Raw genomic sequence first — 57,671 nt, 5'->3', positions numbered from 1 at the left:
AGAGCGTAATATCGAGGCACTAGTGAAGTGCCGCGTGTTAGATCGTACTGGTTTAATTTTGGATATTTTTGCGCAGCGTGCCCGTACCTACGAAGGTAAGCTACAAGTAGAGCTGGCTCAACTTAACCACTTATCAACACGTCTAGTACGTGGTTGGACGCATTTGGAACGTCAAAAAGGTGGTATTGGTTTACGTGGACCTGGTGAAACCCAGCTTGAGACCGATCGTCGTCTACTACAGACTCGTGTCAATCAGCTAAAGAGCAAACTAGAAAAAGTTCGTCAGACCCGTGCGCAAGGCCGTGCCCGTCGTCAAAAATCAGACGTACCGACCATCTCACTGGTCGGCTATACCAACGCGGGTAAGTCTACTTTGTTCAATCGTTTGGTTGACGAAAACATCTACGCTGCTGATAAACTGTTTGCGACGCTAGACCCTACCCTACGTCGTCTAGACTGGCAAGGAGTTGGTCGTGTCGTCTTAGTCGATACGGTTGGTTTTGTCCGTCATCTGCCGCATGAGTTGGTTGAGTCTTTTCATGCAACTCTAGAAGAAACACTAGAGGCAGACTTGTTATTGCACGTCATTGATTCCTCTAGTGAAGACATGCACGAGCAGATTCAGGCGGTCAAAGAAGTATTGGCAGAAATCGATAACGACGTACCTGTGCTCAATGTTTACAATAAGATTGATTTGACTGATGAGCCTGCACATATCGGCTATGCTAGCGAAGGTCAGCCAAACCGCGTTTATGTCTCTTCTAGACAGAATTTAGGCATGGAAGAGCTAACGCTTGCCGTACAGCAGCTGCTAACAGGTAAACTGACAACGTTTGATTTGACCTTGCCGTATGATGCCGGACAGTTCAAAAACACTTTATATGAATTGGGTGTTATTGAAGAAGAAAGCTACGACGATACAGGCCGCGAATGTCTGACGGTTCGTTTGCCAAGTGATCGCTTAAGGCAGCTACTCGGTCAAGCTAACTTGAAACCCATCGATGTATTGCCGCTTGCACAAGCAACACTACTGATGCCGGTACTCGAAGAGTTTGAAAAAGTTGATGACGTTGAAGAGCCAACCATGACAGAGGCTGAAGAAAAGGCGTTTGACGAATTTGATGCCTTAAACTCAGAAACAGCTGATTCAGCAAAGTAATAGTTATTTCTAGAAAGTAAGAACTATTATGAAAGCTAGTCATTTGCGGCAATAGTTTGATGAGCATTTGATTCATACTATTGGCGTACAAATCCTTATATAGTAAGTTAAAATAGAATAGACGATATCCATTGATATCGTCTATTTTTTTTGGATATGACGAGTCATAGCGCATAGGCTTTATTAGTTGTCTCACTCTCTATATAATCGCTTGTTGTACATTCAACAAATATTGATAGATAACGTTAATAATTTGAAAGTGAAAGCTAATACCATGAGTATTTATAGCATCATTTCATCTGTTGAATTATTGATGCGATCACGTACTTTGTTTTGTACACCACCCATTCATATCTGACTTGGCCAGAATTGCTTATGAAGTCTGCTCACTCCTCCCATCTTCCACTATGGCTTGCGTTAATTCTAACATTGACCATGGTTATCGTTGTCCGAGAAACGGCCGTTATTCTCTGTCAAATGGCAGGCATCGAAAAAGCAGCCAACATCGTTGGTTTAGTTGCGATGTTTATTATCTTGATGACGTGGCGACTACTTAAGGGGCTGCCAAGCTGGCTTACGCAAGCCAGTAATACTTTACTAGTCGATAGTGGTTTTGCCTTTTTACCAGTTTCTGCTGGTGCAGGCTTGTTGCTATTCGCTCTAGGAGATGAGCTATTGGGTGTGATGATAACGATGATCGTTAGTACGCTCATACCATTGTGGGGACTAGCATTACTGGCTAATCGCTGGCTCAACCATGCTGCAAATACTGATAGTACGACTACCACTGAGCAAAAGGGACAGCCGTGAGCTGCGGAGAGATATTATGACTTTTGACAGCGTTTTTATGGCGACCCTAGCTGCAATACTATTAACCTTGGCAGCACACGTAATTGCACGTGTATTGGCACGTAAATTATCATGGTTACCGATGGTCATTACCGCACTGGTCCTAGTGCTTGTTTTCTTATTTGTACTGCAATGGGATTACAACAACTATTACAGCGCGGCAAAACCTGTATTTGACCATCTGTTAGGGTATGTAACGGTACTCTTGGCTGTGCCATTGGCGGCGATGAACTTCAAAGGTTTACCCGTTAAAAAGCTCACTTTAATCGTCGCTATTGCGAGTGTCGTTGGCGCGTTATTACCTATGTCTCTGGCTTATTTATTTTCGCTCAGTCATGAGACCTTATTGGCTTTCGCTACTCGTTCTGTGACTACGCCGATTGGCTTGAGTGTCGCAGATTTGATCAAAGCACCGTTGGCAATGGCTAACCTAATTATCATCGTCTCAGGTTTGATAGGCGGTACGGTCGCTCGCTTTTTGTTCCGTAGTGTCGACGATGACCGCGCCAAAGGTCTCGCATTGGGTTTAGCGGCGCATGCGTTTGGTACAGTAGAAGCATGGCAGATCAGTCATACAGCAGGGCGTTATGCAGCATTTGGACTCGCCGTAAATGGTTTGGTTACCGCGGTTTGGGTACCTATCTTTATCAGCGCTATCGGTATCTAGTCATAACTGAAACCATATCTAGATTACCTTCTATTATTAAGAATTTAACGATTAATAAGCTTACCTATTGTTAATTTCAGATTAAAAAAACATTCACTTATTCAAATGTCATTATGGCTTCTTAAAGAGTTGAGACACTTTATTTATCTAAGTTCGCAAGCACGAAGGGCCTACTAAAACATTAGGTTGCATGATTCAGAAAACATTGCATACTGACTCACTTAATGATAAAAGTTTGATTTTACAACTTATTTTACCAATATGATGCGTTAAAAATTCATTATATGCTATAGTAAGCGACTATTATTTTTTGCGTCTTTTGCAAATGATTTTTTATTAAACGTGATAATTGCTAAGCTGCTGCCCTCACAGTGGACTAAATAATCCTGCAAACTCAGTAACCGCTTATGCGCCTAAATCAACGTATATATAGGCAAAACAATTTGCTATTATTCGATGAAAAGTGATACCTCTATGATAAATGTTACTACTATGATGACTCGCTGTTTATCTCCCCTTATACTAAGTGCAATTACTCTTTCGAGCTTTTCTGTCACAGTTCACGCAGATAGTATGTACATCAAAAAAAGCAACGATGGTCAAATACTACTTACTAATCGCAGTGTGTCTAGTGGTAACTTCAATAAGTTTACTAAAACAGTCAAAGTCACCCATTACAAAAGCTCTAAGATGTATGACGCAAGCAACGATAGCTATGGTAGCAGTGCCGCTAGTAACAGCGGCAATCGTAACTCTTATGACAGTTATATTCGTGCTTCTGCTGAGCGTAACGGCGTTGACCCTGCCTTGATGAAAGCAATGATGCATACTGAATCAGCTTTTAATCCAAATGCACGCTCACCAGTAGGCGCACAAGGTCTTATGCAGTTGATGCCTGCCACTGCTCGCCGATTCAAAGTAAATAACCCTTGGAACCCTGCAGATAATATCGAGGGATCAGCCAAATATATTGCTTGGCTGATGCGCCGCTTTAATAACAATGTTGAATATGCTGTCGCAGGCTACAATGCGGGTGAAGGCAATGTCGATAAGTATGGTGGCATCCCTCCGTTTAAAGAAACACGTAACTATGTCCAAAGAGTAATGAGCCGTTACCATAGCTTGTATAAGAACGATACAGGACTTTTTGGTTCGAGTATTAATGCCAATAATCAAACTGGCAGCGCCAATGCGGGTAGCGGTTTACAAAATATCAGTTACGGTACCAGCAGCAATGGTAATAGTGCTAGCTATGCTAACTCAGCCTATGCTGCTCTACGCTAAGCCAGTTAGCTAACAGCCAAACATAAAAAATCCCACTAATGAATTAGTGGGATTTTTTATGTTTGGACGCTTCATATCATGATATATCACGAGTGATAAAGCCAAACTGTGAGACACAATTAAGTACTCACAGCTTAATTCAATACTACTTGATACTTACTTGTTAGCAGCCTGAGTTGCAGCAACTTCAGCAGCGAAGTCTTCTTGCTTCTTCTCAATGCCTTCACCAACTTCTAGACGTTTGAAACCAAGTACTTTTACGCCTTCAGCTTTCAGTACGTCACCAACTTTTTTGTCGTTGTCCATAACGTATGGCTGACGTAGTAAAGTAACTTCGTCTAGGTACTTACGTAGGCCACCTTCAATCATTTTTTCAACGATGTTGTCAGGCTTACCAGACTCTTTTGCTTTTGCTTCAATGATGTCTTTTTCGCGTGCTAGTACGTCAGCAGCTACGTCTTCGTCATCTACAGCAACAGGGTTGAACGCTGCAATGTGCATGGCAAGGTTTTTACCAGTGTCAGCGTCGCCACCTTCATAAGATACAACTACACCGATACGCAGACCATGACGGTATGCAGCGATGTTAGCACCTTCAAGTGTTTCAACACGGCGAACCTGGATGTTTTCACCAATTTTTTGTACTAGTGATACACGTGCCTCTTCTACAGTTTGACCATCGCCATAAGGCAATGCAGAGATAGCAGCAACGTCAGTTACGTTGTTTTCTAGTGCAAGGTTAGCAACTTTTTCTGCAAATGCAGTGAAGCTGTCATCTTTTGCAACGAAGTCAGTCTGGCAGTTAACTTCTAACAAGAATGCTTTGCCTTCGCCTTGAGCGATGATGATAGCGCCGTCAGCTGCGATGTTACCCGCTTTTTTAGCTGCTTTAGCTTGACCAGATTTACGTAGGTTATCAATGGCAACTTCAACATCACCGTTTGATTCTTCTAACGCTTTTTTACATTCCATCATGCCAAGACCAGTACGGTCACGCAATTCTTTTACCATTTTGGCAGATACTTTTACTTCTGTCATAAGAGTCACCTTAGTATAGTTATTTATAGGAGCACCATATTTCTAAGTGCTGTATTTCTATTCGATATCTTGGTATTACTTAAAATCTAGCAGACAGCTCGTTTTGAATGATTACTAATATAACCATAGATGATGTCAAATAAATAACATCTCTACAGTACAGCGATGTGACTATTGGAAACAATAATACTCGCCCAATAGCTGCTTGCTTATACATGTGGCCTTATTAATAAGGCTTTATTCAATAACAAGGCATGACGAGTAAAACTACATCATGCCTATTATGAGCTTATACGCTGTTCAAAACATTATATGGATGCTGATAGATACACTATCAAGATATCCTTACAAAGTTAAAACTTTTAAGTCAGCTACTTATTCTGCTGGAGTTGCAGCAGCTTCTTCTGCAGCTGGCGCTTCTTCAGTTGCAGCAGGTGCTTGCTCAGCTTTACCACCAGCTTGAGTTTGTGCGTATTCTTTACCAGCGATGATAGCATCAGCCATAGAAGTTACGTACAAAGTCACAGCACGGATAGCATCATCATTAGCTGGGATGATGTAGTCAACGTTGTCTGGGCTAGAGTTAGTATCAACGATACCGATAACTGGGATACCTAGGTTTTTAGCTTCTTTAATAGCGATCGCTTCGTGATCTACGTCTACAACGAAGATTGCGTCAGGTAGGCCGCCCATATCTTTGATACCGCCTAGTGAACGCTCAAGTTTTTCCATATCGCGAGTACGCTCTAACGCTTCACGCTTAGTTAGCTTAGCGAAAGTACCGTCTTCTGCTTGCTTTTCTAGCTCTTTTAGACGGTTGATTGATTGGCGTAGAGTTTTCCAGTTAGTCAACATACCACCTAACCAGCGATGGTCAACGTATGGCATACCAGCGCGAGCTGCTTGCTCACGTACGATACCGCTTGCCGCACGTTTAGTACCAACAAATAATACTTTGTTTTTCTTAGCAGCTAGGCCGTTTACGTAAGTCAACGCGTCGTTGAACGCTTTTACAGTGTGCTCTAAGTTAATGATATGGATTTTGTTACGTGCGCCAAAGATGTATGGACCCATTTTTGGGTTCCAAAAACGTGTTTGGTGACCAAAGTGAGCGCCAGCTTGTAGTAAGTCGCGCATTTCGATTTTGGTTGGATTCTTTGTAGCCATGAGAATATATCCTATTGGTTGGGTTATGCCTCCACATCACAAAAACAGCCTATTTAGCGACACGCATCTGCTACCGGTTAGTTCTCATTAGTAAAGTACTAACGGATCACAAATTAATCAAGTCGCCAAACACCCAGCAATTTTTTGCCATGATGTGTGTGTCATTGGTTAGTTTAAAAATAAGCTATCGCTAGATTAAGGCAAATGCCCAAATCTAAACTATAAAGTGAATTATAAAAATAACTGCGCTGTATTTTATCACATAACGCCTTTGAAACTCCACCAGTTTGTTAGCAGCTTATTCATAATATGAAAACAAAATAGAGCGCTAACAAAATAAAAAAAGCGACACAGTTGCATCGCTTTTTAATTATTCATTTAATTATATAAGCACCGCTTGATGCATATATTATGCAATACAAATACCAATGACTGCTTTATAACCACGCCACGTAAATGGTGTGATATAGCTTTGACGATCTTTAGGCAAATAAGAAACGCTTGGCGCACTCTCTACAATGTGCGGCGGAGAGATAATAAACTCTGAACCAAACTCTGTACGAGCATTACCTGAGATTGTGTTGGCCATTTCACCTAGCAAATCCTTCATCATTGTGATTGATGAGTCAGGCTCACCCATCACTTTGATAATTTCTCGCAACATCACGCTTGATGCACTGACATAGACACAGCCTTCTAAAGGGCCCGATATCTTAATGACGCCGCTATAATCAAAGCCAACTGCGCTTTTATTATTGTTCAAATAAGGGGTATCAATTGACACTTCCGAGCCATCGATTTGCGCAAAAAATGCATTGATCGAGCTCAAAAATACACCCAATTTTTCTACTTTAACCATAATATATTAATATCCATCTGTATTACGTGGCAGCATTAATCTTGCAAACAGACCACAATCTCGCCTACTTGAGAATGCCAAGTAATGGGGATGATGAAAGAACGCTCATCGTTGGGCAATACAATACTTTGCGGCGCACCTTTGAAGACAAATGGTACAGAGATATGGAACTCTGAGCCAAACTCTTTGCGTGCATTGCCTGCGATTGTATTAGCCACTTCCCCAGCTAGATCTACATAGTTCTCTTCACTTTTGTCAGTTTCGCCCATACTGTCTAATATCGAAGACAGCAATTCACGCGTCGCCGAAAAATATACCACACCTTTTTGCCCACCAGATATACCAATCACACCCGTATAATCATGGACTTTTGGCTGTTTATTTTCTAGTAAGTAAGGGGTGTCAGCAACAAGCTCTTCTCCACCAAACTGGTCAAAATAGTTACTAATAATACTTAAAAAAATCTGTAGCTTTTGCTCTTTCATAATGACGTCTGCTTTAGTCGATGAATGGTATTAGTCTTGCATCAGCTCATACAAAGACTCTACAAGCTCCTCTTCAGAAAAAGGCTTACATAAAAATCCGCTGGCACCTAGCGACAATGCTTCGATGCCTGTCGCTTTGTCCGACAACGCTGATACCACCAGAATGCGTACTTCAGGATCGATCTCGATGATTTTTTCGATGCATTCTAGTCCATCCATTTGTGGCATGGTTAAGTCCATGGTAATCACATTAGGACGATGGACATTGAACTTTTCAATAGCTTGAACACCGCTGGTCGCTGTCGCAACCAACATGAATTTTCCTGAATCGTATGCGCGCTGAATACGGTTCCTAATAATATTTGAATCATCAACAATCATTAACTTATGCATAATTTATCTACTACCTTTAATGAAGTGCTTGTCGTCCCTGACAATATAATTACTATTTTGATTAAGCTTTAGGCAAAGTAATGACAAACCGTGTCATCTGACCCAGCTCACTATTTACGTTAAGCTTGCCATTATGCTCTTTTACTTTAGCTTTGATAATATCAAGTCCAACACCGCGACCGCCGTCTTCATCTGCGTGCTCTTTGGTAGAGAATCCAGAAGAGAATAGCTGTTTGAGCAAGTCACCTTTGCTAAGTTGGTTGGCTTCTTCCGTACCGAAACGACCTTCTTGAATCAGTTTATTACGGATGCTGTCATAGTTGATACCTTGTCCGTCGTCTTGTACAACCAACATAAAGTTTGAACCGTTGTCTTGCACTTCCAAATCAATGATTCCAACATCAGTTTTGCCAGCAGCATGACGAGCACTTGGTGACTCGATACCATGTACTACCGCATTACGCAGCAACTGAATACTGATTTCTTTGATTGGCTTTGCAAGATGTGTTGGGATACTTATTTGGGTCAGCGTCATACTTTTTAGCTGTACTTGCTTACCTTGCCTAGCAGCAATCTCTTTTGCAAAATCATTGTAAAAAGACAATAAATCGTCATCTGTCTCACTATCTAAATCGATATCCAACCCATCATCAAAGTCAACATTACTAGCTGCATGGTCTGCTACTGGATCTTGCGTAGCGACTGGCGCTTGTACGGTTGACATTTTAGCTTCTGATGGTGCTGAGCGGTTGATACGCTCACCCAATGTGGCAATCGTATTCGATAAGCTGAGTAAATCATCCAAATGTACCGCTAACGGTAAGAAGTCATTACCAGACAACTGACCTTGGTTTTGCAACGCATGTAATTTATCTTCCGCATCAGAAGCAATCTTTGTAAAGCTATGTAGTTTCAATGCCGATGCTTCGCCTTTTAAGCTGTGCATTTCACGATAGATCGCTTTTAATTTGCCTTCAAGCTCGTATTGCGAGCTACCAGGGTTTTTCAAGATATTGTTCATTCTCTCGATATATGCTTGGGTATTATTAATAAACTCATTAATAATTTTTGGATTTACATTCAAGATAGTCGTCAACATCTCAATCTGCATATCGTTTTGCGAACGCTCTTTTTCTAGGCGCTGTTCTAAGTAGACTGCATCTGAGACATCGTTAACGTTGACCAAAATACGAGCAATGTCTTTATTGTCATAAACACGTGAGAATTTAAAATCCAAGAAGCGGTTATCAAGACTCTTGTCTTCAGACACATTGTGTAGCATCACCTTGTGTAACGGGTTGAGTGAATCCACCAGCTTTTCTTTAACACGAGGGTTATAAAGCTGCTCGATGAACTGCTGTGTGGTCTTAAGGTCTTTATCAGAGATACGACCACGCAAGACATTGGTAAAGTTCTCCCCTGCCAAGCTATCAGAGCCGATGATATTGTTAAGCGCTCGAGAATGCTGTTGACCAATATTTAAGTCTTTATCAAGTAGGAAAAGACCCGTATTTACCGTTTGCATAATCTCTTGCGTTTCCTGACGAGCAGCAAATGCTTCAGCATCCGTCTCACGTAAACGACGTACAAAGAAAAATACGAAGATCAAGAAATAGGTAAAGATAGCGGCAACGCCAAGTACCTGGATAAGACGAATGGTGGTCGCTTGACGCTTTGTTTCTTCATAAACTTCATTAGTCAGCTCATCAAGCGCATCGTTCATACTCAAGCTAGACGTTTTTGCCTGTTCATATGCTAATGCTAGCTCGTCTGAAGAATCAATCCGAATATTACCAGCACCTTCAAGGTAGTTTGTAATTAGTGGTTTTAGCTCACTCCAATCTTGCTGCGCTCTTTCTAAGGCTGCCAATTCAGTTGATGTTTTGATATTTGGAATTTTATGAACATTTCCAGCATCGTCAATGTACTCTGAACCCTCACGCATACTAGAAAGTAATTGATCAATACCTTGAGTATTATTGTCTAGTCTTTCTCTTACGCGCTTTTGGTGAGGAGAATTGATGTGTTCACCAATACTACCTTGTAAATCGAACAAATCTTTGATGATAGCTTGAGCATTGTTAGCTGTTTTATTAGATATATTTACCAGTGTGGTGTTGCGTTCCAAGACACTTGAAGTATAAAACGTAAATGCAAGCAGTATCCCAATCAATGCCAAGAAGGCAGCAATCGACAAGATCAAGCCACGATAACGCGAGTTACCGTTTTGAGTTGACATAGTCATAGCATAGTCCTTTCAATGTATAGATAAATTTATGTTTATGGTTGTTTAAAAATAATACGTTCCATAACTACTACGCTTAGGGTTACTGCAATATTTTCTGTTGCTGTAAAGATACTTCTGTCAAATCTGTACCAAACCATTTAGTCGTTAATTTTGCGTAAGTACCGTCTTCTTTTAACCCTTTTAACCCTGCATTCACTTTTTTAAGTAAGTCAGGCTGAGCTTTATCAACTAGAAATACTTTACGAGCACCGTCTGCTCTAATGCTTTCATAGTCAAAATATTTTGGTTGCAGGCTAGGTAGGTCATTTAATGTATAACGGAGTACACCAGAATCATCTACAACAGCATCGACTTTATCTTGTGCCATTGCCTCTACCGCTGCAAACGTAGTCGGATACTGCTCTAAAGAACCTAGTTGATATTTACCTTGTGCGAAATATTCATAAGGTTCTGAACTAGTCAATACACCTACTCTTAAAGTGCCCAAATCATTTAATGACTTAATATTTAATGAGTCGTCTAAATATACGAGGCTAGTAGGAAGAGGAGCATAAGCATCTGAAAGCAGGTATTTTCTAGCACGCTCACTGCTGTAAGTAAGACCCGCTGCTACCATATCTCGACTCTTATTATCCAAGTTATCAAACAATCCTTCCCAAGGATCGTTGTAAACTTCAACTTTGAAACCTTGATTCTCGCCAATGTGTTGCATCAGTTCTATATCAAAGCCTGTTACATTTCCATATTCATCTTTAAATTCATAAGGAGCATAATTGGCTTCAGTACCGACCTTTATAGTTGGCGCTGTATCAGGTAGCTTACTTACAAGATGATCTGTGTTTTCTGTTACTGAGCTACCAGTCGAACTAACGCTTTCTTGGGTAGAAGAATTACCACAACCAAATATGCCAACGCTCAACAAAATCGGTAACGCTCGATATAACTGCATCATAATCTATCCTTGAAACTTAACGTTGTTTTACATTTTAATGAATAACAATCTAGCAAGGTTAAGAAATGTCTATACATACAACGCTTACAGAAAGTTACGCAAGATAGTACTTGCCTAATTTTACGATTGCAATGGTTATGTTTGGCTATTATCTCCAATTAGTTGTATTTTTTAGCGATACATAAGTGTTCATCATGTAAGGTATTTATAAAACTCGGATTTTCTCTGAATGAGAATATTGAGCCCATAAAAAAACACTCGTACGTTAAATACGTACGAGTGTTTTTTTAGAATGAATTTTATTTAAAAAAGTATTTTTTACTCTGCATCGTCTAAATTTAGATTACGATCTATCTGCCAAATTAAGAAAGAACCTATGCTCATTAGTGAAAACATGGCGATACCGACCTTGAGAACTGGGTTAACTGGAAACAGGTTCAATAATAAGCCGCCAAAGATACCAACTGAGAACATCAGCGAGCCTTGCAATGCGCTTGCCATACCAGCACGGCGTTTTTGAAAAGCGAGTGCAATTGCAGAAGCATTAGGCTGGGTCAAACCCAGTCCTGCGATACAAAAGAAAATACAAGCCAATACCAGTGGTAGCCAAGCATCAGTACCTAGAGTTAGGCCAATCACAAATAGCACACCTGCAGAAATGACCTGCATCATCGCCCCAAATCGTAGAATACTTAATATACGAAAGCGATTAGTAAGCCATTGGTTTAGCTGAGTCAAACCTACAAAGCCCGCTGCATTCATTCCAAATAACCAACCAAAATGTGTCGCTGAAACGCCATAAGTATCCATAATCAGCTCGGAAGCAGAGCTAATATAGACAAACATCGCGCCCATCAATAAGCCACCGCCAATTGCTGGATAGTTAAAAGTTGGGTCTTTTAGTAAATCCCAATACTGACTAAGCACTTCCCTTGCAGGACGTACATTACGGTTTTCTTCAGTCAAAGTCTCAAAGAAGAAAAACTTAGTAAGCAGTAAGTTTAGAACGCCAAATGCGGCTAAAAACCAGAAGATAGAATGCCAATCAAAAAATTGTAAGAATAGCGCGCCAAGCGATGGTGCCAGTATGGGTGCTAAACCCATCACTAAAATCATAATGGAAAAAGCTTTTGCCGTTTGTCTGGCAGTAAGACGATCTCGAATCGCGGCACGAGTAACTACTGCGCCAACGCACGCGCCCAATGCTTGCAAGGTACGGCCTGCAAAAAGTACGTACTCATTATCTGTGGTCGCACAAAGGATGGAGGCGATAACATATAGCGTCATACCTATATATAACGGTTTGACACGGCCGACACGATCACTAAAGGGTCCGTAAAATAGCTGCCCAAATACCAACCCCAAAAAGTATGCAGGAACAGAGTTGGCCATAAAGGCTGTTGAAACATCAAAATCATCTGCCATTGATGGCAGTGCTGGCAGATACATATCAATCGATAATGGTCCTACCGCAACCATCAGCCCAAGCATCATAATCCATGCGACAGGCAAATCGGCAGAGCGCACTCGCTCAGAAGTGATAGGTTTGTTTGGAAGGGAAGGTTTTGAAGCAGACATATTTAAACCGTTTTATATAGTGGCTATTATTTTTAATATTTTATTTTTCGACGTTTAATTGCTTTTAGATGTTGTTAGGCAAGCTTTAGTCATTTTACTGACTTATTTAGTAGTCAAAAGAATACTTTTAACAACAATAGTGCATCTTTACCCACATCGGTGCAAGCAGACAATGCTATATCGTGCTATCTGCTTGCATTTCAATGGCTATAGGATATTGGCGAAACAACCGCTCACAATTAAAACTCGATAATAAAAATGATCAAAACATGTCTGGTATTTTTAGGTAGTAATTTCCCTTTATTCAAATCAGGACAGCACTAACAAAGTTACTAGTAAAAAAATTTAGCTGAATTGACGTTTACCAAATAAGGTACTGGCTTGCTTTGCTTTTCTGAGAGCAAGTTTACGATTGCGACTAAGCATCATTTTAAGCTGCCATGCCTTTTCTTTATATAAAGTCTTAACAGGCTGATCGTACATCGCATTTATCACGCGTTTGCTTGCCAGCACCGCATCAGGAGAGCGTTCTGCAAATTCAGCAGCCAGCTTCTGGGCTTGTTCAAGAGGTGATTCACTACAGTGGCTAATCAAACCTAACTCTTTGCCTTCATTAGCATCGATGATACGGGCGCTCATGGCGAGCTCTTTTAGAGTATCTTCTCGTAGAACCCCAAACGCCGATTGTGTCAGCCCCATGTCTGGCACTAAGCCCCACTTAGCTTCCATAATAGATAGCTGACAGTTAGGGTTGCTGATACGTACATCACAAGCCAGTGCTAGCTGTAGTCCAGCGCCGATACAATATCCTTCCAATACCGCTATGACGGGAACTGGCAGATCACGCCATACCAAGCACACCCTTTGGAATGCACTTTGCCATGGCTTAATCAACTCCCAAAGCGCAAACGCCGTATTTTTTGGATGATTTAAATCTCCTAAATCAATACCTGCACAAAACGTCTCCTCTGCCCCATTTAGAATGACTGCGCGTACGGTTCTGTCTTTGCTGATACGACCTGCCAACTTAATCAGCTCATTGATTACCTGAAAACTCATGGCGTTTTTTTTATGGGGACGATTTAAGGTAACCGTCAATATATTGTCTGTGATACTAACTTGTAAGGTCTCATACTGATAACTTGCAATCGCGTTCATAACAATCCTTATTAATGAATAAAATAAATATGATACTTATATTCATAATATTAGCAGGCTTGTCTTTATTGTACCGTAGTAATAACTGACTCCCACGATACTATAATCAGTTTTATATACATTAGGTACAGGTGGTCTAGCTAGTAGCAATAAGTGAATTTAACGAAATCAATTATCAGCTTTTGTACTTCTATAATTCTGGCTATGTTGCTTTAGCCTCACGTTATATCATCTTCCATGTCATATCATTCTCGCTCAAGCGATGATAATTAAGCTGCGGATAAGAAGATAAATCTACCTTTTGTAGATTATCTAGTGCCGTTAATAATGCCTCATAATACGGCTCAATCATTGCAAACTGCACAGGCGTTGTATGCTGTACATTCAGCAGGCACTTATCTTCTAAATCTTGGCTAGCTTGACGCAGTTGCGGTACACCTGTATATCGACTACCACCCAATATGCGATGGGCAATTTGTGCCAGCATGTTGCGGTCATGAGTTGCCCATGCCTGAATGAGGGCTTGCTTTTCATCATTGATAGTATCGATCATCATGATAATAAGCTTGGCCGCCAACTCAGGTTTGTTCGCTGAACGAGTGAGCGCGTCTTGCCAATCTAAAATGTTTGAGGTATCGCTTTTGCTAATATTATTGTGACCAAGATCATTATTAATTTGCCCCTGTAGAGTCGAATTAGCGTTAACGGTCCTATCTTGAGGGCTTCTGTCTTGAATGCTTGGGTCTTGAAAATTATCGATAGACTCTGTCGGTGCTTGTAATAATGGCGATTGACCTTGTTTCTGTAGGCGTAAGCTCTCGTAGCGCGGCGGAATATCACGTGCGGCATCTCGTCTATAACCTTCACGAGGCTGACTATCGCGCAAATAGTCGTCACGGATTTTTTTCAAGGATAGTGGTCGGGTAATTTTTGGCTCACCACCCAAAGAAGCCTTATTGTAGTCGCCCTCTTCTTCTCTGATCATTGGATAGGTAGCTGTTGAAGTACCTGCAAATACATCTGAACTATTTTGAGTCTTTTGACTGTCTACACTGTTAGAGAGCAAATCGTTCGATAAGTCATTGTCATTGATTGAGTAACCGCGTAGCGAATCAATAGTAGGTAGTTCAGCTTCTGATGAGTCAGTGTTCTGTACATGAGCATCTTCTAAATTAGTGCCCTGTGGATCAGAATGCTGTAAGCCAAAATTCTGGAAATCTGTATCAGACAACCCTGTCAGTTGTGGTGTGGCACTTTTACGACCTAGCCATTTCTGTAGCACTTGCAATAATTGAGGTTGGCTAATAGGTTTGCCAACATAGTCGTTGATACCACTGGCTATGAGTTTGTCTCGTTCATCTGCCAACCCATGAGCTGTCAGAGCAATAATAGGAATACGACTATCCGCATTTTCAATACTTCGAATTTGCTTAGCTGCCTCATGACCTGACATACGCGGCATTTGAATGTCCATAAATATCAAGTCAATATTATCTTTGTCTTGAGTAGCTGCCTTGTCGTCAGCGCTCGTGTCCTCATGATAGAACGCACTATTTGTTTTCTTATTTATCTCATCACGTGTTTCCGCTTTAGAGAGTTGCGTTTTACTCGATAGGCTCTGCTTATCACTCTTCACAGCTTTGAGGTTCTTGGTTTGTTGTTTACTGACAATCTCGATAGCATCAAACCCACTGCTTGCAGTAACTACCTGAATACCAAGCTCGCTCAACAGAGCATCTAGCACTAGTAAATTGGGCAGATGGTCATCAACTGCAAGTACAGTAACTCCTTTCCAACGTGGCTCCTGCATGGTCTGCGGCGTACTGCGGCTTTGAGTATCAAGCATCGCATACAGTTGTCTTTTGTCTAACGGCTCATACAGTATATTGGCATGATAGCGGTTAAGGAGCGCTTGATCGGCCGCCACTTGATAGCCAAATACGGCAAGCTTACCTTGATAATGCAGACGAATTTGCTTGAGGAGCGCCATCATATCGTCTTGTGTGTCATCATCAACGATGACCCAATCCCAATAGTTCCCATGCTCTTTTAATGATTCCAGTACACCTGGTAATGAGTTAGCTTGAGTCAGCTTAATCGGCAAATACTGTAAACTGGCCTTGAGTACCTGTATCGAAGCGGTATGATTGATCCAAACCAACACATTAAATTCATCAGTCTCGCTTGCCAGTGGCGCTAATACTGGCAACTCAATTGTCTGTCCTGTAGCTGCCTCTAACACATCGACATGCGCTGGCATGCGAAACCAAAACGTTGCGCCTTGATTGGCAATGTTCTCTTGGGCATTATCGTGAAACCCGATATCACCGCCCATCAAGCGCGTTAGCTGCTTAGAGATAACCAGACCCAATCCTGTGCCACCATACTGACGCGTAATAGATGGATCACCTTGGCTAAAGCTCTGGAACAGCATTTTTTGATCTGCAACTGAAATGCCCTTTCCGCTATCTTGCACGCTAATCATCAGATAATTATCACGGTGGTCATCTAAGCTCACACGCACTACTACATCACCACTATCTGTGAACTTAATGGCATTACCAACAATATTGGTCAATACTTGTTTAAGACGTAGTGCATCACCGTTGATACGCATTGGCACATCATTGTAAAACAGTACCGCCATGCGTAAACCTTTCTCTGCAGAAACAGGAGATAGCATATCGACCACATCATAAATAGTGTCATAAAGGTCAAACTCATGGCGATCTAATACCAGCTTACCTGCCTCAATCTTAGAAAAATCTAGGACATCATTTACCAAAGCAAGCAAGTGTGCTGAAGATTTACGTATGGTCTGTACATATAAGTCCTGCTCAGGATTGAGCTCACCGTGACGTGCCAGCAAATTAATAAAGCCATCGATACTATTCAATGGTGTGCGCAGCTCATGACTGATATTGGCCAAAAATGCAGACTTTGCTTGGCTGGTTGAGATGGCTGCATCACGCGCATTACGAATAGAGATGTTTTGCATTTCCATCTCATCAAATGCCAGACGTAAATCATCCTCGGTCTGCTCTGCATGGTCTTTGAGCTCTTGAAAGCTTCTATGCAAGCGGCGCAACGTTCTGACTAAATCCTGCTGCAATAAATTCAACTCACCATCTGACTCCACTGGTACAGGTTGGTATAAATTATCAACATGGGTACGCTGTAGTTGCAAACGAAGCTCATAAATTGGGGCGATCCAACGTTTCGAATAGATATTTAAGCTCAGTAGTAGAATCAAAATAGTAAATAAACCAGTAATTACCAAGGCCATCGCAATACGGTAGCGTGCAATATAGAGCGGTTCATTATCCATATCGACGAGTAACCACAAAGTCTGTCCTTCAAACTCTCCCAAAACACTGCCATATGCAGTACCAATAGAGGTTTGCTTTTGTGATAAGAAGCTTTCTTTGGTATCAATGGATGGCCACGATTCCTCTAGTCCGTAGCCAACTGCGGTTAGCACCTGATTATTTTCGTCAATGATAGCAATGCGCTGTACATGCTGCTCAGACTGCATGCGACCCAGTTTATCCTGGATATCCTCAAGCTTCGTTATGACAGTCTGAGGCGCATCGCCTATATAAATTTCACTAGTGACCTGCTTACGCTCTTGCTCTAACAATTCAGGAATCAGTTCAGCTATGACAGGCGTGTAGCGAATTAGTACAGCCTCAGCTAAAACTTCTTGCTCTGAATTACTGGCACGCATGGTTTCATAAAAAACCAAAATACCGCCGACCGCAGCCAACACACAGATGGGCAAAAACACAAGTATGACCAGTTGACCATAAGCACTACTGGTATCGAAACGTTTTTTATATGCCATGCTAGGTCTACTCTCTACTAAAGTTTTTGCCGTGAATTTTCATGATAATGTTAGTTTTCATAGTACGTGCAGCGTGTCGTATTAAAGTATCTGGGCAAGGCGCTACTATTAATAAAATCACTTAGTATCAATAAGGTTATCAGTTTTGACGAGACAGCTAGTATACAGCTCAAGATTATCTTAACAGGATTCTATCAGTTCTGGTCAAGCATTCCGTATGATGAACAACGTGACAAACAGAGTGCCAATTAATCTGTATCAAATAGAAGATGCCTTTGAGCGAAAATCATTACTATTGCAACCCTCAACGCAACATTGATATTGACCTGATACAGTGACTATTAATCCTTGATGCGATAAGCGCAGCTGAAAACAAAATGATATAATAAAGCCACTTTTTATTTACCACAATATATCGCTCATAGTCATAACATATGAGAGTGCACTCTACTGCCTTTCGTTTTTAGCTCGCTTATCATCTGATATCCTATATACAAAGCGACTGTCTAAAACTATGATCAAACAATAAAAACAGCGCTTCCATCAAAAACAAGCCATTAAAAACATATTTAAAAAATAGAAAAGGATACTTTATGTCCACTACGGCCATGTCGAATGCTAATTTTACTACTCAAACCACCACTCTCGCTGATTGTGTCGGTCAAACACCGTTGGTGGAGCTTCAACGTCTGCCTGAGCAAGAACACATCGCCAATGGCGCCACAGTATTAGCTAAACTTGAAGGTAATAACCCAGCAGGTTCTGTAAAAGATCGTCCTGCTTTTAATATGATTTATCAAGCAGAACAACGCGGTGATATCAAGCCTGGCGATATGTTGATTGAAGCCACTAGTGGTAATACTGGTATTGCCTTGGCCATGGTCGCTGCGATGCGTGGCTATCCAATAACGTTGCTGATGCCAACCAACTCTACCCAAGAGCGTAAAGACGCCATGATTGCTTATGGTGCAACGCTGATTGAAGTAGACGAAGGTATAGAAGCCGCGCGTGATTTGGCCATGCAGATGCAAGCAGATGGCAAAGGGGTGGTATTGGACCAATTCAATAACCCTGATAACAGCCAAGCACATTACCTGACTACAGGTCCTGAGCTATGGGCACAAACTGAAGGTAAAATTACGCATTTTATTAGCTCAATGGGCACAACAGGTACGATTACAGGCGTGTCACGCTATCTAAAAGAACAAAATCCAGACGTCAAAATTATTGGTCTACAGCCTGACGAAGAAGCCTCTATTGCTGGTATTCGCCGTTGGCCTGCTGCTTATATGCCAGGCATTTTTGACGCAGATTTGATCGATGGAATGATGGATATCGATCAGCGTATTGCTGAGGTTTATATGCGTAAACTAGCAAAAACTGAAGGTATTTTTGCTGGGGTCTCTTCAGGTGCAGCTGCATGGGCAGCAACCCAAGTCGCGAAAGAAAATCCTAATGCTGTTATAGCCTTTATTGTTTGCGATCGCGGAGATCGTTATTTATCAACGGGTTTATATAATGTTGACGACAGCAATACGGATAACGGCGCAGAAATTAATTAATATATAAAAACGCCGCTTAGTATTGTTAATTCAAAAAATGCAAAGCATCACTGTTCAGGTCTAAACGTAATACTTCAAGCAAGGTTAATGTTGTTATTCTTTTATAATGGATTAACCATAAGCTCGTAAATAGTCAGGATTATCTATGTCACAAGCGCTACCATCCGATCCTATATTGGTTTTTGATATCGAGACTGTCGCCGATGTCGATGCAGCACGCCGTATCTATCCGCAATTGTCTGATCTCAATGATACAGATGCGTCAAGCGCGCTGACAGCCATACGTACGCAAGAGGCTGGGCATGATTTTATGCGCCTTCCACTGCAGCGTATCGTCTGTATCTCAGCGTTATACATAAAGGATGGTAAGTTATCTCTGTTTTCCTTGACTGCTGATAAATTTAGTGAAAAAGAAATCCTAGCCAAATTCTTTAGAGCGTTTAACGACCTTGAGACACTACCACAACTTATTAGTTGGAATGGCTCAGGCTTTGACATACCTGTACTGATATATCGTGCCATGCAGTATGATTTGTCAGCACCATGGCTGTTCGAAGAAGGCGAACGTATCAAAAACATGCGCTTCGATAATTATGTAAATCGCTTCCATACACGTCATCTGGATCTGATGGATCGGTTTAGTCAGTACGGTGCTAGTCGCCGCGAAGCCATGGATATTGTCGCAAGTTTATATGGATTACCTGGTAAAACTGACGTAGATGGTAGCATGGTTGGTTCGCTTGTCAATACAGGTGACTGGCAGACCCTATCTATATACTGTGAGTCTGATGTTATGAACACTTGGCTTATTTATTTGCGCTGGTTACGTTTAACAGGGCAGTTATCTTCACAGGATTTTGATGGTTGGCAGCAGCAGAGCTATGACTATCTGGCAAAATATACCCAGACTGACGGTAGCCCAAGGCATCACGAATTTATCGCTGACTGGTCATCGGCACCAGAATTATAGAGATCGCATTATTAGTCGTTTTATTTCCCTCTTCTAGTTATTTATTATTAAGGCAGGTTTATGCAACCCACCGATTCAAAAACATCTACAGCATCTGACATGGCAGCGCAAAACAGTAATACTCAAACGGATGAAGCTCAAACAAAAGATACCCAAACGATTGTCATTCCGCCTAGTAAGAAAAAATCTAAGCCATCTTCAAAGACACGTCGTCGTCTAAAAGATGCAGAGCCACTTCCATTTAATGTTGATGGCTTATCACATGATGGTCGCGGTGTTGCTGTGTATGGTAATGGTTTTGATGTTGCTGAAGGTCATGCCGAAGACAAGCACGGCAAAAAAATCTTTGTCAGCTTTGCCCTACCAGGTGAAAGCGCTCTAGTAAAAATAACTAACAGTCGTGCTAGCTTCGAAGAAGGCGATGCCATTAGTATCACCGCCAATCCGAACCCTGAACGCGCTGTACCACCCTGCCCGCACTTCGGTACTTGCGGCGGTTGTAACTTGCAGCACTGGCAGCCAGATGGACAGATAAACTTTAAACAGTCTGTACTGGCTGAAATGCTAATGCATCAAGCCAACGCGAAGCCTGACAATTGGCTCGCTCCTGTGGTTGGTGATCGTCTTGGTTATCGTACCAAAGCGCGTTTGGGCGTGCGTTATGTTGTCAAAAAAGAAACAGCGCTTGTCGGCTTCCGTGAGCGTTCAAGCAACTTCTTAGCAGAGCTAAATGAATGTCATATCCTAGATCCACGTATTGGGTTCGAGATTGAAAATCTAAAGAAGCTTATTAGCACTTTGGAGAGCCGTGACAAAATTGCTCAGCTTGAGCTTGCAATGGGTGAGCAACTGCCAGAGCTACCCGACGGCAATCAGCCAGTTGCACTCATCGTACGTAATTTAGAACCATTATCAGACGCTGATATAGACAAACTAAAAGTGTTTTTTGCGGCGCGTAATTGGCAGCTTTATCTGCAGTCTAAAGGCGTTGATAGCATCCAACGTATCGCTTTGACAGACGCTGATGATTTGAGCGAGCAATTCGGGCGTTTGTATTATCAATTGCCAGAGTATGATTTGACTTTTGAATTTATCCCTACTGACTTTACTCAAGTCAATCTATCGGTCAACCGCCAGATGACCAAGCTTGCCTGTGACTTGTTAGACCTAAAAGCAGGAGAACGCGTACTGGATCTATTCAGTGGTTTAGGGAACTTTAGTTTGCCAATAGCGCGCCTCGTTGGCGAGACAGGCTCAGTAGTCGGTGTCGAAGGCAGTGAAGCCATGACCGAACGCGCGGCTGACAATGCTCGTCGCAATGGTATTAGCAATACTGAATTTTATAGTCAAGATTTGACACAGGACTGTACTGACAAGCCATGGGCCAACCAAGGCTTTGATGCGTTATTGATTGATCCACCACGTTCTGGTGCTTGGGAGATTATGCAGTATTTGCCAAAATTTAATGCTGAGCGCATTGTCTATGTCTCTTGTAATCCAGCGACCCTTGCTCGTGATACAAAAGCACTACTAGAACAAGGTTATCGATTGACGCATGCTGGCGTTATGGACATGTTCTGCCATACAGGTCATGTTGAATCTATCGCACGTTTCGAAAAAGTAGCGGTTTAACCTTTCAGTATTCAAAAATGATTAATAGTTGAATCTGATTAAAGAAATAATTAAGCGTTATTACAATTACTTAAGACGACTCAAAGCTCTGATAATTTTGTGCTGATAAATAGTCATTATTTAATTTAATTGACCACAACCGTACATAGGCTAGCTTGATTTGTCACTTTAAAATGAGATAATAGCAAACAATCTTTCTATGTTTATGATGATGTTTCCAATCGCTACATAGTAAGTATTTGCACTCATAGCTTTGTATATTTTACGCGCGTTTTATGACTGCTGAAAATAATGTTTTTAGCAGTTGTATCGGTTTATACCTGACACTTTATCGATCGTTAATTAAAAGTGTATGCATAGTAAATGAGGTTGTAATCAATTCAAACTAGCTAAGAGGAGTCGGTTGTGGTAAAAATTCGTGAAGGATTACCGCTGGTGGATGGACAGACCACACAGGCCGATAGTGCAACACTTGCGGCGCAACTGGTGGCGAGCCAACGCTCTCACCAGTCAGCTAACAGCTATGCCCAAATTCCTCTCGATATCAAATACCAGTTGGCAACCCATAAGCTACATACTACTTTTGATCGCTCAGCCGCACACACTTATCACTTGCATGATCCTCAAACTGAAGACGAGTATTTGGACGATACCAATGCGTCATCAAACGAAGAGCCTGAGGCAGTCGACTTGGACCAAGCCAATATCGACGTACCTACTTGGTTAGATAATGTGGCCCAGCGTATTGGACAAGAATCAGTACCCAACCTAAGTGCAGCTTGCGAGTTCATCCGCAGTCATATGAATACCAGTGAATCTGAGCGTTCAGGCGCTTATGTTACAGGTATTGGTATGACCGATATTTTGACCTATCTTTATCAAGATGAAGATGCACTAGTCGCTGCGATGCTATATCGTAGTGCACGCAAATCAATCATTAGTCTTGCTGATGTTGAAAAAAACTTTGGGCCAGATATTTTAAAACTTATTAAAGATACTCTTGCGATGGGTAAGCTTTCGGAGATTATCGAGAGTAATAAACGCTTAGAAGATCACTTCGTCAATAATCAACGTGATCAGCTATCAAATATTTATAGTATGCTCATCTCTGTGACTAATGATGTGCGCGTGGTACTTATAAAACTGGCTGAACGTACTTTTGCCATGCGTGAATTGACTTTTTCTAGTCAAGAGCGTCAAACGCGTGTCGCACGTGAAGTCATGACTATTTATGCGCCTTTAGCGCATCGACTGGGCATAGCACAGTTGAAATGGGAACTTGAAGACCTAGCTTTTCGCTATCTTGCCCCTGACCGCTACAAAGAAATTGCAAAGCTGCTGTCAGAGAAACGTAGCGAACGTGAGTCCTATATTCAGCGTGTACAAGACAAATTAAATGAGTCATTAACAGATGCCAGTATCGAAGGCGAAGTATCTGGACGCGTCAAACATATATACTCTATTTATCGAAAAATGAAGCTTAAAGGTTTATCTTTCGATCAGCTTTATGACATTCGTGCTTTGCGCATCTTGGTTAATAGCCCTTCTGACTGCTATCACGTCTTAGGCCTAGTACATGGTTTATGGCGTTATATTCCTGAACAGTTTGATGATTACATCACTAACCCTAAGTCAAACGGTTACCGCTCTCTACATACTGCTGTAATCGCTGAAAATAAATCACTTGAAGTTCAGATTCGTACTCATGAGATGCACTTTGAGGCTGAGCTTGGTATGTGTGCGCACGTCAATTACAAAGAAGGCTTAAAGAACAAAAAAGACAATTACCTGAATCAAAGAATCAGCTCATTACGCCAATTACTGTCTATTAATAATGAAACACGTAATCAGCTACGCTCACCTTCCTTAACAGATGACGAACTCGATGATACGGAGCTCGATGAAGAGGAGCAACTCGTTGACTTTGATGAGCTGGAACGCATTTATATCTTTAGTCGTGATGGTGATATTATCGAACTGCCGAAAGGCGCAACTGTTCTGGATTTTGCCTACTATGTCCATACTCAAGTTGGTAACCGTGCACAAGCAGCTCGCGTCAATCAGCGCTATGTCCCACTGACCTATCAGCTAAAAACAGGTGAGCAAGTTGAGATTACCACCAAAGCATCGCGCGAGCCTAATCGTGATTGGTTGGTGGCTTCGTTAGGTTATATTCATACCAATCGTGCTCGTTCAAAACTGCGTCAATGGTTCAATAAGCAAGACCGTGATAAAAATATTGAAATAGGTCGCCAAATGCTTAGCAAAGAGCTTGAGCGCCTATCTGTCCATCCTAACAGTATTGATCTGAACGACTACATTCAGCATTTTCATGTCAATACGACCGATGATATTATCGTGGGTTTAGTGACAGGTGATATTGGTCTCAATCAGCTGACCAGTCATATTTCCCGTCAGCTACATCTAGAACCTGAGATACCACCAGAAAATTTTGCACCTCATGTAGACAACAAAGATACAGGGAAGCTCGATGCGTACAAAATACATATCGATGGTTTAGATAATATCGAAATTAATCTAGCAGGCTGTTGTCACCCTGTACACGGCGAACCAATTGCTGGATACATCACTTTATCTCGTGGCGTCAGTGTTCATAATCGCGGCTGCCCAGAGTATCTACGTCTGGTCGAACGTGATCCTGAGCGTAAGATAGAAGCCGCGTGGCAAGTCCAAACTGGTCGTTATCAGCCCGTAGATATTCATGTTGAAGCATACGATAGACGCGGGTTGCTGCGTGATTTGACACAGATAATTGATAAAGAAAACGTTAACATTCGCCAAGTCCAAACGCTAAGTAATGACGACAATATTGCTTTTTTAAAGTTTCATATTGAAGTTTCAGGGCTGGCGCATTTGTCTAAACTGTTAGCAAAGTTAGAACAACAGCACGGCATTTTACACGCACGCCGTGCAGTCGTGTAAATGAAACCTTAAGCCAGTAGTTGTTTATTCCATAATAAAGTTGTCAAAAAACACTATGCCTGAATTACCTGAAGTAGAAACCACTAAAGCCAGTCTTGACCCATTATTGGGGCAACAGGTAGTTAATATTAAAGTATTCCAACCGAAGCTGCGATGGATGATGCCTGATAACTTAGACTCTTTGATTAACCACACATTGGATAGTGTCGAACGCCGAGCAAAATATTTGATTCTCAACTTTTTGCCAGCAGTAGCCCAAAATAACTCTACAGTTTCGGCTAATTTAGTTGAACCACGTCAGCTTCTTGTTCACTTAGGAATGTCAGGTAGCTTACAGCAGCATAGCAACGATACTGATAAGCGTAAACATGATCATTTAGTTATTGTTTTTAATGATGCGGATGGTACAAAATCTCAATTACACTACTACGATCCAAGACGTTTTGGCTCAGTATTATGGTATGAAGATTACGGTCATAAACTACTAGACCATCTAGGTCCTGAACCACTTTCAAAAGATTTTACCGCAGATTATCTGTACAGCCTGATCCAACGTATAGATTTGCCCAGTCAAGATAGTAATGGGATATTGTCAGATAATACTAAAAAAAATAAGCGGCAGAAGCCTATCATCCGAGCTATCAAGTCGGTCATCATGGAACAAGAAGTCGTAGTTGGTGTTGGCAATATCTATGCAACTGAAAGCCTGTATCTATCTGGTATCCACCCTGCCACTCCTGCCAATCAACTTTCATACGATCAGATTGTTTTCTTAGTTAATCATATTAAAGATATTTTAAAGAAAGCGATAGAATTGGGTGGGTCAACACTACGAGATTTTACAGTAGCGAGTGGACAGACTGGTTATTTTCAGCAAACTTTAAATGTGTATGGTAGAAAAGGAGAAAACTGTCTACAATGTAGCACGACGCTAGAAAACATCAAGCTTACTGGTAGAGCCAGTGTTTATTGTCCAAGCTGTCAGCCAGTAAAATAGATTAGTAATTATAATTAGTTTAATTATAATCTATCTCATTTAGATGAAGTTAATCTATGTCTCGAACATTTGCCAGTAAATAGTTGATATGTATTCAAAACTATAATCATATTATTCCCGTTTTTATTGCTTATTGGCGTACATCTTGCTTTAATAGTGCTAGCGCTTACATAAATAGTGCATATTGTTTATTTTTCTGTAATATTCAGCATACCTATCGTCGCCGCAAGATTCCTGTGTGAAGATCGCAGCAGCCATTAATTATATTATTATGAGTTTCAGGATATCGTTATGACCGTCAAAGCAAAAACTCAACGCACAGTTAAGCAAAGGTTTTTTACTGCAATGGCAACTTTAGGATTAGTAACTGCTACTATCCAGCCTACTTTTGCAGCTATAGAAATTGATGAGACTGATTTCGGACCTTCATACGAAACGATGGTAGTCGATACAGTTGTCGGTAAACCACTCCAGCTTGCAAATGCTGTGGTTGGAACAGCAGCTTATATCGTAAGTTTACCTTTCTCGCTGATTGGTCGCAATGCAGATCAAGCACAACAAAAGCTGTTTGTTGAACCATGGGATGCTATGGGACGCTGTTTAGGTTGTACCGTTGCAGAAGATAACTATTACAAGTCACAAGTTGTTGATAAGAATGTGGTACGTATCGTTGTTGATCAACCATCAGAAATTTTGATTAACACTAATGATTATGTAGTGGTCACGCCATAGACTATTATTTTTGACCGTTTTCTCAACAAGTTAATAAATATCAGTTTATGAGCAGACATAAAAAAGGCTAACTTTACGTTAGCCTTTTTTGTTGCTTCATTTTAGTATCACTAAAACATTAAGCACCTTTTTTACCACGACCATGACGCTTACGCTCACTTTCAGTTAAATAGCGTTTACGAATACGTACTGCTTTTGGTGTTACTTCGACTAGCTCATCGTCTTGAATGAATTCAAGCGCTTGCTCAAGAGTGAATTTCACTGCCGGCGTCAATGTCAAAGCTTCATCAGTACCACTAGCACGTACGTTGGTTAGCTGCTTAGCAGTTGTTGGGTTGACAGTCATATCGTCGTTACGAGAGTTAAGACCAACAATCATACCTTCATACACTTCAAGCTGTGGCTCAGCAAATAACTTACCACGTTTCTGTAGGTTAAACAGAGCAAAGCCTAGGCAAGTACCGTTCGCCATAGAAATCAATACACCGTTAGAACGACCACCAACATCACCGATCTTCTGCGGACCATAATGTGAGAAGCTTGATGTCATAATACCGCTACCTGAAGTCAGGGTTAAGAACTCAGAACGGAAACCGATCAAGCCACGCGCTGGTATCGTCGCTTCAATACGCATACGACCCTTACCATCAAGTTCCATGTTAGTCATTTCGCCTTTGCGTAGACCAACTTGCTCCATGATAGAACCTTGATGCTCTTCTTCAATATCGAAGACAACATTTTCATACGGCTCTTGTAGTTTACCATCAACTTCTTTTACGATAACCTCTGGGCCTGATACGCCCATCTCGAAACCTTCGCGGCGCATGTTTTCGATAAGTACTGATAGATGAAGCTCACCACGACCTGATACTTTGAATTTATCAGGAGACTCTGTGTCTTCTACACGCAATGCCACATTATGAATCAACTCACGCTCAAGACGCTCACGGATATTACGCGAGGTTACAAACTTACCATCACGACCAGCGAACGGTGAATTGTTTACTTGGAAATTCATCGAAACAGTTGGCTGATCAACCGTTAGCGGTGGTAGTGCTTCAACATTGTTAGGATCACAAATAGTATCTGAGATGTTTAATGCATCAATACCTGTGATACAAACAATATCACCTGCTTGTGCATCTTCAACATCAATACGATCAAGACCATGGTAACCCATGATTTTCAAAATACGACCGTTACGTGTCTTACCATGCTTATCAATGATGGTTACAGGCGTATTAAGTTTAACTTTACCACGTTGAATACGGCCAACACCGATAACACCAACAAAACTATTATAATCAAGACTTGAAATTTGCATACGGAACGGAGCATCAGCATCCACCTGTGGAGGCTGCACAACATCAACAATAGTTTTGAACAATGGCGTCATATCATCAGCCAAATCATCTGCTTCTAAACCCGCAATACCATTCAATGCTGACGCATAAACAACTGGAAAATCAAGCTGCTCATCGTTTGCACCAAGATTATCAAACAAATCAAAAATTTGATCCATTACCCAGTCAGGACGTGAGCCAGGACGGTCAATTTTGTTGATAACAACGATCGGCTTTAGACCTTGTTCAAATGCTTTTTGTGTCACAAAACGAGTCTGAGGCATTGGACCATCAACAGCGTCAACAACCAAAAGTACGCAGTCAACCATAGACATTACACGCTCAACTTCGCCACCGAAATCGGCGTGACCTGGAGTGTCAACAATGTTGATACGGTATTCAGTATCTGAAGACTGATCCGTCCAGCGGATAGCAGTGTTTTTAGCCAAAATGGTAATACCACGTTCTTGCTCAATATCACCTGAGTCCATTGCACGCTCAGCAATGTTTGCACGGTCGCCAAAAGTACCAGACTGATGTAATAACTTATCAACCAAAGTTGTCTTACCGTGGTCAACGTGGGCAATAATCGCAATGTTACGCAGGTGTTTGATATCGTTCGCCATATAAAATGCTCGTTTCGTCTTAAAAAAATGCAGTAGCAGTAAGCGCTGCTGAATAAATTTTTATCATCAATCAGATAGATATTGAATCTAAGATGACGCAAAAAACAATGCTATCAAATAAAAATTTCAATACAATCAAATATCTATACTGACGAATTCATCATACAGATAGCTATGCTAATGTACAAACTGTTAACTTACAGGTTGTTTGGGTGGCTAGTATAACATTATTGATTCATAAATTTATGTAATAACTCACTTTTCTCAATACATAAATAAAAAAAAGCCACCCATTGGGCGGCTTTTTTTGTAACTAAATATTTAACTATACAGTTATTTGGCTAATACTTACTGAACAACCATATCTTTAGTTTGTTCAACAGTCATTGTTTTGTCACCAGTGATGATGGCGTAAACACGACGGTTCATAGCACGACCTTCTTCGGTGTTGTTATCAGCGATTGGTTGGTCATAACCGTAACCAACAGTTGATAGACGGTTTGGAGCGATACCGAATTCGTTAGTTAGCATAGATTTGACAGCAACGGCACGAGCTTCAGATAGACGTTGGTTATAACGTGCTGAAGGACCAGTCTTAGAAGCATGACCTTCTACGCGAGCTGTAGAGTTAGGATACTCACGCATCTTCTCTGCTACTTTAGCGATTTCTGGCTTATACTGGTTTTTGATAGCTGATTTATCGTTATCAAAGAATACACGTAGTTCCATTTTCAGTTCATCAGTAATATCTACTGGTACTGGGCAACCGCGCTCATCAACTACCACGTTCATTGGAGTGCCTGGGCATGCATCGATGCTATCAGGTACGCCGTCACCGTCAGAATCAAGATCAGCTTCAACAATAACTACTGGAGTATTGTCAACTACTGGCTCTTGCATAGGTGGTACTGCTACTGTAGGTGCTAGATGGCCACCTAGTACTACTTCTAGGCCGGCCAATGCCATGCCTTCCCACCAGTTGTTGTCAAAGTTGTGAATCGCACGAGCTTCACCACGTAGGCTTAGCGCGTCATTGATGCGATACATAGCACCTAGACCTAGGTTACCGATAGTGTCTTTAGAGTTTGATACTTCAGTACCAGCAGCAACTACTTCACCGTCAGAATTAGTATATTGTTCTTGGTTTTCTACTTTGATTTTAGATTGACCAGCACCTACTAATACGTATGGCTTAAGTGCGTTGTCAGTATAACCAGTGAACTCTTCAGTACCGATCAAGAAGTTACCCGAAATCATTTCTTGTTCGATGTCAAAGCGGTTAACGCCTGCATCAGCTGAATCTTCAGAAGCTTCACCGTTTGCATCAGATACGCCATACTCTACTTGGAACTGAGTAGAAGGAGTAAGTTCGATACCTAGAGCTGCACCAGTATATAAGCTGCTTTCTTTTGCTACGCCACCATTGCTGTTACCACGGCTACCATCACCGATAACGTTGCCGTTAGCGTCTACATATAGGTCTTTACCAGTAGTAAGAACTTCACGCTGCTTGTCAGATGTATCACTGAATTCTTCAGTCATGTGATAACCAAGTAACAATGGGCTAATAGTAACACCGGCATTAGCTGCCATCGGTGCAGCCGCTACAGCAACAAGGGCTAGAGCTATTTTATTCAATTTCATGGACTTCCTCCAAAGGATAATTTTAGTGATGCATCAAGCAAAACCGATTTCAAGACGTACTAAGATAAACATCTCTTACGCATTTTAAGTTACAAAGCAAAACCAATTAAGGAGTAGCTTAGCGATTATTAATTCAGTTTACAACTTTTTTCGTTAACCAGCTACACATTATTACACGATAATGTTGTAACTAAAACACAATAAACATTCTAAGTTACCCAGAACTAACACACCTTACGCTTTTTATCTTTTGTATGTCAGTTTGTGATAGGTGAATAGTCTATTGATAGCTATTTTCTTGAAGCATTTTATTACAATTAGAACTTTTTCTCTATTACTAATGTTGTTCTTTCACTAATTGAAACATTTTTTGACAGTCGCTATATATTCCATATATATTGTAAGAAACCAATTTTCTTCTGAAAATCAATCAATTAGCAATTACATTTGTTTTATATACAGTTAAATGAGAGAAAACAGAAAAAGTTTAGACAATTGGTGCGTTCTAAAGATAGTTAACACAAGGATGTGTGAAATGTTGTTTTATTTGAACGACAGACAGCTATAGGATGTAGCGCTTTATGAACTTATTTAATCAGATACTGGCCAGTTGCAAAAGAATAGTCACGTTTATTCTTTACATGTTTATTCTTAGAAAAGGTAGGTATAGAGTTGAGAAGTTTTTGGCCATTGCATATAGGTTACTCAATGAACTATTCAAGTTAGTCGATTATAGGAGATCATCCCTTCAGAATAATAATATTTTAAGTATTAAACAATCAAATGGCTTCACTCTCGTTGAGCTGGTTGTGACGACCGTGGTATTAGGAGTTACCGCAGCTATTGCGGTGCCAAGTATCTTAACGCACTTAGCGCGTATGGAAGCGCAACGTGTCAAGCATCAGTTAGAGAACACCTTATCATTGGCGAGAGCCGAAAGTTATATAAGTCGACAAGATGTCTTAGTTTGCTTATCGAATGACGCAAAGCAATGTCATAGGAATAGTGATAAAACGCTTTTGTTATTTGTAGATAAAAATAACAATAAGCATTTTGATTCTCAAGTGGACATTTTATTAACTCAGCAATCCTTAAACCTAAGATATAGTACAGTGAAGTTAAGAGTTGGCGGTAGGCGTCACTATACTAAATTTTGGGGTGATAGTGGTAGACCGCGAGGGCACTTCGGCCATATAAAATACTGCCCTACCTCTTCTTATAACAAGTCAATGTATCAAATCTCTTTTAACCAATCAGGCATCGTCAAACATAAACTTAACGTAGACCATCCTACGAAATGTAATGGGTAATAGATGCCATACACGTAAACCTACTTATACATGGCCTCTTTCATCATTATCACTGCGCTCTCTAGTCCTACAAATACAGCGTCTGCAATAAGTGCATGACCGATATTTAATTCATATATACCATCAATTTTTGCAATGGCATTAACATTGTCACACGTTAAACCATGACCTGCGTTAATAAGCAATTTATCATCTAGGCTCTGTGCTGTAGCTACTGCTTGTTCAATTCTTTTAAGTTCAGCCAACTGTACATCATTATCATTTGCTAATCCTGCTTCGGCATAAGCACCGGTATGCAACTCTATCGCGTCCGCATTACACTCAACGGCAGCTGCAATCTGCTTGTCATCAGGATCAATAAACAAAGAAACCTTAATATTAGAGTCTTGCAGTTTATGAACATATTCTTTTAGAAACGTGACTTGCCCTGCAACATCAAGACCACCTTCTGTCGTTAACTCTGCACGCTTTTCAGGTACTAAACATACCCAAAAAGGTTTAACTTCGCAGGCAATTGTGAGCATCTCATCCGTCGCCGCCATCTCTAGATTCATTCTCGTCGACAACTGCCCTGCCATTTCATAAACATCTGCATCTTGTATATGACGACGGTCTTCACGTAAATGTATAGTAATACCATCTGCCCCTGCCTTTTCGCACAATAATGCAGCAGCCAATGGACTTGGATAATTCACACCGCGCGCTTGACGCAATGTTGCTACGTGATCAATATTCACGCCTAACAAAGGTTTTTTTGAATTGTTTTCAGATGAGGTAGATACAGAGATACTCATAAAAAATCCTTTGGGCAATTAAGCCTAGCTTATATAGTTGATATTAAGATAATAGTTGAGACTGAAACTATTGATAACGCTGCTGCTGCTGCCATAATAGACGGCTTTGTAGGGGCTGATAATCAAGTAAATGGTCAATAAGATGTCGATGCAGTTTTGACCAATGATTCAGCGTCTGCTCAGTAATACCTAAGCGTGCCATTTCTATAATATCTGCACCCTTAAAAACAGTCTGTCCAGAATCACTGGCTAAATGCTCAGACTCTTCATTATGTACTAGTACAGGGAGCAGGCCTACATCCGGTAAAAAACGGTAAATACAATCAGATTCGATGGGGTCTTCAACGCTGTCATGCATTAACGTTAAGGTAAATCCTAACTCGGTAAATAAATGCTGCTCAAACTGACGTAGACAAAGACGAAGCTCATTATTGCTCAGAGGTTGCTTGAGTTGTTGTAGACTGATTTGATAATGCTGCCACAATACTGGCATTGGATCTTCAGTAGGTAACAGCCGCCACAATATCTCATTTATATATAGTGCGGCATACTGATGTTGACCGCTAATATTAGCGTAAGGCGCTGCTTCCAATATAGTAGGTATACTGTCTTTTTGAACGCTGTCTTTTTGAACACGGTCAGTTTGAGCCGTATCTTGCGAAGCAATATTAATTTGACTAAATGTTTTTAGATCGCGTTTGCCAGTAGCAAAAAGCTGTAACGGCATAAACAGTGGAGCGCCTTTTTTCCCAACACCATGTATCACGCCATGTTGTTGAGAAAAAAGATAATACAAAGCGCGTTTTTCCTGATAAGGACGCTGATGCAATAAATACCCGACGAGCGCTTCATTACGCATTTTTTATTACCTAAATATAGTAAAGGCAGACAGTGCTTTTGAAGCGTTCGTTCTTAACCGCTATCAATAGCCCAAACTGGTCAATGCACGCTCGTCATCAGACCAACCACGTTTCACTTTGACCCATAGTGTTAACATAATTTTTTTACCAAACAACTGCTCCATATCTTTACGAGCATCCATACCAACTTGTTTGATACGCTGGCCCTTGTCACCGATAACGATGGCTTTTTGACCACCACGTTCAACATAGATAGTCGCATCGATGAAAGTACAAGCTTTGCGTGGACGCCCTGTTTTTGGATCAGTATGTGCCGGTTCGTCTTTAAACTCATCAATCTGTACCGTTAAATCATATGGCACTTCATCACCCGCACTACGCATGATTTTTTCGCGAATGATTTCACTGGCTAAAAAACGCTCAGAGCGATCAGTGATTTGTTCTGTGTCATAAATAGGCGCAGCAACTGGTAAATGTGAGGCAATCACTTCTTGCAGACGATCTAAGTTTTGGTTTTTGAGTGCAGATACGGGAACGATATCAGCAAAATCGAAACTATCGTTGAAAGTTTCAATAAGCGGTAACACGCTGCCTTTATCTTTTAAGGTATCTGATTTATTGATAACCAATACAACCGTTAAATCGGTCTCGCCAAGCTTTTGCAAGGTTAATAGGTCATCATCACGCCATTGATCTGAGTCAACGACAAACAACACTAAGTCAACATCTACTAATGCTGATACCGCCGCCTTATTCATACGTTCGTTAATAGCACGCACTTCGTTATGATGAATACCTGGTGTATCGACAAACACAGCTTGCATTTCATGGTTTGACAAAATGCCATGAATACGATGACGGGTAGTTTGTGGTTTGCGTGAAGTGATAGAGAGTTTTTGACCTAATAAGTGATTCATCAAAGTTGACTTGCCCACATTTGGACGTCCAACAATAGCGACGTAACCTGCTCTAAAATCATCAGCCATACGAGTATTGCCACTTGGGGCAAAAAACTCTTCAATTGCCATATCATTATCTACTGCGACATCTGCTGCATCAGTGGCTTTGATAGTATTTTGGCTTGAGTCCATATCTGTATTTTCACCCAAGTTTTGAGTGCTATCTTCATTGTTTGATGGCAAATCAGTATGATTGCTCATAAGTTAATCCTATAGGGTTTGTGACTAGCCGAACAGTCTTGGATGCTAAATTTATTTAGCATTCATTAGAAAAGGGCTAGAAACATTTAAAGTTTTGAAATAAATAATATGTGAGGTAGTTTTGATACGTGTTTGCCAAATGTAAGCTCATTTAAACCGTTACTCTGAAACCAAAATGCATTAATAGACATCAGCTATACACGTTTTTTGGCTGATCCTGGCAGTTTGTGTAGTTGGTTGATCATAAGCTCTGCTGCTTTTTGTTCAGCGATACGGCGGCTTTCACCGGATTCAGTAATATCAGGGCAGTTATTAATATTAACATGGCAGCGCACGACGAAAATTTGATGCGGTGCGTTACCACGCGTTTCCATAAGCTCGTAGTTGGGTAAGTCAAACTGCTTAGATTGTAGCCACTCTTGCAGCCGACTTTTCGCATCTTTCAGCGCTTTTTGGTCATTGACATTATCAATCAGATCACCATACCAAGAAAGAACACAATTACGAGTAATGTCCATATCTTGACTATCTAAATAGATAGCACCAATCAGAGACTCTACAGCATCCGCCAGTATAGAGGCGCGATTACGACCACCACCTTTTCGCTCACCTACCCCTAATATCAGATGATTAGACAGCTCTAAGTTTTGGGCAATAATAACCAATGACTCTTGGCGTACCAATGTCGCACGCATACGCGTTAATCGACCTTCGTTTTGGCTAGGATAGCGATGATATAACGCTTCACCCACAATCATCCCTAAAAGGGCGTCACCTAGAAACTCTAGACGCTCATAGTTCTTTTTACTATCGAACGAGCGATGCGTTAGTGCAAGTTTAGGAAGACCTAAGTTATCGAACTCATAGCCTAACTTACGCGTTAATACGGCTAATCGCTGAATAAATTCTGAGCTAACAACAGGCGTATCAATAGACGTACTATTTTTTCGGGAAGTAGGAACCGCTTGGGAATGGTGCGAAGTTGGTTTCATGCGTGGTTTATGGTTATCCCTTCTGCTTGACAGATTTGATTTAATAATATTGTTTAATATATTTTATGAAATAATGAAAGCGATACGTCGTACTATTATAGCTTACTCTGCTGTTGCCATTTCGATGTTACCTTCGAAACGGTTAACAATATCGACATTGCTAAAAAAGTTGTTAGTTACTGCATATTCTTTATAAATAGCCAATCGGCCTGTTTTTTTATCCGTAAAAGTAAACACATCTTCTGCTTTGGTATCATAGTCAGCATTAATAGATAACTGTTTATTGACACGTTCGACAAATTGCTTAGCTGTCTCGTTGTTATTATTAGCTTCTTTTAGCTGTGCACTTAATACCTTGGTCAGTTGATAGTCACCAATTTGAGCCGGTACGATAGCTACTATCAATTTAGTCGCAATACCCAAAAGCATAATAATGAGAACAATATTTGTCACACTGGCGCCACGCTGCATAGCCAAACCAGATAATTGCTGCATTACGATATCCTTCTAAAGATAAATGACTATGTTGAATAAGCCTCTAAATAACAAATAGCTATTTATTAGGTAGCAACGATATTAGCATAAAACCATTATTGATGAATCAACTGATGAATAATCTTAATTGATAGCACCATTACGTTCAAAGGTAGGTAGATTTAAGCCAGGTGGTTTATGCATCCAGATATAGACTGCTTTACCCGCTAGGTTTTCATCAGGAACAAAACCCCAAAACCTACCATCAGCGCTACGATCACGGTTGTCACCCATCACAAAATACTGACCTTCTGGCACGTTAATACGCCATTCCGTACCCTCTGATTCGACCACCTCTGGTGACTGTTGCTGCAAAAATGGGGCGTATTGCGAGCTGTTCATACCGTCTAGGTAACGTACGAGATGCTTGTTGTTACCTTGTATTTCTTCAAAATATTGTGCCGTGTCTTCTTCCTGCTGACCCATTGCAGAAGCACTCTCTTCTGTCAGTACTTGACCTGGGGCAACCTGTCCTGGTAAATATAGCTGCGAAGTCAATTCAGCATTTGCCGCAAAGTCTACAGACTTAGTCTCAACAGGCACATCGTTAATAGAAAGTGTACCTTGGTTATAACTTACCGTGTCGCCAGGCAGTCCAATAACACGTTTAATATAATAAATGCTCGGGTTTTCAGGATAGCGAAACACTGCCACATCACCATGCTCAGGCTCACCAGTATCTAGCACCTTATTATAAGTTAGCGGCAGACGCACGCCGTAAGCATACTTATTGACGGCAATAAAGTCGCCCGTATATAACGTCGGCACCATAGAGGATGATGGGATATTAAATGGCTCAATCAAAAATGAGCGTACTATTAATACCACTGCTAGCACAGGGAAAAAGTCATAAGCCCAGCGAACTAGTAAGCCTTCTTGACCTCGACCACGAGTCTTGCGCTGTTTAAGCGCTAGCTTGTCTAACAGCCAAACAATTCCTAGAACTATAGTTAACGGCACTAAAATTAAATTGAAATCAAAATCCATACCAAATTGCCTATTAACGAGCGGCTTATCTAACATCTTTATGATAAGACTCACTACATTTGACTGTTATCTACAATGACTATCTTAGAGTCCAATAATTAGCTATCAACTTGCAACACGGCTAAGAAGGCTTCCTGTGGGATTTCCACATTACCTACTTGCTTCATGCGCTTTTTACCTGCTTTTTGCTTAGACAGTAGTTTTTTCTTACGTGATACATCGCCACCATAGCATTTCGCTAGTACATCTTTACGCATGGCTTTTACCGTACTACGACCAATAATTTGACTACCGATAGCCGCTTGGATGGCAACATCAAACATCTGACGTGGAATCAATTCTTTCATCTTCGTGACCAGTGCATTACCACGATAACGTGCTTGGGTTTCGTGCACAATCATCGCTAAGGCATCAACTTTGTCACCATTGATTAGTACATCGACTCTTACTAATTTATCAGCTTGATAACGCTCGAAGTTATAGTCAAGCGATGCAAAACCTCGTGAAACTGACTTCAGGCGATCAAAGAAATCCATGACCACCTCGCCCATTGGGATATCAAATATCAGCTGTACTTGTCGACCCATAAAGCGCATATCAACTTGAACGCCGCGACGCTCAATACACATTGTCATTACATTACCTAGGTACTCTTGCGGTACTAGGATTTGACAACGGGCAATTGGCTCACGGAACTCTTCAATATTGTTTGGCTCAGGTAGATGTGATGGGTTATCTACATAGATCACATCGCCATTCTTTTTCTCAATTTCATAGATAACTGAGGGTGCCGTAGTAATCAAATCCAGATCATATTCGCGCTCTAAACGCTCTTGAATAATCTCCATATGCAGCATACCTAAGAAGCCACAACGAAAACCGAAACCAAGCGCATCTGACGTATCTGGCTCAAAAAACAGCGAAGCATCATTGATTTGCAGCTTTTGCAAAGCTTCACGGAATTTTTCAAAATCATTGGCATCAACAGGGAACATACCTGAATAAACTTGAGGAGTGATCTGTTTAAAACCTGGAATACGATCAACATCAGGCGTTTTAGAATGAGTAATGGTATCGCCCACTGGTGCGCCAGCAATGTCTTTAATACCAGCAATAATAAAGCCCACTTCACCAGCTTCTAAAATACCTGTATCGACAGGCTTGGGTGTAAATACACCGATAGAGCTTACTGGGTGTGCTTCTTTGGTCGATTTAATATAAATTTTATCGCCCTTTCTTACCGTCCCTTGACGTACACGCACCAATGAAACCACGCCCAGATAGCTATCAAACCATGAGTCAATAATTAAAGCTTGCAACGGTGCGTCACGTTCACCAGTTGGTGCTGGAATAAACTCGACCAAAGCCTCTAGCAGCTTATCGACACCTAGGCCAGACTTAGCTGATACACGCGGTGCGTCAACGGCATCAATACCAATGATATCTTCAATTTCTTGAATAACACGCTCTGGTTCTACTTGTGGTAAGTCAATTTTATTAAGTACGGCCATTACTTCTAGGCCTTCATCTACTGCCGTATAACAGTTTGCTACTGACTGTGCTTCCACACCTTGAGCAGCGTCAACAACCAATAGCGCGCCTTCGCATGCTGCTAAAGAACGTGATACTTCGTAAGAAAAATCAACGTGGCCAGGCGTATCAATGAAATTAAGCTGATAACGCTCACCGTTTGGGTGGTCATAGAACAGTGTTACTGACTGTGCTTTGATAGTGATACCACGCTCACGCTCAATATCCATTGAGTCGAGCACCTGCGCCTGCATCTCGCGATCTTGCAAGGCACCGCACATTTGAATAAAACGATCGGCAAGCGTCGACTTACCATGATCAATGTGGGCAATGATTGAAAAGTTACGAATATTGGCTAATGCAGTCACAAAGCGCCTACTAAATTAAAGGTGATAGAATAATAAAACTTAAAAATAAATACTGTCAGATGCAATAGATAATGTACTTGTACTTTGTTGAAAGTTAACAGCTATAACCAGCCAATTCGGCTATTACTGCTGTCTGAAATCCATAGCCAAGCACATTAGCTCTTATGCAAAGACATAAAAGAGTATTCTAGCAGTTTTCCACTGCAAAGTAAGGCGATTTTGTTAGAAGAGATGTGACTTGCAGATGAAATAGTAAGCTAAAAAAGTAAAAGCAAGAAGTAGCACGCTCGTTGTACCTCACTTATTTCTGTAGAGACCATTTTAATTATCACAAAATAGCTACTATGAACCTCTATAAAGAAAACAAGCAGCTATGTTTAATTGGTTCAAGAAATATTTACATCTGTTGTTTCACTGCCAGTTTGATACAGATATTTATACATCCACGGCGATTTGCCATAAAAAGCGCCATTTATCTGAGTCTGCTCTATTAGATATTCACGAAACCTTAAATAAAACTCGTTGTCTGGGCTCTTAGGCTGCTGCCAAAATTCATCAAGCGGCTTTTGATCTGTTAGCTTAGGAATATCATAAATTGCGCGACCCATCACCTTAGTCGGTTTCTTATGATAGACCGACTGCAAGCCTGTCGTACTATTAATCGTCACCATACCAATACTGTACTTCATCAATGTTGGCAGGTGCATATCACAACCATAGAAAACACGATGAGACACTTGATAACGTTCAGCTAGGCTAGCTACCAGCTCCCGATAGTCTCTATGACCCCGATCTAGTGGATGATGCTTAAACACGAGTAACTGTTTTTGTTTAGCGAACTTTGCAAAGCTTGCGATAGACTCATCAATGAACTGTACCACATCACGATAATCACTATGATGCGTAATCTGTGAGTCGTTATGCACTTGCAAGCTGATCAAGAAGTAGTTATTACTTTCTTGCTTGGTCAGCCTCTTCTGCAAGTGTTTATCTGGTAGATATCCTCGAATTTTCCGCCACGGTGCCTTCAACCAGGCAATCGCTTCTTGCCAAGCAGTCATACCTCGATAGTGCGAATAATGGGGATAGCGATTTTTATAAACCCAAGTAATAATGTAATAGGCGATGGCGGCGATACTTAAGCGATAAAATCGATTGTGCGTGTACAAAGGCTGATCATTGGCTTTCTTAAGTGCTTTAATCTCGGCAGTGTTTAGACGTGAATAACCGTTAATCCCATGTTCTTGTAAGGTAATATAATCAGGACGCAAATACCCTTCTTCAAAGACAAAGAATGAAACACCCAACCTTTCACTAATACATGCCGCTTGGGTATGATGTGGTCGACAATCACCAAAGCATACAATCGCATCAATATCATGCTCTTGGATAAATACCTGCAACCAAGAAGAAAATTGCGCTAATGTATTGGTATATTCGTAAGTATTATCGTGATGATAAAAAAAGGCATCGCCCGCATTGAAATTGATTTTGCTCACTTTAATGTCTTGTGTTTGCAAGAATGACGAAAAGCGATTAAAAAACCCACCCATTTTCCCTTGTAGTAGCAAGACATGACGATGAGTAAGCAAGTGAGACATCGAAGCTGCCATAGTACTGGACTACCATTAAATGAAAAAGTAAGAGATAAAAATGAGAAAGGTCGTGCAGTCATGCGAAGATACGTAACGTAAAAATGATTATACCGAAAATGCACCTATTTGTCGCAATGCAATTATATGGCGCTCTTCTGATAAATTAGCGAGATATTTTGCGTAGTTGCTGTTGCCATCGATGACGCTGTTGCATAAAGCGTATGGTCGCATGACGTCTCAACTTTGTAGATAAAGACAAAGTCTTAGCTGAATTGTTTGAAGTATGAGTTATTTCGGGCTCTGACTTCTCATTTCTCTCAAGCAAATGTAAATCTTTTGGAGGGTATAAATAATCGATCACTTGCTCTACTTGTGCTAATCCATAGCCATCAGGTAAGCGATACAACGGGTAGCATATAAGCGCGCCATATATTAGCTGTTCAAGAGACAAAGGTATATCTCGTTCACGCCTTTTTAGATAGTTGGCTTTAGGTAATAACTTCTCATCAATATCTGTGGTCAACCCCCAACCTGCATAAAATGGCAGACCATAACAGGTAACGTCCAGTCCACGTAGCAATGCTTCAAAACCAGTCAGTGAGCTGATCGTATGAACCTCATCCACCCATTCTAAGCAATCAGGCATCGCCGTATCATAGGCTACTGCTTGAACTAGTTGTAGATGGGATTCTGATACCTTACCTGCTCGCAATCCTGCCTCAACATCAGGATGCGGTTTATAAATCAAATAGGCATCTGGGTTATCTTCTCGTACACGTTCAATCAAACCACTATTTGTCTTTATTGTGGAGCCGCAGTATTGTACTGATAAATCATCCTCTACCTGACCGATAACAAGAACGCGGCGTCTCCCAGATATTTTGGCATCCTGCATCCACGAATTATTTTGGATGCTAGCAATATCTATATCCATCCCAACATTGTATTTACTTACCCGCTGAGTAAGTAGTTTATCCTGCAATTTTTTTACGCGAAGACGCTGTTCAGAACTCAGTGGTGGACAATTTTGCAGCAATATTTCTAAATCTGAAGGCTGAGTCGCATCGTAATAAATACCTTGTTTGTCTATCACAACAGACAGTGGTGCCAGTAAAGTAGCGCCTAGACCGTTTGATCGGATAAACCCATCTTCCATACAATAAATAGCTGGTATATCCAAGCTTTGCTCAGCAAGTTTACCCTGTAGCTTTTTTTGTACTTGCTGACGTTTGGCCAAACCCCATACCAATAAAGGCTGTTGAAAATTGACACGGAAATGGTCTGGGTGTAACAAGTTTTTTAGACGCGGTTTTGGTTTAATAAATAATGTCGTACGTGGTAAGTCGGTGAAAGCTCTTACAAACGGTAGCTTCCAACGGCTAAATTCATATACCGTCAAATCGCCTTCAAGGTGCCCTTGCCAACGCCGATTGGTCACCAACCACTCAATGGCTGCATCTATGTCACAAGCTTGTTTCGTTGCCGGATCTACATAACGACTATAATCAATATAAGCACTATAAAATAATGCTTCCAGTGTCGTTTGAAGTGTCTTATGCGACGTTATAGGAAACAGTGCTGAGTTCGATAAGTTCCTATTGCTTATGAATATCTCAGCTGATGCTAAACGACGTTTTTGAACTGTTTTAAGTAGGTTTTTAGGTGCATTAGTGTCATCAGTTAATCCCCATCCACTATACCAACTGACCCCAAAGCAATGTACTCTTTTGCCTAACATCAATGCTTCAAAGCCCATATGTGAACTGACGGTATAGACATCGCCTACTTGTTTAAGCAGCTCAATAGGATTTAGGGATTGAGTCAACAACCTAACGTTTTTAGGTAGTTTTAAGTTGGATAAATATCCTAATTTTGACGCGGGATGAGCCTTTATCCAGATGTGGCCGTTAGGATGATTGCGACATGCAGATTTTAACATCTTTTTAAACTGACGTTTATTTGCACCAGCACCTTTAACAGAGGCATCGCCAGCTACTTGATCAATCAATAAGACATGTGGTTTTGAAGCGTTTTCTTTTTCGTTAATCTTTTCTTCATCAATCAATTTATCCAACGACGGACAATCAATTATGGAATTATATTTGCTAAGTTTTTTCTCGCATATACGCGCCATCAAATGACGAGCACGTGTCTTGTCTGCTGTACGATCGCTACTAGTACTCTTGGTACGCTCAACAATCAGCTGCTCAAGGCGCGAGTGGCGCGTCATATCAAAGTAAATGCCAATGTCATCGACAACCACGCTCAAGCCATGGCGACTACTAATACCTGAATCCAATGAACGCAAAAATCCATCTTCAATACTTAAGGTATTCACGTCCTGACGGATTGCAGCTTTATCAGCTCGTTGGAAGCTTTTCTTGTGCCCCCACCCAATAAATGCATCAGGTTGTGGTTTTTTCTTGCCATTTATTAGGTTTTGTTGCAAACCTGACCAAGGATACCAGCGCTGAATGTCGGCTTGTAGCACTTGCGAGAGTAGCAAGTTATTGCGACACATACCTTTACCAATCACTGCCAGTTGCTTTGGCGATTGATACTGTGACGAAGGCGAAAGTAGCGCATGATCAGAGGTAGACATAGTAGATACCTTGACTTCATTCGCTACTTCTTTTGCCATATCTTTAATACCTTTATTCGTTAATTTTGGTTAAATCTGTTCAGCCGACATCGTTACATCATGAATAGTTAACTGTTATAGATCTAAAACAACCTTGGCAGCAATTGCTAACTGATAAACAATCTGTGATAGACCGCGCGCAATCTCCACACGCTTAGTTTTAACCTTCGGTAATACCATAATCTCATCACCTTGCTGGATACGATACGCCGTATTGACCACTTGACTAGCACCGTTCTGATGAACCACTAAAATATCTTTCGTATCAGCATTGTCAGAGAAGCCACCAGAGTTGGCTACGTAGTCTCCAACGGTATAGTCAGGATTAAAGGTAAGTGCACCTTGTGCTCGTACTTGACCATTGACTGTAATGACTGACGTTTGGGCTGGTATCTCAATGATATCGCCTTGTTGCAGAATAATGTCCTGCCATGAGTTTGGTACAACAACGATTTGACCATCGGTTTCTACATTACGAGCTTTGGCAACGAACTGTTTGACCAATGCTGCATCATCTTGACGTAATGCTGCTTCCTCACGAGTCGTCGACTGTGTTGCTAAAGTCAGTTCTTCTAAACGATCGAGCGACTCATTAATCATACGTTTTTGTTGCTCAGCAACAGATTCACGATAGATTGTTAAATGCGTCAGTTTTGCTAGTGGACTTGGCTGCAATTGTGGCACGATATCTTTTAGACGCGCACCGTATGGTACGACCATTGCACCATTACCAGTATGCGCACCTTTTACCTGCACAGCGATTGTACCTGCGTAACGATCCGACGTTACGACCATTTGGTCGCCATTATAAACAGGAACGTTTTGAGCTTCACTTAATGAATAGTACTCTGCCGTCTGTGCACGCCCTGCACTGCGAGTAATACTGACGTTAGTGGCATTGGCCGCTGGATTAGACACTTGCAATACATCACCAATAGTCAGATCATTTACATCGAACTCAAAAGTATATTCGTTCTGAACCTCTCCACTGACAACAAACGATTTTTTCTGCGGTGCCACGGTGATGACATCACCATCACGAAAAGAGAAAGATTGCAGTTTACCTGCTAGTAGAAAATCATATAAGTTGACTTGTTGCAGCATTTGGCCATTGCGTTTGATTTGAATATCAATATAACTGCCGCGAGAGGGATCAACACCGCCTGCTCTATCCAAATAAGACAATACCGAGTCTGCTGCGAGACCACCATAATAACCTGGCTGCTTAACGAAACCTGTGACAAATACTTTGACTGGCTGTGCCTGCTCTAATGAAGCATATACACCAACGTTTGAACGATAAATACGATTGACCGCGCTTTTGACCACGTTTTGTAAGTTACCGTTTTGCACACCAGAAATACGCACTGGACCCACGTTTGGTAAGAAAATATTGCCCTGTGGGTCAACGGTCATCGTCGCGGCATATTGATAAGCGCCCCACATTCTCACCTGAACGTTGTCACCTGGATTAATTACGTAGCTGTCATTAAAGGTAGATCCTGACGTTGTCGAAAATGCCCCACGGAACAATTGCTCGCCGAACATCATATCTTGTGTATCAACGTCTTGATAAGGACGAGTAGTATTGATTACTGATTGACTTGGCAAACTGGCAGCATTGACGGCTTCTTGAGTAGTTGCCTGAGCAGGTACGTTGCCAGAGAACGCTTGTGTTGAAGCATTGCTAGTGTTGTTACTAGTACCAAAACTAGATCCAGCTATCTGATTAGCAGCACTGTCTGCGGCCATAGCTGGTAGACTTGTTGCAATCATCGCCAAACTAATCATCATCACGATAGAACGTGGTTTCGTATTCATGAGTTATATTCCTTTACTGATCTATCGATCATTACTGATATCTGGTTTTCAAGACTAGCTACGGTGATCACGAACCACTGCCATCACGAGACGTACAAACCCATAAAGCATCAAAAGTAGCGCAAGCGATGTCCAAATGAGATAAGCTTGACGAGGATAGGTTGCATCTTCGGCTTCGTAAGGCGTTGAAATCACAATCAAATTTTTCATCTTTTTGAAAGCTTCTAGACGCGATTTTTCAAGCGAAGACAACGACAATTTGTATAACTCGGTAGCAAAATCCACATCGGCTTTAATGGTTTCAAACTGTACCGCTTGGCGGTTTAGCTTAGTTGTATTCGGTGAAGTCAACTTGGTCTGTTCTTGAGTGATTTGCTCTCCAACTGCCTTTATCTGACTTCTTAATGAAACGACTTGCGGCGCATCTGGATTTAGGTAGCTGAGTAACTGACGCTCTTCGGTACGCAACGAACTTAATTGCGCTTGCAAGCTACCAATTAACTGATTAACGATTTGCGCATTGGCTTGTGGATCATAGATTTCATTTTCATTCTGATAGTTTAATAGCTGCTCTTTGGCGTCATTTAAGCGCTCTTCTGACTCGTCTAGCTGCGTCTCTGCAAATGCTAACTGATCGCGAGCCACTTCTTGTGAAATGCGGTTCACAAACTGTTCAGACTCACCTAAAATCGCTTTATTTAGCTCAAAAGCATATTTTGAGTCAAATCCTTCCGTTGATACCGAAAGTACATAGCTCTGCTCGTCAAGATCAATGTGAACCCTTTTTTTGAAGTACTCAAGCAAATCCTCTTGCGAAGCATTTGGATCAATCTCATAGATAGGATCTGACCCATCCACATAATATGATTCACGAAATTTGAACTTGTTGTCTAGGCGCTTAACCATATCATTCGACAAGATGTATTCCGTCAAATAGGTCGCATCTTCTTTGCTTGTACTATTTACGCCCAGCAGAGCCGATATCCCGCCACCAGTAGCTGCACTAGAGTCACTGACCTGCTTGACCACTACATCTGCAGTCGAAACGAAGCGTGGATGAGCAAGGGTCATCACATAAAAGATAACGAGTATCCAAGGAAGGATCACCAAGCCGATAAACAGCGAGAAGTTAATTATCTTACTTTTTTGCTTTGTGGATATGCTTTTCATAAACCTCAATCGCTTCCGTTGTATCGTCAAACACGTGTGCGGTTTGATCCATTAATACAATACCAATATCACAGTTTCGTTTGATATCACCAATATTGTGCGACACTATTAAAAATCCAGCTTGTGCTCGCCGCGCAGCCAGTATCTCCTCACTACGCTTCCGAAACGCTGCATCACCCACAGCCCCAGCTTCATCTAGCATGTAGTAGTCAAAGTCAAAAGCCAAGCTAAGTCCAAATGTTAATCGAGCTTTCATTCCTGATGAATAGCTTTTAACAGGCATGTCAAAGTAATTACCAATATCCGCAAACTCTTCGACAAAACGTATTTTTTCATCGATATAAGGGCCACTTGAATATAATCGGCAGACAAAACGAACATTTTGACGCCCTGTTAAGCTACCCTGAAACCCACCTGCCACACCAACTGGCCATGAGATAGTAGAGTCGGTAATAATCTCCCCATGGTCGGGTTGATCAAGTCCACAAATAATACGTAGCAGTGTCGACTTCCCAGCACCATTACGGCCTAATAAACCCACGCTTTTTTTATCACCAATGGTTAAATTCAAGTCTTTAAACAAATAATGGCGACCATTTTTTGTCATAAATGACTTTGAAACGTTTTTAATTTCGATCATTGGCTCACCTTTTCTATCTTTGAATCCGTAACTCACCATATGACATTAACGAGATCGGATCATGTCACGCTCAGCATATTTATAAAGTAGCAGTCCCAAAAAATTGACCACAAACATCCACTCTAAAAAATACCAAATATTAATATGATAGGCTGGATAATTGGGCGCAAAAGCATGCCTCATTAGCTCGATATTATGAATAAAAGGGTTGTATAGCAAATAACTAAAATACGGCTCTGGGATAATATGAATGGGGTAGATAATACCAGAAGTAAAATACAATATAGTAAACAGTATGGTGATGACCTTACTGATTTCCCCTCCATAATATCCAACGACCATCATGATTAACGCGACACCAAAGCTAAATATAAAGAGCGTTATCCAACAAAACAGCACAATGTGCAGATTCTCTAAATTGGCGTAAATATCAAAAAAAGCTAAGCCTAATAGCAATAATATGGACGTAAAGAAGTAAATAACCAGCTCTAAAAATGAACGCGCAATAATCACATCGATATGTTTTATCGAGCGATACATCAGTAGACCCTTGTTTGCATCGACAGCCCCTAGCGCTCTGGTTGCTATCTTTTGAAACATTCGAAAAGGAACCATTCCGGCGACTAGAAATAAGGAAAAATCCATACCTGGTACTAGACGTTCTCTAATAGCGCCAAATATCACTAGAAAAATTAGAACCTGAAAAAGCACTTCAAGGGGTGCCCAAAGATAGCCCAAACGATAACCACCAAAGCGCGTCTGTAGCTCACGCATTAGCAAGGCGTGAAATGCTGCACCCATGACTTTTAGGCCACTGCGGTGCTTAATGGGACGATAAGGGGGTAGTTGGACAGACATGGCGTTACAGGACTTTACCGAAAACAGCCCCTATGATAAGTAAGCGCGACATAAGTTACAAGAATTAATCTGTATATAGACGGATAAACCTATGATTTAGTAAGAAATCTGTAAGTAATTGGTTCCTAAAACGTTATGCAACAGTTACAGTTAGTTTATACAACACTTTATTTCAGGCAAAAAAAAACCAATCTCGATAGATTGGTTTTTTTAGTACTGCTATATATGGTGGCGATGAAGAGACTTGAACTCTTGACCTCACGATTATGAGTCATGCGCTCTAACCAGCTGAGCTACATCGCCATTTGAGGCTGCACATTATGCCCAAGCTGCTGACTGCCGTCAACCCCTAATAGGCATTTTTTGCAAAAAAAATGAATTTAATTCAGATTAATTGCAACAATTACTACAATAAACGATAAGAAAGGTTTGGTAAACCGATAAGCCGGGTTCTGTCGTGGACGATCATTCCTCTAGGCGTATCATCGCTAATACGCTCAAGCAACCTACCCGCATCGAACGCGGGCCGCGCCATGCCGATGCCTATTTGGTCTTGCTACGCGTGGAGTTTACCATGCCGTGAGATGTTGCCATTCACGCGGTGCGCTCTTACCGCACCCTTTCACCCTTACCGATAATACCCTAAGATACTAAAGGCGGTCTACTCTCTGCTGCACTGGTCGTCAAGTTACCCTGCCCAGCCGTTAGCTGGCACGCTGCCCTATGTAGCCCGGACTTTCCTCCCCTGCTCATCTGTTGCCAGTGTGCAGCGGCGATCGCCTAGTCTACCAAGCGCGCTAGTATAGCAAACTTATGACAGTATGCGGGTGTCTTTTGAATTTATTTTTGAGGACAATAACAAATGGGTTAAACGAAATTTTCTGGCAGTATTTCAACATTGCCAACCAGATTACCTTTTAGACACGGAATCTGTAACCAATGCGCTTCGGGATAATGACTGTCTAAGTACTTTCGTAGAAAATCAATAGTGCTATTTGCGATCTCAGTATCCGTTTGCTCAGCATCATCGTGAATATGATTGTAAATTACGCTATGTACCATTAATCCACGCGATTTTATGGCTTCTAAACTCAGCAAGGTGTGATTGATACTGCCCAATCGACCAGAGGTGACCAAGACGATAGGATAGCTTTGCTCGGCAATATAATCTAACGTGAGTAAGCTCTCTGTAATTGGCACAAGTAAGCCACCTGCACCTTCTAGTAGTATCACATCATACTGTACCTGTAATCGCTTGGTGGCATTAGTAATAATATCAGGATCAAGTGTTTCTTCTGATAACTTAGTAGCCAGATGAGGAGACGCTGGCTTCTTATAACGATGAGCACAAGTCGTAAAATCAAGGTCACATGGCTGTAGTGGAATATCCATAAGTTGACGATGAGTAACAATGTCATCAGCGATATTCATCTCACCATTATCTGGATTGATCGATACGCCCGTTTGTACTAGCTTTTGAGTAATAACTTTTACGCCTTGCTGCATAAGTGCTTTAGCGAGCAACCCAGTAGCATAAGTTTTGCCAATATCGGTATCGATACCAGAGACAAATAAAACACTCATGATTGACCTCGGCTGTCTAAATATGTCCGCACAACTTTTAGCAGCGATTGGCATAAGGTAGTCAGCTCATCATCCGTGATCACATAAGGCGGCATAATATACACCAGCTTTCCAAACGGTCTGACCCAGATACCGTTATCGATCAATAAAGATTGAAAAATGGGCATATCGACTGCTTCATGCAACTCAATCACAGCGACCGCGCCCAAACAGCGCATTTCAGCAACACCTTCTAATGACGCGGCTGGTGCTAGCTGCTGCTCCATAACGCATTGCATATTTGCAGTGCGCGCTTCAATGTCATAAGACACAATTAAATCAATCGAGGCACACGCAACTGCACAAGCCAATGGATTGCCCATAAAGGTTGGGCCATGCATCAGGGCTGGATAATCACTATTATGAATGGTATCGGCAATATGACGAGTACATAGCGTTGCGGCAAACGTCATATATCCACCCGTCAGCGCTTTGCCAATAGTCATGATATCAGGACAGATAGCTGCATGCTCACACGCAAACAGCTTACCACTACGACCAAACCCAGTGGCGATTTCATCTGCAATCAATAGCACATCATGCTCATCACACAGTTGACGAAGCAATTGTAGATATTCAGGACTATAAAAACGCATTCCGCCTGCGCCCTGAATAATTGGTTCAATAATGAAGCCCGCCAGCTGCGCGCCATATTCTACAAAAAACTGAGCTAATGTTTCACTCTCATCTACTGTCAATGCGCGCTCAAAGCCAATTGATGGTGCAGGAACAAAATGCTGCATCGGTAACTGTTTGCCATATAGACTATGCATACCATTGACAGGGTCGCAGACACTCATGGCATGCCACGTGTCTCCGTAATACCCTGAATGGGTTGATGCAAACTGCTGCTTAGATGGGCGCTTGGCAGCTACTTGATATTGCAACGCCATTTTTAGTGCCACTTCCACGGCAATACTACCACTATCTGCATAAAAAATCGCATCAAGTCCAGCAGGTACAATATCGAGTAATTTTTTGCCCAAGTCTATCGCCGGCTGATGGGTCAACCCACCAAACATCACATGCGCCATTTTACCCAACTGCTTGGTGAGCGCTTCATTCAATTTGGGATGATTGTAACCATGGACGCTCGCCCACCACGATGACATACCATCAATCAGGCGCGTGCCATCTTCGGTAATGATATAAATACCTTCAGTGCGATCGATAACGATATTAGGATAAGTAGGTGGCAGGCTAGCGTAAGGGTGCCAAAGATGTTGCTGATCGAACTCGCTTGCTACTTGAATGGGTTTGGTGCTCATGGTTTCCGTGGTCATCATATCATCCCTAAAACGCTGTAAATCCCAGCGTCATTAATCACTCATAAATTTTTTATTGACCCGTAATACGTTTGTATTTAGATAACAGATCATTTTCAGTCTCGACATGATTGGGATCGTGAGGAATACAGTCAACTGGACAAATTACAACGCATTGTGGCTCGTCAAAATGTCCGACGCATTCTGTACATAAGTCAGGGTCGATGACATAGATATCATCCCCTTCTGAGATGGCTTCATTGGGGCAAGCAGGCTCGCACACATCACAGTTGATGCACTCATCAGTGATTAATAGTGCCATGAACTGTTCCTTATATTTTCGCTCGTATTATATATATCTGGCTACTTTTGACTGTTTTAGCAAGTGCTAGCAAGATATTTTTTATTCAGTATCTTTGATACAGCACTTTTTATTTGATATTTAACTTTTCATCAAAAGCTTGTAAGACACAGGGTGGAACGAATTTATTAACGTCACCGCCAAGCTTGGCAATTTCGCGAATCATGGTAGATGAGATAAATGAGTAATTTTGAGATGGGGTCAAAAATACCGCCTCAAAGTTTTCATCAAGCTCACGATTCATATTAGCTAGCTGAAATTCGTACTCAAAATCTGACATCGCACGCAAGCCACGCAAAACTGCCGTGGCGTTTTTTTCACGCATAAAATCCACAAGCAGCCCTTCAAAACCAATCACAGATACCTGAGGTAAATCTGCAAACACGGTTTCGACCAAAGCTACTCTCTCTTCAAAACTAAACAAGGGCTTTTTATGATGGCCTGAGGCAACGGCAATGACTACCTCATCAAATAGTTTGGTGGCGCGTGTGACCAAATCTACATGACCGTTGGTAATAGGATCAAAGGTACCAGGATATAGGATTTTGGTATGTAATTTTGAGGAATTGGGAGAAATAGAGTGACTCATAGCATGACTAATATAATCGGTAATAGTAGGCTGTATGCTAGCAAATTTTGCTCAAACTTAATACTTATCTGCTACATTTGTCCTAACAGCTGATTTACCTTTTCACTAGAGGCTTTGATACAATAGGCAGTTCGACTCATCCATCTTATGATCGAAATAAAAAACTATACTATTTATTGGATTAGGATGAGGAATTAGTGGGACTGATTAAATAAGGAGCCTGCGTTTTAGGTCATCTTTATGGAGAAATTATGTCAAAAAAATCAAAAAAACCAGATAATCAGATTTGCGCCAATAAAAAGGCGCGTCATGAGTATTTTATAGAAGAAACCTTTGAGGCAGGATTGGCATTACAAGGTTGGGAAGTAAAAGCCATTCGTGCAGGAAAAATGACCATCACCGAAGCGTACGTCATATTCCGCAACAACGAAGCCTTCTTGTTTGGTGCTCATATTCAACCATTGATATCGAGTTCAACGCACGTTAGTCCAGACAGTATTCGCACTCGTAAATTGCTGTTGAACCGTCGTGAAATCGAAAAACTATCTGGGGCAATCAATCAGAAAGGTTATGCCTGTGTGCCGCTATCTTGCTACTGGAAAAACTCACTGGTGAAATGCCAAATTGGCCTAGCATTAGGTAAAAAGCAGCATGACAAACGCAAAACGCTAAAGGATCGTGACTGGGAACGTGATAAGCAGCGCGGTTTCAAACAGCATTTAGATTAATTAGTATTCATTTAATCTAAATAGAAAAGGACGGCTCAGTATATATTGAGCCGTCCTTTTCTTGCCTATAACATTCTATAAATAATCATTTTGAACGCTAGTTGGTAAAAATAGACTTTATAAGACAGTAATGCTTTATAAAACTCAACCACCTAATTTATTGTGCAACTTGTTCTTCTAAAGACAATCTTGTCTTTCTACTAGCTTGACGCAATTGCCTAACACCATGAGCAATCAAACACGCAATCCCCAACCAAATCAAACCGTAGCTATAAATCATCGCTGACTCAAACGGATTACCTAATACGGTCACTGCCAAAATAAATAACAACGCTGGCTCCAAATAGCTCATCATGCCATAGACATTGACTGGTAGCATTTGACTGGCATCGATGTTGGTCTTCATCGCTAGCACACTGAGCACACCCAAACCTATTAGCATCATAATAAAGAAACCAGAGCCGCTAACCAATGCCAAACTACTAGGCGCAAAAAAGAATAAGTAAGCCAAAGCAAAAGGCACAAATATCGTCAAATCAACCAATAATCCAGTCACGGCACCGATACCCTGCAAGCGGCGTAAAATGTAATAAACAGGATAAGTGCCACACACCCATAGCGTTGCCCAAGAGACGCTTTGCGTACGGACGATTTCGCTACCCACTCCCAACGCGGCAAAGGCTACTGCCAACCATTGCAAACGGCTTAGTTTTTCGCCAAAAAATACACAGCCAAATACCACCATCATTAACGGGAATAAGAAGTATCCCATTGCGGTTTGCACACCTTGCCCATTGACTGGCGCCCACATAAATAACCAAAACTGGCTAAGAAATATTGGTGTAGGTAATAGCAGCCACGCCCATTGCTTAGAGCCTTTTAGCACTCTTAATTTATCAATGTGCAATCCTAGACGTCCACTTACCATTAAGTATCCTACCAACGCTGCCCACATCGCAAGCATACGCCAGATAAATACTTGCGTCCCTGACAACGGTGCTAAAAAACTGCTATACGCATAAAGTACGCCAAACAGCACATTGGATAATATGGCAAAAGACACCCCTAATATCAGTGTACGTTGTTGTGCGTTACCTGCCGTCCAAACCGCAGGTAATGGCAAACGTGAAGCAGTCGTTGCTAACGTATTAGCGAATGCATTGGATAGCATTGAGATAGACATGATAAGCACCGTAAATATTAATAGATGGTAGAAAACCAATTGTTAGCTCTTACTTTGTAAGTGGCTCTGATTGGTATGGTCTATTTTACTAGGGTGCTTTGATATAATATCTCTATATAAGTATATTTATGAATAAAATTATCAATCAGGTATTATATAAATGATTATTTTCTTATATTGAAATTATTTTTGATAATATTTATGAAATACACTAAAAAATCTAATACTATTGAGGACGTCCTGACATGAGCCATACGTTAGATAATACTGATAAAGCTATTCTGAACTTGCTACAGGATGATGCGACGTTACCGCTTAAAACTGTTGCAGAGCGAGTACATGTATCCATTGCGACGGCGCAGCGGCGAATACAAGCGCTGATAGATAGTGATGTGATTACCAAACAAGTAGCTATCGTCAATCCTGACAAAGTAGGCTATGGTCTGACAGCAGTCGTGATGATAGAGATGGAGCGCTCTAACACCTCAATGCAGCATCGATTTGAGCGTTTAATGGACGCGCAATCACGAATCATGAGCTGCTATGAAGTATCGGGCGATTTTGACTTTATGCTGATGGTCAATGCAAAAAATATGAGCGATTATCATCAGTTCACTCGTAGCTTACTGACTTACGAAAATAATGTACGCAACTTCAAAAGTCAGTTTGTGATGAACTTCACTAAGAGTGGAACCAAAATCACCCTAGATTAATTATAATTTATCAGTCTCAGCTAAATTTACCTATCATATGGCAATTGATAATGAGTAGCTAAGTTGCCTCTAAACCCTGTACGATATCCCTAAATTTTCGTTGGAAATTAAAATCCAACCACTCTTTTATAAGTCCATTTTTTAGACAAGGAAGCCCAACCATGACTGACCACACAAACGCTGCTAACAAAAATACGCAAGCGCTACTCAAACGATCAACCCCCAAAAAGGTAATGGCAGGCGCTTTGTTTGCTACAGTACTAGCTAGCTCAGGCTGTGCTACTAGCTCACTATTAGATGATAACGGGCATGTCACTACAAACACGACAAAGCAGATACTGTCTGAAGATCAAATTGTTGCCTTTGGTCGTCCTGCACAGGTGTTACCAAAAATGCCAAACGCGTCGATGGTTATCGTGGGTGAAAAGAACAGCTACGTCCTCACTCAAGGTGGGACAGAGATGGTGAACTTACTAAGTAATCTGTCTCAAAAAAATATACAAGTGGATAACGACATGAGCTTTCATGTACCCAGTAATAATGGGTATTTTCAAGGTAAGATGAAATTGTCTTATGCCAAATTAAAAGATGAGTTTAAGCGCTCAGACTATCAGTTCTTTTTACAAAATAACGGTAAAGAATGCACTTCAGAAAGCGATCAACGTATCAATGCTCAGCGCTTCTGTTTTAGCGTTCCTGTCAGAGGCGCTATCTATCCGCAAGTTAGTAATTTAGGTTTAATACAGTCAAGCTATCGCGCTTTGACCAAACCATATACGGTGAGCTTCTACACAGAGACTCAGCAAGATGTCGTCACTCGCAGCGGTCCAAATGGCGCGCAAAAGTTAGTACTGCTACCCTTTGCACTTGCTTTTGACGTGGTTACTTTCCCACTTCAGCTATTAGACTAGATAGTATGTTTTGAGGCACTTTATAAAGGACACGTTACCGAAAGGTCTTCCGTACTCAACCGTAACGTGTCCATTTAATATCTTAAAATAACTTTTCGACCAGTTTTTTCGGGTAGCTTTGTTTAGCTATTTCTGCCGCTTGAAACATCATCTCATCTGCTTCGACAGGACCAGCAACATCGCACAAACACACATAGGCTAGTTGCATCAAGTTATTTAATAGATGCTCGTTGTCTGGTACAAATGGGCGATTTCCTTCCAAAAACTGACTAATATTGAGGTGATGCCCTTTGAAGGTGCGTTCTTGCGAAACAGTTTGGTGCATCGTCAGAAATAGGTTGCGACTTTCTATTTCTGATAACTGACTGCGCAGCGCTTCTATGACGGTATAAAATGCTAAAACCAGCTCAGAGACAGCTACTGGCGCTTTGATTGCTTCGTTATGACTATTGTGACCATTATGACTATCAGCCTCAATGGTCTGCTGACTGCCCGATTGCAACGTATCCCAAAAACCTTTACGAATATCAGACTTATGAGCTTGTAGCTCAGGATAGCGCCTTGTCGCATCCAAGACGCACTGTTGCATCATTTTTACAGAGACAGTCGAGTATCGTTGCCACTGCGATTTAAGCAGTCTCACCTCTTCAGGATGTAGATATTCGGCAAGCACCTCTGCCATCGCAGTCACAGCTTGGTCTACGGATTGAGTATCAATATTCATCAGCTCTCTCTCCTATAAATGCCGTTCAGTTAAACTCTTAGAATCAAACATTTGTTTTTGGAACTCAGGGTAACCAAGCTCTGCATGCTCGGTATAATCAAGGCCGCGCTGCTCATGTAAGCGGCTGGCTTTTAATCCGAAGCTTAGATCAATCAACTTATACATAATTAGACCCAGTCCCAGCCCCCAACCTAATGCTACGCTAACGCCCAAGGCTTGAACACCGAGACGTGATAAGTTAAATAAATCCCCTGTATAAAATAATCCTGCGGCGAGCGTACCCCATGCCCCGCCAAAACCATGTACTGCAACTGCCGAGACCACATCGTCTACCTTAAACTTTAATAGCAATTGCGATGATAATATATAAACGACAGAAGCAACCCCGCCGATAATAACGGCAAAGACAGGCGTCGTAGTCGCGCAGCCTGAGGTAATCGATACCAAACCAATCAAACTAGCGTTGACACTATCACTCAGCAAAATGGCTTTATTGAGTGTCCGAGAGATAAGTATGTAACACACCACAGCGCTCACTGCAGCGACAAATGTATTGACTGCGATTAAGCCAATGTTGCCAGTAATAGACAACGTCGAACCAGCATTAAACCCAAACCAGCCAAACCATAAGATAAACCCACCAAGTGCTAGCAATGTCATATTATGACCTGCGATTAGTCTTGGTGTACCATCAGGTGCAAAGCGGCCCAATCTTGGGCCAATAACTAAGATACCTGCCAACGCTAACCAACCACCGATAGAATGCACGACGGTAGATCCAGCAAAATCGATAAAGCCAAGCTCAGTTAGCCAGCCCGTGCCACCAAAATAACCACCCCATACCCAGCTGGCAAATACGGGATAGATAAACAAACAAATCAAACATGCAGCGACTGCGTAGCCGATAAAAGAGACGCGCTCTGCCATCGCACCACTAGCAATCGTCACCGCTGTCGCTGCAAACATCATCTGAAAAAACATCAACGCCCAGTCCATATTGGATAAATCGACTGGCATAAAATGATCTGTACCGACAAATCCTGAATTATTGGTACCCATCATGAGCCCGAAACCAACTAAATAGAATGCCAAACCGCCGATACACATGTCGGTATAGTTTTTCATCATCACGTTTACGGCATTCTTTGCGCGTACGGATCCGCTTTCAAGTAGAGCAAAACCTGCCTGCATAAAGAATACCAGCACCCCGCCCCAGATAATCCACGCGATATTCTGATATTCGAGCAACTGTGCCACTGTCAATGTGTCGGTATCAGCAGCTTGAGCGTTACTCATTGCTGCAAACAATAATGTACTCAGTAGCAGCCTATTACTCAGCGAGGATTTTAATAGTTTTAATAATATTCTTATCGTGTCTAGTCCAGCAGACGATGCTCTCATTTTATCTCCAAACACTTATCTAGCTATTTAAATGTTATCGATGCACTATTTTTACTCATTCATGCACACAAATAAGTCCTAACAGGGTTGGAGCAAAACCTGTGCCAAAACCTACTATTAAAAATTCAGGAAAGCTATAAATATAAGATAACAAATGACCAGTACCAGGCTAGTTAGTATTTTGATAATTATGCTTGCGAAGAGATAGCTATAAATCAAACTAAAAGATAAATAACGCTTAAAAAATATTTTAAAAAGCTAGAGTGTGTCATCAATCGGGTTATAGGGACTAAAGTGAGAAAAAATTAAGATAAACGAAAAAGAAATTGCCGTTGATATGATGGTTGTACTTAAGCTGTTTTTGTCATTAACTGGCTCGGCTAATAGCTTACTTTGCATGAGCAGTTTATCTTATGCTATCAATAACTTATCATTAATCACTCATCATAGAATAGGTCGCATAGTGAAGACAATTCATGTTAAAATGAGCGCTTTTAAATTCGCCTTTATTATTACTAGGTAATAAGGGACGTATTTTTAGTGCCATTTTTCTAATTAACAGGTCCGCCCATGTCAGCCGATACCATCGCCCGCACTGCCTTTAAACAAGGCACCAAGCCACTTTATGATTATGACAAACACTGGGCGAGCTGCTATGAGCCAGCGCCTTATCTACCGATGAGCCGCAAAGAGATGGACGATCTAGGCTGGGATGCTTGTGATGTTATCATCGTCTCAGGCGATGCTTATGTTGATCACCCAAGTTTTGGTATGGCAATTATC

General features: G+C 41.3%; 47 protein-coding genes, 1 tRNA gene and 1 other RNA gene (1 of these 49 running past the window's edge). 15 read left to right on the top strand and 34 right to left on the bottom strand.

Translation table 11 applies throughout. The features are described from left to right. The 4 genes from hflX to ACT3QR_RS09385 form a co-directional block, all read left to right on the top strand. On the top strand, positions 1-1,159 hold the 3' portion of the coding sequence (hflX, locus tag ACT3QR_RS09400) for a ribosome rescue GTPase HflX (RefSeq protein WP_444521091.1). It extends 269 nt beyond the left edge of the window; only the last 1,159 of its 1,428 coding nucleotides appear in the window; the start codon falls outside the window, past its left edge; its stop codon occupies positions 1,157-1,159. 375 nt (positions 1,160-1,534) lie between these two features. Beyond that, entirely contained in the window at positions 1,535-1,969 is a 435-nt protein-coding gene (locus ACT3QR_RS09395) for a CidA/LrgA family protein (RefSeq protein ID WP_444521090.1), read from the top strand. Positions 1,970-1,985: 16 nt separating this feature from the next. Continuing rightward, positions 1,986-2,675, top strand: coding sequence for an LrgB family protein (locus ACT3QR_RS09390; protein ID WP_444521089.1), 690 nt, complete (start codon positions 1,986-1,988; stop codon positions 2,673-2,675). A 573-nt stretch (positions 2,676-3,248) separates the two neighbouring features. After that, complete coding sequence (locus ACT3QR_RS09385; protein ID WP_444521088.1) at positions 3,249-3,959, top strand: lytic transglycosylase domain-containing protein; 711 nt, start codon at positions 3,249-3,251, stop codon at positions 3,957-3,959. Positions 3,960-4,115: 156 nt separating this feature from the next. Here the strand turns inward: ACT3QR_RS09385 and tsf are convergent, their stop codons facing one another. From tsf to ACT3QR_RS09335, 10 genes are all read right to left on the bottom strand, one after another. After that, complete coding sequence (tsf, locus tag ACT3QR_RS09380) at positions 4,116-4,997, bottom strand: translation elongation factor Ts (RefSeq protein WP_444521087.1); 882 nt, start codon at positions 4,995-4,997, stop codon at positions 4,116-4,118. A 375-nt stretch (positions 4,998-5,372) separates the two neighbouring features. Continuing rightward, the gene (rpsB, locus tag ACT3QR_RS09375) at positions 5,373-6,164 is read right to left on the bottom strand and encodes a 30S ribosomal protein S2 (RefSeq protein WP_444521086.1); all 792 of its coding nucleotides are present in this window, start codon (positions 6,162-6,164) and stop codon (positions 5,373-5,375) included. A gap of 409 nt (positions 6,165-6,573) precedes the next feature. Next, positions 6,574-7,023 carry a chemotaxis protein CheX gene (locus tag ACT3QR_RS09370; RefSeq protein WP_444521085.1) on the bottom strand — a complete coding sequence of 150 codons (450 nt, stop codon included), beginning with the start codon at positions 7,021-7,023 and terminating at the stop codon, positions 6,574-6,576. A 35-nt stretch (positions 7,024-7,058) separates the two neighbouring features. Next, the gene (locus tag ACT3QR_RS09365; protein WP_444521084.1) at positions 7,059-7,508 is read right to left on the bottom strand and encodes a chemotaxis protein CheX; all 450 of its coding nucleotides are present in this window, start codon (positions 7,506-7,508) and stop codon (positions 7,059-7,061) included. Between the two features lie 30 nt (positions 7,509-7,538). Then, on the bottom strand, positions 7,539-7,901 hold the full coding sequence (locus ACT3QR_RS09360) for a response regulator (RefSeq protein WP_444521083.1): 363 nt from the start codon (positions 7,899-7,901) through the stop codon (positions 7,539-7,541). A gap of 61 nt (positions 7,902-7,962) precedes the next feature. Beyond that, positions 7,963-10,146 carry an ATP-binding protein gene (locus ACT3QR_RS09355; protein WP_444521082.1) on the bottom strand — a complete coding sequence of 728 codons (2,184 nt, stop codon included), beginning with the start codon at positions 10,144-10,146 and terminating at the stop codon, positions 7,963-7,965. 82 nt (positions 10,147-10,228) lie between these two features. After that, positions 10,229-11,101 carry a substrate-binding periplasmic protein gene (locus tag ACT3QR_RS09350; RefSeq protein WP_444521081.1) on the bottom strand — a complete coding sequence of 291 codons (873 nt, stop codon included), beginning with the start codon at positions 11,099-11,101 and terminating at the stop codon, positions 10,229-10,231. 318 nt (positions 11,102-11,419) lie between these two features. Then, on the bottom strand, positions 11,420-12,679 hold the full coding sequence (locus ACT3QR_RS09345; RefSeq protein WP_444521080.1) for a multidrug effflux MFS transporter: 1,260 nt from the start codon (positions 12,677-12,679) through the stop codon (positions 11,420-11,422). Positions 12,680-13,024: 345 nt separating this feature from the next. Next, the gene (locus ACT3QR_RS09340; protein ID WP_444521079.1) at positions 13,025-13,837 is read right to left on the bottom strand and encodes a crotonase/enoyl-CoA hydratase family protein; all 813 of its coding nucleotides are present in this window, start codon (positions 13,835-13,837) and stop codon (positions 13,025-13,027) included. 223 nt (positions 13,838-14,060) lie between these two features. Beyond that, positions 14,061-17,681, bottom strand: coding sequence for an ATP-binding protein (locus ACT3QR_RS09335; RefSeq protein ID WP_444521078.1), 3,621 nt, complete (start codon positions 17,679-17,681; stop codon positions 14,061-14,063). A 593-nt stretch (positions 17,682-18,274) separates the two neighbouring features. Here ACT3QR_RS09335 and cysM point away from each other — a divergent pair. The 6 genes from cysM (at position 18,275) to ACT3QR_RS09305 (ending at position 26,517) form a co-directional block, all read left to right on the top strand. Next, positions 18,275-19,243 (top strand): cysteine synthase CysM, encoded by a 969-nt coding sequence (gene cysM, locus ACT3QR_RS09330; RefSeq protein ID WP_444521077.1) that lies wholly within the window; start codon positions 18,275-18,277, stop codon positions 19,241-19,243. Positions 19,244-19,388: 145 nt separating this feature from the next. Beyond that, positions 19,389-20,213 carry a 3'-5' exonuclease gene (locus ACT3QR_RS09325; RefSeq protein ID WP_444521076.1) on the top strand — a complete coding sequence of 275 codons (825 nt, stop codon included), beginning with the start codon at positions 19,389-19,391 and terminating at the stop codon, positions 20,211-20,213. A 60-nt stretch (positions 20,214-20,273) separates the two neighbouring features. Then, on the top strand, positions 20,274-21,845 hold the full coding sequence (rlmD, locus tag ACT3QR_RS09320) for a 23S rRNA (uracil(1939)-C(5))-methyltransferase RlmD (RefSeq protein ID WP_444521075.1): 1,572 nt from the start codon (positions 20,274-20,276) through the stop codon (positions 21,843-21,845). Positions 21,846-22,250: 405 nt separating this feature from the next. Beyond that, positions 22,251-24,788: a RelA/SpoT family protein gene (locus ACT3QR_RS09315; protein WP_444521074.1), complete on the top strand. Its 2,538-nt coding sequence runs from the start codon at positions 22,251-22,253 to the stop codon at positions 24,786-24,788. 55 nt (positions 24,789-24,843) lie between these two features. Continuing rightward, complete coding sequence (mutM, locus tag ACT3QR_RS09310) at positions 24,844-25,785, top strand: bifunctional DNA-formamidopyrimidine glycosylase/DNA-(apurinic or apyrimidinic site) lyase (RefSeq protein ID WP_444521073.1); 942 nt, start codon at positions 24,844-24,846, stop codon at positions 25,783-25,785. A 291-nt stretch (positions 25,786-26,076) separates the two neighbouring features. Then, on the top strand, positions 26,077-26,517 hold the full coding sequence (locus ACT3QR_RS09305; protein WP_444521072.1) for a hypothetical protein: 441 nt from the start codon (positions 26,077-26,079) through the stop codon (positions 26,515-26,517). 118 nt (positions 26,518-26,635) lie between these two features. Here the strand turns inward: ACT3QR_RS09305 and typA are convergent, their stop codons facing one another. After that, the gene (gene typA, locus ACT3QR_RS09300; protein WP_444521071.1) at positions 26,636-28,486 is read right to left on the bottom strand and encodes a translational GTPase TypA; all 1,851 of its coding nucleotides are present in this window, start codon (positions 28,484-28,486) and stop codon (positions 26,636-26,638) included. A 348-nt stretch (positions 28,487-28,834) separates the two neighbouring features. Further along, positions 28,835-30,130, bottom strand: coding sequence for an OmpA family protein (locus ACT3QR_RS09295; RefSeq protein WP_444521070.1), 1,296 nt, complete (start codon positions 30,128-30,130; stop codon positions 28,835-28,837). Positions 30,131-30,711: 581 nt separating this feature from the next. Between ACT3QR_RS09295 and ACT3QR_RS09290 the strand changes: the two genes are divergently transcribed. Continuing rightward, positions 30,712-31,440, top strand: a complete 729-nt coding sequence (locus ACT3QR_RS09290) for a GspH/FimT family protein (RefSeq protein WP_444521069.1) — start codon at positions 30,712-30,714, stop codon at positions 31,438-31,440. A gap of 20 nt (positions 31,441-31,460) precedes the next feature. Here ACT3QR_RS09290 and ACT3QR_RS09285 read toward each other — a convergent pair whose 3' ends face one another. From ACT3QR_RS09285 to coaD, 19 genes are all read right to left on the bottom strand, one after another. Further along, positions 31,461-32,234, bottom strand: a complete 774-nt coding sequence (locus tag ACT3QR_RS09285; RefSeq protein ID WP_444521068.1) for a pyridoxine 5'-phosphate synthase — start codon at positions 32,232-32,234, stop codon at positions 31,461-31,463. A gap of 67 nt (positions 32,235-32,301) precedes the next feature. Further along, a complete protein-coding gene (gene recO, locus ACT3QR_RS09280; protein WP_444521067.1) occupies positions 32,302-33,093 on the bottom strand; it encodes a DNA repair protein RecO in 792 nt (263 codons plus the stop codon). A 63-nt stretch (positions 33,094-33,156) separates the two neighbouring features. Then, the gene (gene era, locus ACT3QR_RS09275) at positions 33,157-34,122 is read right to left on the bottom strand and encodes a GTPase Era (protein WP_444521119.1); all 966 of its coding nucleotides are present in this window, start codon (positions 34,120-34,122) and stop codon (positions 33,157-33,159) included. Between the two features lie 326 nt (positions 34,123-34,448). After that, positions 34,449-35,246, bottom strand: coding sequence for a ribonuclease III (rnc, locus tag ACT3QR_RS09270; RefSeq protein ID WP_444521066.1), 798 nt, complete (start codon positions 35,244-35,246; stop codon positions 34,449-34,451). Positions 35,247-35,348: 102 nt separating this feature from the next. Next, on the bottom strand, positions 35,349-35,741 hold the full coding sequence (locus tag ACT3QR_RS09265) for a DUF4845 domain-containing protein (protein WP_444521065.1): 393 nt from the start codon (positions 35,739-35,741) through the stop codon (positions 35,349-35,351). A gap of 123 nt (positions 35,742-35,864) precedes the next feature. Then, positions 35,865-36,767 carry a signal peptidase I gene (gene lepB / locus ACT3QR_RS09260; protein WP_444521064.1) on the bottom strand — a complete coding sequence of 301 codons (903 nt, stop codon included), beginning with the start codon at positions 36,765-36,767 and terminating at the stop codon, positions 35,865-35,867. A gap of 98 nt (positions 36,768-36,865) precedes the next feature. Next, positions 36,866-38,665, bottom strand: coding sequence for a translation elongation factor 4 (lepA, locus tag ACT3QR_RS09255; protein WP_444521063.1), 1,800 nt, complete (start codon positions 38,663-38,665; stop codon positions 36,866-36,868). 386 nt (positions 38,666-39,051) lie between these two features. Continuing rightward, positions 39,052-40,278, bottom strand: coding sequence for a capsule biosynthesis protein (locus ACT3QR_RS09250; RefSeq protein WP_444521062.1), 1,227 nt, complete (start codon positions 40,276-40,278; stop codon positions 39,052-39,054). A 145-nt stretch (positions 40,279-40,423) separates the two neighbouring features. Next, positions 40,424-42,901, bottom strand: coding sequence for a capsular polysaccharide biosynthesis protein (locus ACT3QR_RS09245; RefSeq protein ID WP_444521061.1), 2,478 nt, complete (start codon positions 42,899-42,901; stop codon positions 40,424-40,426). 75 nt (positions 42,902-42,976) lie between these two features. Further along, positions 42,977-44,722 carry a polysaccharide biosynthesis/export family protein gene (locus tag ACT3QR_RS09240; RefSeq protein WP_444521060.1) on the bottom strand — a complete coding sequence of 582 codons (1,746 nt, stop codon included), beginning with the start codon at positions 44,720-44,722 and terminating at the stop codon, positions 42,977-42,979. Between the two features lie 54 nt (positions 44,723-44,776). After that, the gene (locus tag ACT3QR_RS09235; protein ID WP_444521059.1) at positions 44,777-45,892 is read right to left on the bottom strand and encodes a capsule biosynthesis protein; all 1,116 of its coding nucleotides are present in this window, start codon (positions 45,890-45,892) and stop codon (positions 44,777-44,779) included. Next, positions 45,861-46,532 carry an ABC transporter ATP-binding protein gene (locus ACT3QR_RS09230; RefSeq protein WP_444521058.1) on the bottom strand — a complete coding sequence of 224 codons (672 nt, stop codon included), beginning with the start codon at positions 46,530-46,532 and terminating at the stop codon, positions 45,861-45,863. Before ACT3QR_RS09230 ends, ACT3QR_RS09235 begins: the two co-directional genes overlap by 32 nt. A gap of 45 nt (positions 46,533-46,577) precedes the next feature. Beyond that, positions 46,578-47,390: an ABC transporter permease gene (locus ACT3QR_RS09225; RefSeq protein WP_444521057.1), complete on the bottom strand. Its 813-nt coding sequence runs from the start codon at positions 47,388-47,390 to the stop codon at positions 46,578-46,580. 226 nt (positions 47,391-47,616) lie between these two features. After that, positions 47,617-47,693, bottom strand: a tRNA-Met gene (locus ACT3QR_RS09220). Positions 47,694-47,815: 122 nt separating this feature from the next. Further along, positions 47,816-48,182, bottom strand: an RNA gene (rnpB, locus tag ACT3QR_RS09215) — RNase P RNA component class A. Between the two features lie 75 nt (positions 48,183-48,257). Then, a complete protein-coding gene (bioD, locus tag ACT3QR_RS09210) occupies positions 48,258-48,974 on the bottom strand; it encodes a dethiobiotin synthase (protein ID WP_444521056.1) in 717 nt (238 codons plus the stop codon). Continuing rightward, a complete protein-coding gene (gene bioA / locus ACT3QR_RS09205) occupies positions 48,971-50,299 on the bottom strand; it encodes an adenosylmethionine--8-amino-7-oxononanoate transaminase (RefSeq protein ID WP_444521055.1) in 1,329 nt (442 codons plus the stop codon). The genes bioD and bioA overlap by 4 nt, the downstream gene beginning before the upstream one ends. A gap of 52 nt (positions 50,300-50,351) precedes the next feature. Continuing rightward, the gene (locus tag ACT3QR_RS09200; protein ID WP_444521054.1) at positions 50,352-50,600 is read right to left on the bottom strand and encodes a YfhL family 4Fe-4S dicluster ferredoxin; all 249 of its coding nucleotides are present in this window, start codon (positions 50,598-50,600) and stop codon (positions 50,352-50,354) included. 109 nt (positions 50,601-50,709) lie between these two features. Beyond that, positions 50,710-51,228 (bottom strand): pantetheine-phosphate adenylyltransferase, encoded by a 519-nt coding sequence (gene coaD / locus ACT3QR_RS09195; protein ID WP_444521053.1) that lies wholly within the window; start codon positions 51,226-51,228, stop codon positions 50,710-50,712. Positions 51,229-51,479: 251 nt separating this feature from the next. Between coaD and smpB the strand changes: the two genes are divergently transcribed. Further along, positions 51,480-51,956, top strand: a complete 477-nt coding sequence (gene smpB, locus ACT3QR_RS09190) for an SsrA-binding protein SmpB (protein ID WP_444521052.1) — start codon at positions 51,480-51,482, stop codon at positions 51,954-51,956. Positions 51,957-52,113: 157 nt separating this feature from the next. Here the strand turns inward: smpB and rarD are convergent, their stop codons facing one another. Then, positions 52,114-53,139, bottom strand: coding sequence for an EamA family transporter RarD (gene rarD, locus ACT3QR_RS09185; RefSeq protein WP_444521051.1), 1,026 nt, complete (start codon positions 53,137-53,139; stop codon positions 52,114-52,116). A gap of 245 nt (positions 53,140-53,384) precedes the next feature. Between rarD and ACT3QR_RS09180 the strand changes: the two genes are divergently transcribed. Beyond that, positions 53,385-53,852: an Lrp/AsnC family transcriptional regulator gene (locus tag ACT3QR_RS09180; RefSeq protein WP_444521050.1), complete on the top strand. Its 468-nt coding sequence runs from the start codon at positions 53,385-53,387 to the stop codon at positions 53,850-53,852. Between the two features lie 161 nt (positions 53,853-54,013). Next, positions 54,014-54,763, top strand: coding sequence for a hypothetical protein (locus ACT3QR_RS09175; RefSeq protein ID WP_444521049.1), 750 nt, complete (start codon positions 54,014-54,016; stop codon positions 54,761-54,763). 82 nt (positions 54,764-54,845) lie between these two features. Here the strand turns inward: ACT3QR_RS09175 and ACT3QR_RS09170 are convergent, their stop codons facing one another. Then, the gene (locus ACT3QR_RS09170) at positions 54,846-55,487 is read right to left on the bottom strand and encodes a hypothetical protein (protein ID WP_444521048.1); all 642 of its coding nucleotides are present in this window, start codon (positions 55,485-55,487) and stop codon (positions 54,846-54,848) included. 12 nt (positions 55,488-55,499) lie between these two features. Next, positions 55,500-56,783 (bottom strand): ammonium transporter, encoded by a 1,284-nt coding sequence (locus tag ACT3QR_RS09165; protein WP_444521118.1) that lies wholly within the window; start codon positions 56,781-56,783, stop codon positions 55,500-55,502. A gap of 675 nt (positions 56,784-57,458) precedes the next feature. Between ACT3QR_RS09165 and ACT3QR_RS09160 the strand changes: the two genes are divergently transcribed. Then, a partial coding sequence (locus tag ACT3QR_RS09160) for a hypothetical protein (RefSeq protein ID WP_444521047.1) occupies positions 57,459-57,671 on the top strand: 213 nt, incomplete at its 3' end.

The sequence above is a fragment of the Psychrobacter sp. AOP7-B1-25 genome (assembly GCF_052376195.1).
GTDB lineage: Bacteria > Pseudomonadota > Gammaproteobacteria > Pseudomonadales > Moraxellaceae > Psychrobacter.
Note: the sequence above shows the minus strand (reverse complement) of the source record. Positions and strands in the feature narration are given on the sequence as shown.

Excerpts from the sequence above, each read along its gene's own strand:
- ACT3QR_RS09200 (WP_444521054.1), bottom strand. The coding sequence starts at position 50,600 with ATGGCACTATTAATCACTGATGAGTGCATCAACTGTGATGTGTGCGAG.
- cysM (WP_444521077.1), top strand. The coding sequence starts at position 18,275 with ATGTCCACTACGGCCATGTCGAATGCTAATTTTACTACTCAAACCACC.
- smpB (WP_444521052.1), top strand. The coding sequence starts at position 51,480 with ATGTCAAAAAAATCAAAAAAACCAGATAATCAGATTTGCGCCAATAAA.
- ACT3QR_RS09250 (WP_444521062.1), bottom strand. The coding sequence starts at position 40,278 with ATGGCAGCTTCGATGTCTCACTTGCTTACTCATCGTCATGTCTTGCTA.
- ACT3QR_RS09345 (WP_444521080.1), bottom strand. The coding sequence starts at position 12,679 with ATGTCTGCTTCAAAACCTTCCCTTCCAAACAAACCTATCACTTCTGAG.
- ACT3QR_RS09180 (WP_444521050.1), top strand. The coding sequence starts at position 53,385 with ATGAGCCATACGTTAGATAATACTGATAAAGCTATTCTGAACTTGCTA.
- bioA (WP_444521055.1), bottom strand. The coding sequence starts at position 50,299 with ATGATGACCACGGAAACCATGAGCACCAAACCCATTCAAGTAGCAAGC.
- ACT3QR_RS09165 (WP_444521118.1), bottom strand. The coding sequence starts at position 56,783 with ATGAGTAACGCTCAAGCTGCTGATACCGACACATTGACAGTGGCACAG.
- ACT3QR_RS09385 (WP_444521088.1), top strand. The coding sequence starts at position 3,249 with ATGTACATCAAAAAAAGCAACGATGGTCAAATACTACTTACTAATCGC.
- ACT3QR_RS09305 (WP_444521072.1), top strand. The coding sequence starts at position 26,077 with ATGACCGTCAAAGCAAAAACTCAACGCACAGTTAAGCAAAGGTTTTTT.
- ACT3QR_RS09335 (WP_444521078.1), bottom strand. The coding sequence starts at position 17,681 with ATGGCATATAAAAAACGTTTCGATACCAGTAGTGCTTATGGTCAACTG.
- ACT3QR_RS09235 (WP_444521059.1), bottom strand. The coding sequence starts at position 45,892 with ATGAAAAGCATATCCACAAAGCAAAAAAGTAAGATAATTAACTTCTCG.
- ACT3QR_RS09230 (WP_444521058.1), bottom strand. The coding sequence starts at position 46,532 with ATGATCGAAATTAAAAACGTTTCAAAGTCATTTATGACAAAAAATGGT.
- ACT3QR_RS09285 (WP_444521068.1), bottom strand. The coding sequence starts at position 32,234 with ATGAGTATCTCTGTATCTACCTCATCTGAAAACAATTCAAAAAAACCT.
- ACT3QR_RS09170 (WP_444521048.1), bottom strand. The coding sequence starts at position 55,487 with ATGAATATTGATACTCAATCCGTAGACCAAGCTGTGACTGCGATGGCA.
- ACT3QR_RS09175 (WP_444521049.1), top strand. The coding sequence starts at position 54,014 with ATGACTGACCACACAAACGCTGCTAACAAAAATACGCAAGCGCTACTC.
- ACT3QR_RS09325 (WP_444521076.1), top strand. The coding sequence starts at position 19,389 with ATGTCACAAGCGCTACCATCCGATCCTATATTGGTTTTTGATATCGAG.
- ACT3QR_RS09360 (WP_444521083.1), bottom strand. The coding sequence starts at position 7,901 with ATGCATAAGTTAATGATTGTTGATGATTCAAATATTATTAGGAACCGT.
- ACT3QR_RS09265 (WP_444521065.1), bottom strand. The coding sequence starts at position 35,741 with ATGCAGCAATTATCTGGTTTGGCTATGCAGCGTGGCGCCAGTGTGACA.
- rpsB (WP_444521086.1), bottom strand. The coding sequence starts at position 6,164 with ATGGCTACAAAGAATCCAACCAAAATCGAAATGCGCGACTTACTACAA.
- ACT3QR_RS09395 (WP_444521090.1), top strand. The coding sequence starts at position 1,535 with ATGAAGTCTGCTCACTCCTCCCATCTTCCACTATGGCTTGCGTTAATT.
- ACT3QR_RS09370 (WP_444521085.1), bottom strand. The coding sequence starts at position 7,023 with ATGGTTAAAGTAGAAAAATTGGGTGTATTTTTGAGCTCGATCAATGCA.
- mutM (WP_444521073.1), top strand. The coding sequence starts at position 24,844 with ATGCCTGAATTACCTGAAGTAGAAACCACTAAAGCCAGTCTTGACCCA.
- typA (WP_444521071.1), bottom strand. The coding sequence starts at position 28,486 with ATGGCGAACGATATCAAACACCTGCGTAACATTGCGATTATTGCCCAC.
- bioD (WP_444521056.1), bottom strand. The coding sequence starts at position 48,974 with ATGAGTGTTTTATTTGTCTCTGGTATCGATACCGATATTGGCAAAACT.
- lepB (WP_444521064.1), bottom strand. The coding sequence starts at position 36,767 with ATGGATTTTGATTTCAATTTAATTTTAGTGCCGTTAACTATAGTTCTA.
- ACT3QR_RS09225 (WP_444521057.1), bottom strand. The coding sequence starts at position 47,390 with ATGTCTGTCCAACTACCCCCTTATCGTCCCATTAAGCACCGCAGTGGC.
- ACT3QR_RS09290 (WP_444521069.1), top strand. The coding sequence starts at position 30,712 with ATGAACTTATTTAATCAGATACTGGCCAGTTGCAAAAGAATAGTCACG.
- ACT3QR_RS09355 (WP_444521082.1), bottom strand. The coding sequence starts at position 10,146 with ATGACTATGTCAACTCAAAACGGTAACTCGCGTTATCGTGGCTTGATC.
- recO (WP_444521067.1), bottom strand. The coding sequence starts at position 33,093 with ATGCGTAATGAAGCGCTCGTCGGGTATTTATTGCATCAGCGTCCTTAT.
- era (WP_444521119.1), bottom strand. The coding sequence starts at position 34,122 with ATGGCAATTGAAGAGTTTTTTGCCCCAAGTGGCAATACTCGTATGGCT.
- ACT3QR_RS09295 (WP_444521070.1), bottom strand. The coding sequence starts at position 30,130 with ATGAAATTGAATAAAATAGCTCTAGCCCTTGTTGCTGTAGCGGCTGCA.
- rnc (WP_444521066.1), bottom strand. The coding sequence starts at position 35,246 with ATGAAACCAACTTCGCACCATTCCCAAGCGGTTCCTACTTCCCGAAAA.
- rlmD (WP_444521075.1), top strand. The coding sequence starts at position 20,274 with ATGCAACCCACCGATTCAAAAACATCTACAGCATCTGACATGGCAGCG.
- ACT3QR_RS09240 (WP_444521060.1), bottom strand. The coding sequence starts at position 44,722 with ATGAATACGAAACCACGTTCTATCGTGATGATGATTAGTTTGGCGATG.
- ACT3QR_RS09245 (WP_444521061.1), bottom strand. The coding sequence starts at position 42,901 with ATGGCAAAAGAAGTAGCGAATGAAGTCAAGGTATCTACTATGTCTACC.
- ACT3QR_RS09340 (WP_444521079.1), bottom strand. The coding sequence starts at position 13,837 with ATGAACGCGATTGCAAGTTATCAGTATGAGACCTTACAAGTTAGTATC.
- rarD (WP_444521051.1), bottom strand. The coding sequence starts at position 53,139 with ATGTCTATCTCAATGCTATCCAATGCATTCGCTAATACGTTAGCAACG.
- tsf (WP_444521087.1), bottom strand. The coding sequence starts at position 4,997 with ATGACAGAAGTAAAAGTATCTGCCAAAATGGTAAAAGAATTGCGTGAC.
- ACT3QR_RS09365 (WP_444521084.1), bottom strand. The coding sequence starts at position 7,508 with ATGAAAGAGCAAAAGCTACAGATTTTTTTAAGTATTATTAGTAACTAT.
- ACT3QR_RS09390 (WP_444521089.1), top strand. The coding sequence starts at position 1,986 with ATGACTTTTGACAGCGTTTTTATGGCGACCCTAGCTGCAATACTATTA.
- ACT3QR_RS09350 (WP_444521081.1), bottom strand. The coding sequence starts at position 11,101 with ATGATGCAGTTATATCGAGCGTTACCGATTTTGTTGAGCGTTGGCATA.
- coaD (WP_444521053.1), bottom strand. The coding sequence starts at position 51,228 with ATGAGTCACTCTATTTCTCCCAATTCCTCAAAATTACATACCAAAATC.